Source organism: Providencia sp. PROV040 (genome assembly GCF_032706145.1).
Classification (GTDB): Bacteria; Pseudomonadota; Gammaproteobacteria; order Enterobacterales; family Enterobacteriaceae; genus Providencia; species Providencia hangzhouensis.
In genome coordinates, this window is record NZ_CP120530.1 from 1,960,831 (window position 1) to 2,018,501 (window position 57,671).

General features: G+C 41.5%; 49 protein-coding genes (2 of these 49 only partly in view). 30 read left to right on the plus strand and 19 right to left on the minus strand.

Annotated features, from left to right (window positions below; all coding sequences use genetic code 11):
• The 3 genes in view from P3L40_RS09000 to P3L40_RS09010 are tightly spaced (at most 11 nt apart) and all read right to left on the minus strand, a layout consistent with a single transcriptional unit that may run on beyond the window.
• Nucleotides 1–278, minus strand: the start of a protein-coding gene (locus P3L40_RS09000) for a tripartite tricarboxylate transporter permease (RefSeq protein WP_136135017.1). 1,231 nt of this gene lie to the left of the window's left edge; only the first 278 of its 1,509 coding nucleotides appear in the window; its start codon is at nucleotides 276–278; the stop codon falls past the left edge of the window.
• 11 nt (nucleotides 279–289) lie between these two features.
• Nucleotides 290–721, minus strand: coding sequence for a tripartite tricarboxylate transporter TctB family protein (locus P3L40_RS09005; RefSeq protein WP_094962691.1), 432 nt, complete (start codon nucleotides 719–721; stop codon nucleotides 290–292).
• A gap of 11 nt (nucleotides 722–732) precedes the next feature.
• Nucleotides 733–1,707 (minus strand): Bug family tripartite tricarboxylate transporter substrate binding protein, encoded by a 975-nt coding sequence (locus P3L40_RS09010; protein WP_004257243.1) that lies wholly within the window; start codon nucleotides 1,705–1,707, stop codon nucleotides 733–735.
• A 309-nt stretch (nucleotides 1,708–2,016) separates the two neighbouring features.
• On the opposite strand from P3L40_RS09010, the gene tctD reads away from it, so the two are divergent.
• A complete protein-coding gene (gene tctD, locus P3L40_RS09015) occupies nucleotides 2,017–2,685 on the plus strand; it encodes a transcriptional regulator TctD (protein WP_004257247.1) in 669 nt (222 codons plus the stop codon).
• Entirely contained in the window at nucleotides 2,682–4,109 is a 1,428-nt protein-coding gene (locus P3L40_RS09020; RefSeq protein WP_136135018.1) for a sensor histidine kinase, read from the plus strand. The genes tctD and P3L40_RS09020 overlap by 4 nt, the downstream gene beginning before the upstream one ends.
• Nucleotides 4,110–4,181: 72 nt before the next feature.
• Here the strand turns inward: P3L40_RS09020 and P3L40_RS09025 are convergent, their stop codons facing one another.
• The 4 genes from P3L40_RS09025 to P3L40_RS09040 all read right to left on the minus strand — a co-directional run bounded on the left by P3L40_RS09025 (nucleotide 4,182) and on the right by P3L40_RS09040 (nucleotide 13,585).
• On the minus strand, nucleotides 4,182–4,808 hold the full coding sequence (locus P3L40_RS09025; protein WP_136135019.1) for a hypothetical protein: 627 nt from the start codon (nucleotides 4,806–4,808) through the stop codon (nucleotides 4,182–4,184).
• 537 nt (nucleotides 4,809–5,345) lie between these two features.
• A complete protein-coding gene (locus P3L40_RS09030) occupies nucleotides 5,346–7,394 on the minus strand; it encodes a hypothetical protein (RefSeq protein WP_136135020.1) in 2,049 nt (682 codons plus the stop codon).
• 253 nt (nucleotides 7,395–7,647) lie between these two features.
• A complete protein-coding gene (locus P3L40_RS09035; protein ID WP_247605773.1) occupies nucleotides 7,648–12,309 on the minus strand; it encodes a tetratricopeptide repeat protein in 4,662 nt (1,553 codons plus the stop codon).
• 355 nt (nucleotides 12,310–12,664) lie between these two features.
• Nucleotides 12,665–13,585 carry a DMT family transporter gene (locus tag P3L40_RS09040; protein WP_036957974.1) on the minus strand — a complete coding sequence of 307 codons (921 nt, stop codon included), beginning with the start codon at nucleotides 13,583–13,585 and terminating at the stop codon, nucleotides 12,665–12,667.
• 101 nt (nucleotides 13,586–13,686) lie between these two features.
• Between P3L40_RS09040 and P3L40_RS09045 the strand changes: the two genes are divergently transcribed.
• The 12 genes from P3L40_RS09045 to P3L40_RS09100 all read left to right on the plus strand — a co-directional run bounded on the left by P3L40_RS09045 (nucleotide 13,687) and on the right by P3L40_RS09100 (nucleotide 25,469).
• Nucleotides 13,687–14,499 carry a helix-turn-helix transcriptional regulator gene (locus P3L40_RS09045; RefSeq protein ID WP_136135022.1) on the plus strand — a complete coding sequence of 271 codons (813 nt, stop codon included), beginning with the start codon at nucleotides 13,687–13,689 and terminating at the stop codon, nucleotides 14,497–14,499.
• 86 nt (nucleotides 14,500–14,585) lie between these two features.
• On the plus strand, nucleotides 14,586–15,722 hold the full coding sequence (gene pdxB / locus P3L40_RS09050; protein ID WP_210852341.1) for a 4-phosphoerythronate dehydrogenase PdxB: 1,137 nt from the start codon (nucleotides 14,586–14,588) through the stop codon (nucleotides 15,720–15,722).
• 75 nt (nucleotides 15,723–15,797) lie between these two features.
• Entirely contained in the window at nucleotides 15,798–16,808 is a 1,011-nt protein-coding gene (locus tag P3L40_RS09055) for an aspartate-semialdehyde dehydrogenase (protein ID WP_210852343.1), read from the plus strand.
• The gene (truA, locus tag P3L40_RS09060) at nucleotides 16,808–17,623 is read left to right on the plus strand and encodes a tRNA pseudouridine(38-40) synthase TruA (protein ID WP_004257279.1); all 816 of its coding nucleotides are present in this window, start codon (nucleotides 16,808–16,810) and stop codon (nucleotides 17,621–17,623) included. Before P3L40_RS09055 ends, truA begins: the two co-directional genes overlap by 1 nt.
• Nucleotides 17,624–17,688: 65 nt before the next feature.
• Nucleotides 17,689–18,375, plus strand: a complete 687-nt coding sequence (locus P3L40_RS09065) for a DedA family protein (protein ID WP_094962679.1) — start codon at nucleotides 17,689–17,691, stop codon at nucleotides 18,373–18,375.
• Between the two features lie 117 nt (nucleotides 18,376–18,492).
• Entirely contained in the window at nucleotides 18,493–19,464 is a 972-nt protein-coding gene (gene accD, locus P3L40_RS09070) for an acetyl-CoA carboxylase, carboxyltransferase subunit beta (RefSeq protein WP_004257287.1), read from the plus strand.
• The gene (gene folC, locus P3L40_RS09075; RefSeq protein WP_210852345.1) at nucleotides 19,454–20,743 is read left to right on the plus strand and encodes a bifunctional tetrahydrofolate synthase/dihydrofolate synthase; all 1,290 of its coding nucleotides are present in this window, start codon (nucleotides 19,454–19,456) and stop codon (nucleotides 20,741–20,743) included. Before accD ends, folC begins: the two co-directional genes overlap by 11 nt.
• Before the next feature lie 5 nt (nucleotides 20,744–20,748).
• On the plus strand, nucleotides 20,749–21,390 hold the full coding sequence (dedD, locus tag P3L40_RS09080; RefSeq protein WP_112307565.1) for a cell division protein DedD: 642 nt from the start codon (nucleotides 20,749–20,751) through the stop codon (nucleotides 21,388–21,390).
• A 179-nt stretch (nucleotides 21,391–21,569) separates the two neighbouring features.
• Nucleotides 21,570–22,073 (plus strand): colicin V production protein, encoded by a 504-nt coding sequence (gene cvpA, locus P3L40_RS09085; protein WP_004257304.1) that lies wholly within the window; start codon nucleotides 21,570–21,572, stop codon nucleotides 22,071–22,073.
• 14 nt (nucleotides 22,074–22,087) lie between these two features.
• Nucleotides 22,088–23,605: an amidophosphoribosyltransferase gene (gene purF / locus P3L40_RS09090; RefSeq protein WP_004257307.1), complete on the plus strand. Its 1,518-nt coding sequence runs from the start codon at nucleotides 22,088–22,090 to the stop codon at nucleotides 23,603–23,605.
• A gap of 292 nt (nucleotides 23,606–23,897) precedes the next feature.
• On the plus strand, nucleotides 23,898–24,722 hold the full coding sequence (locus P3L40_RS09095) for a YwqG family protein (RefSeq protein ID WP_004257311.1): 825 nt from the start codon (nucleotides 23,898–23,900) through the stop codon (nucleotides 24,720–24,722).
• Nucleotides 24,723–24,896: 174 nt separating this feature from the next.
• Nucleotides 24,897–25,469 carry a UbiX family flavin prenyltransferase gene (locus tag P3L40_RS09100; protein WP_136135026.1) on the plus strand — a complete coding sequence of 191 codons (573 nt, stop codon included), beginning with the start codon at nucleotides 24,897–24,899 and terminating at the stop codon, nucleotides 25,467–25,469.
• A gap of 3 nt (nucleotides 25,470–25,472) precedes the next feature.
• Here P3L40_RS09100 and P3L40_RS09105 read toward each other — a convergent pair whose 3' ends face one another.
• A complete protein-coding gene (locus P3L40_RS09105; protein ID WP_094962708.1) occupies nucleotides 25,473–26,384 on the minus strand; it encodes a TIGR01777 family oxidoreductase in 912 nt (303 codons plus the stop codon).
• 398 nt (nucleotides 26,385–26,782) lie between these two features.
• Here P3L40_RS09105 and yfcD point away from each other — a divergent pair, with 398 nt between their 5' ends.
• The 4 genes from yfcD to P3L40_RS09125 all read left to right on the plus strand — a co-directional run bounded on the left by yfcD (nucleotide 26,783) and on the right by P3L40_RS09125 (nucleotide 30,455).
• Nucleotides 26,783–27,325: an NUDIX hydrolase YfcD gene (yfcD, locus tag P3L40_RS09110; protein WP_004257328.1), complete on the plus strand. Its 543-nt coding sequence runs from the start codon at nucleotides 26,783–26,785 to the stop codon at nucleotides 27,323–27,325.
• 238 nt (nucleotides 27,326–27,563) lie between these two features.
• Complete coding sequence (locus tag P3L40_RS09115) at nucleotides 27,564–28,808, plus strand: M24 family metallopeptidase (RefSeq protein ID WP_144141280.1); 1,245 nt, start codon at nucleotides 27,564–27,566, stop codon at nucleotides 28,806–28,808.
• Between the two features lie 10 nt (nucleotides 28,809–28,818).
• A complete protein-coding gene (locus P3L40_RS09120; RefSeq protein ID WP_004257337.1) occupies nucleotides 28,819–29,016 on the plus strand; it encodes a DUF3311 domain-containing protein in 198 nt (65 codons plus the stop codon).
• Nucleotides 29,013–30,455: a sodium:solute symporter gene (locus P3L40_RS09125; RefSeq protein ID WP_136135029.1), complete on the plus strand. Its 1,443-nt coding sequence runs from the start codon at nucleotides 29,013–29,015 to the stop codon at nucleotides 30,453–30,455. Before P3L40_RS09120 ends, P3L40_RS09125 begins: the two co-directional genes overlap by 4 nt.
• 62 nt (nucleotides 30,456–30,517) lie before the next feature.
• On the opposite strand, the gene pta is transcribed toward P3L40_RS09125, so the two are convergent.
• Both pta and ackA read right to left on the minus strand, forming a co-directional pair.
• Complete coding sequence (gene pta / locus P3L40_RS09130) at nucleotides 30,518–32,647, minus strand: phosphate acetyltransferase (RefSeq protein ID WP_153673987.1); 2,130 nt, start codon at nucleotides 32,645–32,647, stop codon at nucleotides 30,518–30,520.
• Nucleotides 32,648–32,734: 87 nt separating this feature from the next.
• Entirely contained in the window at nucleotides 32,735–33,937 is a 1,203-nt protein-coding gene (ackA, locus tag P3L40_RS09135; RefSeq protein ID WP_004257349.1) for an acetate kinase, read from the minus strand.
• A gap of 593 nt (nucleotides 33,938–34,530) precedes the next feature.
• Here ackA and yfbV point away from each other — a divergent pair.
• Both yfbV and P3L40_RS09145 read left to right on the plus strand, forming a co-directional pair.
• Entirely contained in the window at nucleotides 34,531–34,986 is a 456-nt protein-coding gene (gene yfbV, locus P3L40_RS09140) for a terminus macrodomain insulation protein YfbV (RefSeq protein WP_004257353.1), read from the plus strand.
• 139 nt (nucleotides 34,987–35,125) lie between these two features.
• Nucleotides 35,126–35,620: a YfbU family protein gene (locus tag P3L40_RS09145; RefSeq protein WP_210852347.1), complete on the plus strand. Its 495-nt coding sequence runs from the start codon at nucleotides 35,126–35,128 to the stop codon at nucleotides 35,618–35,620.
• A 189-nt stretch (nucleotides 35,621–35,809) separates the two neighbouring features.
• Here the strand turns inward: P3L40_RS09145 and P3L40_RS09150 are convergent, their stop codons facing one another.
• The 7 genes from P3L40_RS09150 to P3L40_RS09180 all read right to left on the minus strand — a co-directional run bounded on the left by P3L40_RS09150 (nucleotide 35,810) and on the right by P3L40_RS09180 (nucleotide 42,594).
• Nucleotides 35,810–36,079, minus strand: a complete 270-nt coding sequence (locus tag P3L40_RS09150) for a PAAR domain-containing protein (protein WP_136135030.1) — start codon at nucleotides 36,077–36,079, stop codon at nucleotides 35,810–35,812.
• Between the two features lie 99 nt (nucleotides 36,080–36,178).
• Nucleotides 36,179–36,658, minus strand: coding sequence for a hypothetical protein (locus P3L40_RS09155; RefSeq protein ID WP_196732348.1), 480 nt, complete (start codon nucleotides 36,656–36,658; stop codon nucleotides 36,179–36,181).
• Between the two features lie 108 nt (nucleotides 36,659–36,766).
• Complete coding sequence (locus P3L40_RS09160) at nucleotides 36,767–37,168, minus strand: hypothetical protein (protein WP_004257363.1); 402 nt, start codon at nucleotides 37,166–37,168, stop codon at nucleotides 36,767–36,769.
• A gap of 1 nt (nucleotide 37,169) precedes the next feature.
• Nucleotides 37,170–39,062, minus strand: a complete 1,893-nt coding sequence (locus tag P3L40_RS09165) for a hypothetical protein (protein WP_210852349.1) — start codon at nucleotides 39,060–39,062, stop codon at nucleotides 37,170–37,172.
• Complete coding sequence (locus tag P3L40_RS09170; protein WP_210852351.1) at nucleotides 39,059–39,865, minus strand: DUF4123 domain-containing protein; 807 nt, start codon at nucleotides 39,863–39,865, stop codon at nucleotides 39,059–39,061. The genes P3L40_RS09165 and P3L40_RS09170 overlap by 4 nt, the downstream gene beginning before the upstream one ends.
• On the minus strand, nucleotides 39,862–41,991 hold the full coding sequence (locus P3L40_RS09175) for a type VI secretion system Vgr family protein (RefSeq protein WP_316928035.1): 2,130 nt from the start codon (nucleotides 41,989–41,991) through the stop codon (nucleotides 39,862–39,864). Before P3L40_RS09175 ends, P3L40_RS09170 begins: the two co-directional genes overlap by 4 nt.
• A 69-nt stretch (nucleotides 41,992–42,060) precedes the next feature.
• A complete protein-coding gene (locus P3L40_RS09180) occupies nucleotides 42,061–42,594 on the minus strand; it encodes an Hcp family type VI secretion system effector (RefSeq protein WP_410482068.1) in 534 nt (177 codons plus the stop codon).
• 162 nt (nucleotides 42,595–42,756) lie between these two features.
• Between P3L40_RS09180 and P3L40_RS09185 the strand changes: the two genes are divergently transcribed.
• The 3 genes from P3L40_RS09185 (at nucleotide 42,757) to P3L40_RS09195 (ending at nucleotide 45,936) form a co-directional block, all read left to right on the plus strand.
• On the plus strand, nucleotides 42,757–43,431 hold the full coding sequence (locus P3L40_RS09185) for a sugar phosphatase (RefSeq protein WP_036958082.1): 675 nt from the start codon (nucleotides 42,757–42,759) through the stop codon (nucleotides 43,429–43,431).
• Between the two features lie 88 nt (nucleotides 43,432–43,519).
• Nucleotides 43,520–45,352: an SLC13 family permease gene (locus P3L40_RS09190; RefSeq protein ID WP_004259790.1), complete on the plus strand. Its 1,833-nt coding sequence runs from the start codon at nucleotides 43,520–43,522 to the stop codon at nucleotides 45,350–45,352.
• 167 nt (nucleotides 45,353–45,519) lie between these two features.
• A complete protein-coding gene (locus P3L40_RS09195) occupies nucleotides 45,520–45,936 on the plus strand; it encodes a hypothetical protein (protein ID WP_228677068.1) in 417 nt (138 codons plus the stop codon).
• A 51-nt stretch (nucleotides 45,937–45,987) separates the two neighbouring features.
• Here P3L40_RS09195 and yfbR read toward each other — a convergent pair whose 3' ends face one another.
• Both yfbR and P3L40_RS09205 read right to left on the minus strand, forming a co-directional pair.
• The gene (gene yfbR / locus P3L40_RS09200; protein ID WP_196732110.1) at nucleotides 45,988–46,569 is read right to left on the minus strand and encodes a 5'-deoxynucleotidase; all 582 of its coding nucleotides are present in this window, start codon (nucleotides 46,567–46,569) and stop codon (nucleotides 45,988–45,990) included.
• A 407-nt stretch (nucleotides 46,570–46,976) separates the two neighbouring features.
• Nucleotides 46,977–48,191 (minus strand): pyridoxal phosphate-dependent aminotransferase, encoded by a 1,215-nt coding sequence (locus tag P3L40_RS09205; protein WP_004259802.1) that lies wholly within the window; start codon nucleotides 48,189–48,191, stop codon nucleotides 46,977–46,979.
• 790 nt (nucleotides 48,192–48,981) lie between these two features.
• Between P3L40_RS09205 and P3L40_RS09210 the strand changes: the two genes are divergently transcribed.
• The 7 genes from P3L40_RS09210 to nuoG form a co-directional block, all read left to right on the plus strand.
• A complete protein-coding gene (locus tag P3L40_RS09210; RefSeq protein WP_036958083.1) occupies nucleotides 48,982–49,905 on the plus strand; it encodes a LysR family transcriptional regulator in 924 nt (307 codons plus the stop codon).
• A gap of 1,114 nt (nucleotides 49,906–51,019) precedes the next feature.
• Entirely contained in the window at nucleotides 51,020–51,463 is a 444-nt protein-coding gene (locus P3L40_RS09215) for an NADH-quinone oxidoreductase subunit A (protein WP_004259806.1), read from the plus strand.
• A gap of 18 nt (nucleotides 51,464–51,481) precedes the next feature.
• The gene (locus tag P3L40_RS09220) at nucleotides 51,482–52,156 is read left to right on the plus strand and encodes a NuoB/complex I 20 kDa subunit family protein (protein ID WP_004912254.1); all 675 of its coding nucleotides are present in this window, start codon (nucleotides 51,482–51,484) and stop codon (nucleotides 52,154–52,156) included.
• A gap of 74 nt (nucleotides 52,157–52,230) precedes the next feature.
• Nucleotides 52,231–54,033 carry an NADH-quinone oxidoreductase subunit C/D gene (gene nuoC / locus P3L40_RS09225; RefSeq protein WP_410482069.1) on the plus strand — a complete coding sequence of 601 codons (1,803 nt, stop codon included), beginning with the start codon at nucleotides 52,231–52,233 and terminating at the stop codon, nucleotides 54,031–54,033.
• 2 nt (nucleotides 54,034–54,035) lie between these two features.
• On the plus strand, nucleotides 54,036–54,584 hold the full coding sequence (gene nuoE / locus P3L40_RS09230; RefSeq protein WP_036958085.1) for an NADH-quinone oxidoreductase subunit NuoE: 549 nt from the start codon (nucleotides 54,036–54,038) through the stop codon (nucleotides 54,582–54,584).
• Nucleotides 54,581–55,939 carry an NADH-quinone oxidoreductase subunit NuoF gene (gene nuoF, locus P3L40_RS09235; RefSeq protein WP_136134381.1) on the plus strand — a complete coding sequence of 453 codons (1,359 nt, stop codon included), beginning with the start codon at nucleotides 54,581–54,583 and terminating at the stop codon, nucleotides 55,937–55,939. The genes nuoE and nuoF overlap by 4 nt, the downstream gene beginning before the upstream one ends.
• A gap of 98 nt (nucleotides 55,940–56,037) precedes the next feature.
• Nucleotides 56,038–57,671, plus strand: the 5' portion of a protein-coding gene (nuoG, locus tag P3L40_RS09240; RefSeq protein ID WP_272693259.1) for an NADH-quinone oxidoreductase subunit NuoG. The gene runs 1,090 nt beyond the window's last position; the window shows 1,634 of its 2,724 coding nt (coding positions 1–1,634); the start codon lies at nucleotides 56,038–56,040; its stop codon lies off the right edge, out of view.

The following is a 57,671-nucleotide window of genomic DNA, read 5'->3' on the forward strand; positions in this document are numbered from 1 at the left end:
ATTGCTGCGGCATCGCCGGGGACATTAAGTAAGATTGATGATATGCGTCCGCCATATTCACAGCCTAAATAAACCGTGGCGAGTAAGATTAATGCGGACTCGGCGGGTAATTTCAGGGCAAAGGCCAATGGTAGCAAAATAGCGACACCATTAATTGGGCCAAGGCCGGGAAGCATACCCACGATTGTACCGATAAAACAGCCAATTAAGGCGATCAAGATATTTTGAGGAACTAGTGCGACCTCGAAACCTTGCGATAGATACATCCAAGTTTCCATGATTTCGCTCCTTAACTTAGCAGGCTGCCAATAGGCAAGGTTACATCTAGCCATTTATCAAAGGCATAGAACAAAAAGATACCTAAGACCGGGCCCGAAATAATCGCGGCGATAGGTGTCGCACCAAATAGCAGGGCGATACTGATGGTGAGTAAGCTGGTTGCAATCGGGAACCCTAACCATTCAAAAGCCCATGCATAAATAACAAGTGCAACAACTAATAAAACTAAACGACGTAATACATAGGGTTTTGGCCACTCAACGGCTTCTTGCTTGCCAAATAATAAGGCAAGGGCACAAAGCGCCATTAAGGAGAGTATGACAACCGGAAAAGGGCGGGGGCCCAGTGGTTCATAACTAAATTCACTTTGGATCCCCCAACCAATATAAATTCCGATAGCACACAGTATTAGCCAAACTATGGCAAATATGCGTTGGCTCATCGTTCACTCCGTTATTTGGCTAAACCGAAGGCACGGGCTTGTTCACGATATTGCTCGATTTCTTTTTTGACATAGCTATCGAGTTCTTGCCCGGTTAAGTTGTATTCAAATAAACCACGCAGTTCACGTTGTTTTTTGAATTCGTCGGTTTGTTGCAGTTTTTGGAAGGCTTCGACCCATTGGTTATAGTCAGCATCGGAGACTTTCGGCCCCATATAGAAACCACGAATGATTGGCCATACAATGTCATACCCTTGTTCTTTTGCTGTTGGAATATCTGATAAACCATCACCAAGGCGCTTGTCTGAGTAAACAGCAAGGATACGAATTTTACCTTCATTGATATATGGCGTCATTTCACTGATATCCCCTGAAAGGACTTGAATATGGTTGCCCAGTAATGCAGTTAAGGTTTCACCGCCGCCTTCAAAGGCCACATAACGCATTTTTCGTGGGTCGATATCAATGGCTTTGGCTAATAAGGCCGTTTTCATCCAATCTTGGCTGCCAATAGACCCTCCCGCACCAAATACGATGCTGTTAGGATCTTTTTTGAAGGTATCCATTAAATCTTTAAGTGTTTTATAAGGTGAGTCTGCACGTACGGCTATCATACCGTAGTCACTCCCCACACTGGCGAGCCAGCGCACGTCATTTTCGTTATAGCGGCCAAATTTACCTTGCGCGAGATTGAGTAAGGAACCTCCTGAGAAAGCAACAATGGTGCCGGGTTCCGCAGGGCGTTGTGCGACAATAGCGTTATAAGCAACGGCACCAATACCGCCTGGCATATAGGTCACTCGCATTGGTTTTTCAATTTCTTTAGTTTCAAGAAGAGACACTTGTACTAATTTACAGGTTAAATCAAAACCACCTCCGGGTTTGGCGGGGGCAATACATTCTGTACGTTCGGGTAGGGCGTTTGCTTGATTGATGCCAACTAAAAATATTGCTGTTGCTAAGGCCGTCTGGGTGAATTTTTTCATTATTTTTCCTTACTAAGACAATAATTAGAGGTATATATTATTACTGCTTGTTGTGCTGGTATGGCATCATCGCCCGATGAAGCTTTCATTTACCTTTCATTAACAAATATTATTATTTTTATGTGATATATATCAGATTGTTTTGTATTTTTACTTTTTTGTTATGTTAATTTAATGTTAAATTAATCACGTTAATAGTGTTTGTTAGCAATAGTTGTGATGGACACAGTAAAAATGTGCACATTTGCTTTCCATTCATTCAATGGAATGCCAACGTATACTGATAAATAATTATAATGAGTATGCGGAATGAGAATTTTATTGGTTGAAGATCATGACGAGTTGTCATTATGGTTACAGAAGGCCTTATCGTCATCTGGGTTTGCGGTTGATCTTGCTAGTGATGGTGCGATAGCAGACCAGCTATTACAAACTGAACGCTATGAATTAGTCGTGTTAGATGTATCACTTCCGAGAATGAGTGGGCTTGAGGTATTGGCGCAAATGCGCAAACGGCATCAAGAAACTCCCGTCTTGTTACTAACGGCGAATTCCGACGTAGCCGACCGTGTACAAGGGTTAAATGCAGGGGCTGATGACTACCTGACGAAACCTTTTGATATTGCGGAATTAGAAGCACGTCTTCGTGCTTTATTACGGCGTAGCCAAGGGCAAGTTAATGAGTCACAACAGTTTGGTTTACTTAGTTACCATGAGGACGGTTATTTTTTATTAGGCGAAGAGCCGCTAGGCTTAACACCAAGGGAATATGCGGTGTTAAACACCCTATTTCATCGACGAGGTCGGCCTGTTTCTAAAATGCAATTATTTGAACAGGTATTTTCGCTGTCAGATGAAGCCAATTTACAAAGTATTGAGTTATATGTTCACCGTGTAAGAAAAAAACTTGCCGGTTCGGATGTTAACATCAATACCTTACGCGGATTGGGATACCGATTAGAGCAGTGTAGTGTATGAAATTAGTCGCTCATCCACGCTCTCTCTTTCATCAGTTACTGCTTTTTTTCGGTATCCCCCTCATTTTGTTGGGGAGTTTTTCGGTTTATACCCACTATTACAGTGCAAAAAATGCTGCAAATTTAGCCTATGATCGAACGTTACTAGCTTCAGCTCGAACAGTTGCAGAACGCTTACAAGTGGTAGATGGGCATCTCTCGGTGAATGTGCCTTATGTGGTGCTCGATAGTTTCGAACTAAATAATAATGACCGAATTTTTTATCAAGTTATCTCTCCTGACGGTGAAACTATCTCTGGTTATGACGATTTACCGCCAATTCCCCCTTATTGGATGCGTTCACAGCACTATACTGCGCTAGTTTATTTTTATGATGCACAGTATAAAGGTTTACCTATTCGCATTGCTGCGTTTTATCAACCGATTAATGAAGGTGGTATCACTGGGATGGTTGAAATTCGTGTTGCGGAAACGGTCTATTCGCGGCAAGATTTCGCTAATCAATTATTAATTTCTGCCTTGATGAGTCAAGGTACCGTGGTACTTTTAACCATGGTGCTTGCCTATATTCTACTTAGTAAGCTGCTGGCACCGTTGAAAAGATTATCTCACTTAATGTTAGGCCGTTCTGCTAATGATTTAACACCCTTGCCAGATTTATTGCCGTGGTCGGATTTATCACCATTAATTGATGCATTAAACCGTTATATTTCACGCCTAAAGCGGATGGTTAGACGACAAGAACGCTTTAGTGCAGATGCTTCTCACCAATTAAAAACACCTTTAACCGTATTAAAAACTCAGGTTTCTGTCGCGATTAATAGTACGGATGAAACTCAACGGCAACAGAGTTTACAAGCTATCGATAAAACCCTCGATAATACGATCATTTTGACGGATAGGCTTTTGCAGCTATCGCGGTTAAAAGCCCATGAAAAAGAAGCGATTACGCAGTATCGAGCCATAAATCTAGTGGAAATTGTTCACCAAACGTGTTTTACTCGGCTATCTCAAGCTGAAAGCCAAAATATTGACTTAGGTTATGAAGGTGCGGAAACGGCATGGATTAAAGGCGAGCCTATCTTATTAGCTGAGATGTGTGCAAATTTAATTGATAATGCGATTAAATACACGCCTGCAAATGGGGTGGTCACCGTTCGTGTGGTCAGCAGTGATGACCATCTTCATTGGGTCTTAGAGGTTGAAGACTCTGGCCCTGGGATCCCAGATGCGAAAATTAACCGTTCTATGGAAGCCTTTACTCGTTTAAATAATGCGTTAGGTAAGGAAGGCGCTGGCCTTGGGCTGGCGCTTGTGAAAGATATTGCTAGCTATCATGGCTCTGAACCTCAATTATTAAAAAGTAAATTACTTAATGGATTATTGGTTAGAATCGCATTTAAAGCCAGCCAAGCGCCGTGGTAAGAAAAACGCCCTTACTAAGGCGTTTCTCTGGTGACAAAGTCTAAACGCAGTAAAAGCTAGATACGTTTAGTTTCACATTGATATTAATATCTGCGATAGCGTGTTATTTGAAGGTTCGTGTTTAAAATCACAGGTTATTGTGTTTTGTTCGAGGCTTGCTATTGAGGATGATAATAATGATTCTGAATCTAACTTATTGTCTTCATTAAGAAATATACTAGCTACAGCTAGCGCTGTGTCATTTTTTACTTCATTAATAAATGTCTCGATTGATTCTATTTTTAAATCTGTGTTGTATATTTCATCAAGCAAAGCCGATATGTCTTGGGAAATCAAATTTGAATCTTTATTTTCTGAGTGCTCTTGAATGTATGTCACTAGATCATTTTTTGCACTAGCAAGTTTTTCTTCTTGTAAATATGTAGTATCAACAGATTCTGATTTCAATTTTTGTATTTTGTTTAATTGTAAGCGTTGATTAGTGATATCTAACAATGCATCTTTAATCGTTTGACAATAGGTTTCCTCGCTGACATTAGATGTGACAGATTTTAATGGAACATAATTATATACGTTAGAAATAAAGTCATCTCTTACTGCGGTTAAATATTCTTTCTCACGTAATATTTCAGATATATTGATATTGTTTTCACTTTGTTGTAACTCTTGTTTCGTATTTAGGGTTAAATTTGAAATCATAGTAAACACTCCATGTTAATAGTTTTTAAATATTTCATTACTGTGGTCGTAGTTAATTAATATAACCTACTTAGAATGAGGTGACTAATTTTTATTTGGTATGGAAGTATTATTGATATCATTTGAAGTATTGTTTAGTATTCAAAGATGATTGTTAAAATTTAACTATATATTTAAAAGAGGAACGATTTTATTTGATGGTTTTTTTATTTTAATAATATTCAGGAAGAGCTATGGCTTGTATAAGGAAAATTATAATTTGGAGTGTCAATTTCCCCTAAAATTAACCGTTCTATAGAAGCATTTATACGTTATAAATAATATGTTAGGGAAGGGCAGGGCTTGGACTGGCGCTTGTGAAAGATATTGCTAGCTATCATGGTTCTGAATCTCAATTATTAAAAAGTAAATTAATTAATGGATTATTGGTTAGAATCGCATTTAAAGCCAGCCAGGCGCCATGGTAACAGAAACCACCTAATTCAGTAGGTGGTTTCATAATACTAAAATACAAATCTAGTAAAATAAAAATATGTGTTAATCCCGTAATGGGGCTAATATAGGTGTTAATTTTTTATGTAATGGTTGGTTGTATGCATCGCTAGTTGCCGTGTCTTGTGGAAATTCAGCGATGATCGAAGATAATAAGGATTCAAAGTCTTTATTATTTCCATTACCATCAGTGAAATTGACTCCATCAGCTCCCTCGTTAATGCGAGTTTCAATTGACATTATTTTTGATTTTTTATTCATGATTTCAATAATTAATGGTGTTATTTCTGAAGAAATTGATTTTTTGTCTTTATTTTCTGAATGAGTATAAATATATTGAGAAATCTCTTTTTCTGTCTGGACAATTTGTTTTTCTAAAGAATGAATATCATTGATATATTCTAGTATCTCTGAGTGTTCTTTTGAACTGTATATTTTAGTTAACTTCCCTAACTGTTCAGTTAAGTCTAATAATGTATACATTTTGTCTTTGACTGTTTGGTAATATGTATCTTTATCAATAGCAGGCGACCTTGATTTTAAAGGGATCTTTACATTAATGTTAGAAATCAAATTGTTTATTTCATCTTTCAATATTTTTTTCTCTACTGCTAGCATATATATGTTATCTTTTTTATCACCAAAGTTATTAGTGTAAGAGACTATTTTACTTGGTGGAGTAAATTGATGTAGGTGATTGTTTAATTCTAAATTAACAAATTTCTCGAGTGTTTTTGCTCTAAGGAATTCATCATGAAACTGAGTGGTTAATTCTTCAATAAAATTATGAGTTTCCTTCTCATTAGTCAATATCCTGCTCTCAATAATATAACTAGCTAAACTTTCTTTTAAATTTAATATGTCTTTTTCTAGCTGGGATCTATTGATTGAATATGTGGACTGGTTGTAATATAAACCTGCTTCTTTTTTTATTTCTATGTTGATACGTGACTCAATTTTATTGAATAATTCTTCTAACTTTTCATCAATATTTTTTTGATATTTTTCTTGCTTGTTGTAGTCAAGTTTGAGCAAATCAAAAACTGATGCTTTGTGGTTTTTAAATTTTTCTTTAATGTTGGTCTTTAAGTTTTTTAAATATTTAATTGACTGGTTTAATTCAGTTAATAATTTAAATTCTTTATTGTTTTGGTAGTCACTCTCCTGATAATTAATTTGAGTGTCTTTATGTTGTTTAAATATATCATGAATTTCATCTAAGTATTCAGAACTTTTGACTTGGTCAAAAACGTTATGCAAATCTTTAATTTTTGTATATTGAGTATTTAACTCTGTCGTGTGTTTCATTAAGTCATCGACGGTATTATTGCTGTTGAAATGCATTAAGCTATTGCTGTTGAGTTCTCTTAGTAGCTGTTCTATGTTATTTTGATTTTTCTTAGCAGTTATGTATAAATTAATTATATTTACATCTAGTCCTAATATTCTTTGCATATGACTAGATCTAATACGCATATTCTCGACCGTTTTATATAGATATTGTTGGGATAAATCATAACTATTCTTAAGGCCTTCATTAATTTGATTAAGATCGGCACCTATAGTTTTTAGAATAATAGGTTTTTTTTGATATGAAATTACACTAGGTGAAACAAAATGGCCTTTCTTACTATGTCGTAAACCAATCATAAAACTGAATAAATCAGCGTTATATTCATTAACTAAATTGGATTTATTGAAAAGAATAGATTCTGAATTTTCAGGGATCGTATAATAGCCTTGCTTATTTGTATGTTTACTATGTAATTCTTGTAATTTTTCGAAATTTTTTTCTTGATTTTTGTCTTGTTCGTGAAGCATAGATTCAATCTGATTTAAATCAGACCATTCATCAGATCCTTCTATCTTAAATTTATGTTTTAATTTATCAATTTTAGCAAGTAAATGACAAATGGCTGTACTATTTTTGTCTAGATTATTGATAACACTTTGATATGTCTTTTCTAAGTAAATGGTATTTGTCGGTGGTTTTTTACTAACTGATAAGATTGTTGAATAGTCTATTTCCTTAAATATATTTTTACTATCTATATTTGCCAGCGATATCTGATTTTTATTAAATGTAGAACTCATAGTAAACACTCCATGTTAATGATTATTGAAAACTGCATATATGCAGATGCCAATAAAATATAATCTAACAATAGAATTTGGACTAATTTTTATTTTATATAAAAATACGATTAATATAATTTAAATTATTAGCAAAGAAACTTTTAGCAATCTCATAAGTGGAGGGAATGATATTGTTTTATTTAGATATAAAAATGATAATTGTAGATAGGTTAAGGCGCTAAAGGAAGTTAGCGCCTTTATAGGTCAATTATTAGTTAATTAGACTAAAATCCCACTCTTTTAGTGCGTTGATTGAGTCTTTGTCTTGATATTTTGCGCCAAGTTCAAGGTAATCATGGGCTTTTTGGATATCGTCTTTACTTTTGGTACCGACCCAGCCGTTATAATACATATAAGCAAGTTTGTATTTTGCCATTGCATGGTGAGTACCTTGTTCGAGGTCTGTCATATCGTAATATTTTGCTGCGCGGACATAATCTTTTGGCACACCTTGGCCAAAATAGAGCATATCCCCAGCTAAATGAGCGGTGTTACTGTCATTTTGTTGTGCGCCTAAATCAAAATAATAAAGCGCTTTCGGGAAGTCTTTTTCTATGCCGCGCTCATTATCTTTACGATAAAGATTACCTAAAATATTATAAGCGCGAGGATAGCCATTTTTCCCTGCTAATTCATAATAATAGATCATCTTTTGGGTATCTTCAGGCACTCGTTCACCACGTGCATAAGCGATACCTAATGAGAAGGCCGACATTTTGTCGCCTGCCTCAGCTTCGACGCGCTGCTTTTCAATTTGCTCGGCGAAACGACCATATTTCTCATAGGCTTTTTCATCGGCAACTTGTTTTTCAATTGCTTGTTTATCTTGGGCTGAAAGTGTATCCATTAGCTCAATAGAACTTGGTTTTTTATCAAGTTGTAATGCATAGTAATAGGCTTGCTTGACATCGCCTTTTTCTACATAAGCCTGATAAATTGCATCAAGTGCGTGAGTTGGGTGGTAATTTAACGAAATTTGATACCATTCGATGGCTTTGTCGATATTTTTATCTATATCACAATCACCTTTTAAATAGATGGTTCCCATCTCTTTGGAAAGACTTTCTGGATAATGAATATAGTGTTTGTCGGTATTTTTCTGGAAATTGCTTTTTTCAATCCATTCCTTCAAATACTGGCTTGCTTTATCCATATCCACATTATTGCTGTTTCCACAATATTGGCCAGGATAGTAAATTTGATAGAGTTTCTCCGTTGCGGATAAATCACCTTTATCGTAAGCCCGTTGCAAATAAGTTAAGGCTTTAGCGTTATCACTATTTACGTAATAGTAATACAGATTAATTAAAGCTTTGGTACGAGTGTTTTCTTCACTTAGAAGCAGTGCTAAATATTTTTGTTCGTCTTTAGGGCGATTAAGCTCTCTTTTTTTATCTTTAATTCCATCTCGATACAAATCCACCAATGCATCGAAGGCATTATTAGAAACCTTATCATCAGCTGATTTCATACCCTCTTGTAGATATTGAATGGCTAAATCATATTCAGGAGAGCCAGAGAGAATTTTGTTATCATATAAATACGTTCTGGCTAGTTGAACTTTAGAGAACAAATCACCTTTTGCTGCACCTTCAACGTAATTCTGGCGTTTTTCTTGGTTATCCTTAGTAACCGAATCAAGCGGTTGGTGAGCGGCTAAGTTGCCCGCCGCAATACTTTTCTTATACCAATCTTGCGCCGCGAGATCTCTACCGCGCGAACTATACCAATCCCCGAGTTTAATATAAGCGGTTCTATCGCCTTTTTTGGCAGGAACAACGAGAGTTTCATAGGCTTCAATATAATCATCAACCCGTTTTGGATTCGAATGTTTACGTAAATAAATAATGGCCTCATCCCAATCAGGTTCCATTACCCAAGCATTTTTTTCTTCATTTAGCACGCCCATATATCGCATCTCACTATAGAGAGCGATTGCGTGGTCATTACCTTCATCACTAGCTTGTTTCAGGTATTTAGCCGCTTCAAGGCGATCTTCTTTGACACCTTGGCCATAGAAATAAGCTCGACCCACTTTGTATTTTGCTGAAGGACTTTCATTGAGCATTTTCATGCCAATGTCATAATCATCCATATATTTGATGAATTCATTGCCCCAGCTTCCTGCTTTAAGGTAATACTCACGTGCTTTTTGTCGATTAGGCTCAACAAGCTGGCTGCCATTTAAATACTGATGTGCCAGTTTACGGGTATAGTCTTTACTGCCAATCGCTGCTAATTGGTCGTAATAACCTAGGATTTTTGCTTTATTTGCATTGAGATATTGATCCTGTTGGTAATAATCAATGAGTTCTTCAAGTGCACTTTCTTGATTGAATTTTGCACTTTTCTCTAAATATTCAAGCCACTTTTTCTGGTCGACTTTTTTCCCATAATTACCATATTTGTAAGCATTGGCGAGCGTACGTAACGCATCAGGGTCATTCTGTTTCGCTTTTAGTTGAATATTGGCAAATGAAGCTTTGGCTTTTTCAATTTCTCTTTTACGTGATTTTAAAAAGCTAAAATCAGGGTCAGAAATCTGATTGTAATAGAAAAGGGCGGTATCATAATTGGCATCTTCGCCGTAGTTACCTTCTTGATATATTTCCCCTAATTCATATAAGCAGCGGTTATTTTTGAGTGCCGCACATTTTTTATATTGAGGAACTAAATCTTTTGCGGTAAGCCCAGTAATTTGCTGGAAGCGAGATTTGTAATACGCCTTATCATTGTGATAAGTAACGCCATCAAGGTTTTGCGCGATATATAAATAAGCAGATGCACTACCCAATTCTGCAGCTTTTAAAATATAATCGTACAATGGTTTTATTTCAGCATCACTTAAGGTATCAACATTAGTTAATTGAGTGAGCTTGTTTATCCCATATAAATAGGTGATATCAGCATCTTTATTAATCAGTGGTTCAATTAATTTTTGAGCTTCAGCATGGTTTTCATATAAAGCCATTTTGACTAATAACGCTTTTGTGTCAGCGCGATTTAAACCTGTTTTTAATAAAATATCTTTAGCGATTTGTAACTGACTTGGAAGTAATTCGGCTTGTGCTTGAGGTGAATGGAGCACATTGACTATCAGGTTAGCTATTTTATTGGTTTCTGTTGGCCGGTATTTTAATAATGCTGCAGCATAATAAACCTGGCTATTATAATTTTGTTTGATTGATTTTTCATATAAATCAAAGGCCTGAACACTATTTTTCTCTGCATCTTCTTTTAGTAAATAGTCAGCATACAAATAAGCTAAGGCGTAATTTTCGCGTTTAATGACATCGTTTTTGAGGATATCGACAATCGTTTTCTCATCGATAAGTGCTTTGATATCATAGCGATAATATACTTGAACTAATAAGCGATCGGCCGTTGATGGGTAATCGTTTTCATTAAGGTTGTCGATGAGTAATTTAGCGGCTTTCTGCACATCCTGCTTAGTACCAAAAGCATTAATATAATAACGCGCTAATTGCATCTGAGCATCATAAGTGGGGTCTATGCGATTTGCTTTTTCTAAAGTAGCGAAGGCTTTTTCTGGCGAAAATAATGGGCTACCTTTAGCACTATAAACATCACTTGCTGCCACTAAAGCTTCCGCGGAGTTTGGGTATTTTTCCATTAAAATAGGAGTGTATTTAGCGACAGTATCACTCAGTTTTTTGTTTGGAAAATCGTAACTAGAAATTGCTCTCTGGTTGATGGTAACAAGTGCGTTTAAGTCGCCAAGATCTGCGGCAGCGGTGAGATATTTTTCAGCTAAAGCGTCATTTCGCTTAACATCGCTAAATGTACGGCCAGAATACACGTTATAGGCTTGATACATCGCGGGAGGGTATTGGCCATCAGCGGCATCAGTTAAATCCTGAATGCGGTCGGTGTCAGCTTTGTAATTTAAATATAATGCCTTAGGGTGTTTAGCTTCCACAAGCGGTCGCAGGTAAACCATCGCACGGTTTTTATTTCTCCGCACGCCATCGCCGGTCATATATTTTTGGTACAAAGCATAGATGGCGTTCTCATCACCACGGCTCGCACGTTCTTCTAAATTAGTGATGACTTTTTGTTTTTCTTCTTCTGTTTGTGAACCATACAATGATAAAGCCCCTGGCTCTAATTCACTCGCGTCAGAAATGTATTCTAATGCAGAGGAAAAAGAGAGGCGTTCATATTTTTTGGCTAACAGCGGATTTGGTGGTACGCCGTTACCACCTTCTTCATATATCGACGCGAGTAACATCGCGGGTAAGGGAAAGTCGTTGCTGACAAGCGGTGTTAATATTTCAACGGCTTTCTTACTGTCATTTTCAAAGTCATGAGCGATATAGCCCAAAGCAAATTTTGCCAGTTTTGAACCTTGTTCAGAAGCCAACGTAAAATATTGGCGAGAAAGTTCGATATTTTGTGGAACTTGTTCGTATTTATCAGCTAAATAAATACCCCCAACCATTTCTTGTGCTTCTTTAACACCGAGGTCAGCCGCTTTAGTTAAAGAAGTTAAACCGTTTTCATCAGTAGAAGTGTCTTCTATTAGGTGTTTATAACGGAAAAAGCCAAGGTTATATAACGCATTTTTATTGTTAGCTTCCGCCGCTTTAATTAGCCAGTTTTGGGCTGCCACATCATCAGTTTTTGTGCCAATACCCTCTTTATACATCATGGCTAAGGCAAAAGCGGATTGTGAGTCTTTATCTGCGTTTTTTTGGAATTGTTCAAATGCAGCTTGAGATTCACCTTGTTGATATAAGTCGTAGCCTAATTGTGAGGGAGAGGATGAGTTGGTGGTATTGACGAAATAAATGCCAATGGCTACAGCAATTATTATCAATATGAACAACCCAACTTTGAACGGCTTAGTCATTGTCATTCCTTATTATGGTGGTTACTTGCCACGATCCATTTAGGTTTATCGCATTATCACGGCTTATTGAATGGAGTTAATACTCCTAAAGGGGTATTTGATTTTGCTTAAGTCTAATTGGAATTCCAGAAGATTCAATCGGATTATCCTCTATCTGAAAAACGGTAATTCGATAAATCATATCAATGGTGGGCGAATTAAAGGTGATTTGAGAGGGATTTAAAATGTCACAAAGTATTAATGGTAAGGAATATGAAGGGAAATAAACGAAGGGACGGCGAGGATTTCAAACATAGCCCCACAAAGTGGGGCATATGAGTGACGACATTGCATTTATTGCTTTTGTAATTCTATTCTACTGGCAAGAATCTTCTTGAACCACCTTTTTTTCACGGCGGAATAATTCTGTCAGTGGTGTACGTAATTGTTGCGCTAACATTACCCCGAGTAATACCACACCACCACCGATTAAATGGTAGCTTTTAAGTTCTTCACCCAAGGCGAAAATAGCGATAATGGCAGTGAAAACGGGAGCTAGGTTCATAAAAATAGAGGTTGTATTCGCACCAAGGCGCATAACACCTTGGATCCACAATGCAGGAGCAACAATGGAGGCGGCAATCCCCGCAAATACCACTAAACCGATATTTTGGCTGTTCAGAGAGACATCTTCAGCTAGCAAGAAATTAGGGAGTAGCATGATAACGCCAAAGAAAACCTGAACGTACAGCGAGTCCCAGCTAGATAATTGGATTGACCAACGCTTAGTCAGAACACCGTACAGGGCGTATGCAGCGGACGCAACCAACATCATGGCTTCCCCTTGACCTAAGCCTTGAGAAAATAACGCACTTGGGCTTCCTTGGCTCACTAACCATACTAATCCACATAATGAAAGAATTGAGCCTAATATAATCCCCACAGTAGGAATAACGCGTAGCACAAAGATACTAATAATTACTGTTAGTAATGGGATCATTGAATTCATAATTCCCATAAAGGTTGCACTTACACTGTGTGCGGCATAATAAGCTAAACTTTGGTATAGCATCATCCCTAGCGCGCCTAAAATGGCGAGTTGCCACCAATGTTTCATAACCGTTTTAAAGTTTCGGAGCACCGAACGTAATACGAAAGGAGTCATGACAAGAAATGCCAACGCCCAACGGTAAAATGAGATTGCCGCAGGGTCAATGGCAGTGGATGCCGCTTTGTTAACAATGGCATTAATTGACCATAATAAAACCGCAATCAGCGGAAAAAGAAGATTCTTCATTAAAATATTCTCCCATATTGAATGGGCGCTAGTATACATCTGTCCGATTTTTTATATATACTGATAACCAGACAACCGATAACGCTTTTCAGACAGGAACCATGGAAAACTTAAAATCAGACATTTGGCAAATCAGTGAATGTAATATCGCAGAGCCTGAATTGGTGGCTTTTCGGCACGAGCAAACCGCGGCCCTCACTGAGTATAAATCCCATTCACACCCTTTTGGGCAAATGCTGTATGTGGTCTGTGGCATTATGGAAATGGAGGTGGCTGGTCAACATTATCTAGCGCCGCCAGAGTTTTGCATTTGGATCCCAGCGAACATTTCCCATGCTAGCTTTAATAAAGAAAGTGTCAAATTTCGGATCATCGATTTTTCTCATGAATATAACCAAGTGCTTGCCCAGCGGCCTTGTGTGATTAAGCTTAGCCCTATATTTCAATCAATTATGACGGATATGTACCAACGCGGTATTGTTCAGCCTGAAACAGAGCAAGACTTACGTTTGGCTCATGTGCTGATTGACCAATTTCCATTGTCCCCTTGCCAAGATACTTATTTGCCTATTTCAAAAGACAAATTTCTTGCCCCAATCTTATTAGAGTTACAAAGCGACCCAGCCGATAACACGACGTTAGCACAATGGGCAAAACGCTATTATACATCGGAACGCACGTTATCAAGACGCTGCCAGCAAGAATTAGGTATGTCGTTTAGTGAATGGCGTCAACGCTTGCGATACTTACATGCCGTTGCCGGGTTAGAAAAGGGGAAAAGTGTCCATGAAGTCGCATTGGATGTTGGGTATAGCTCGGCATCCGCCTTTATTGCGATGTTCCAGCAGATATCAGGTGTCACACCAGACCGTTTTCGAGCGAAAGAATTTGACGTAGAAGGCAACCTCTCATAGGCATCTGGCTTAAACCGTGGCAAAATATTGTTCCACTTATCTATATAACGACACAATACAAAAAAGTTATTGATTGGGACAACAGCGTGAAAATTTTAGTCGATGAGAATATGCCATATGCTCAAACTTTATTTAGCGAGCTTGGTGAAGTGAAAGCAGTACCGGGACGTCCTATACCAGAACAAGAATTAATTGATGCAGATGCATTAATGGTGCGTTCTATCACTAAGGTTAATGAATCACTGCTTGGTAATACGCCAGTTAAATTCGTTGGAACCGCGACAGCCGGTTTTGACCATATTGATACCGAGTGGTTATCGGCGGCAAATATTGGTTTTTCATCAGCGCCGGGTTGTAATGCGATAGCGGTTGTTGAATATGTTATTTCTTCACTATTATTACTAGCGGAACGTGATAACTTTGATTTGCGTGATAAAACAGTAGGGATCATAGGTGTCGGTAATGTCGGAGGGCGTTTAGCTGCAAGGTTATCGGCTTGGGGAGTCAAAACATTACTCTGCGATCCGCCACGTGCAGCCAAGGGGGATGACGAGTCATTCGTTTCTTTTGATGATATCCTTGAGCACGCTGATGTCATTACCTTTCATACTCCGCTGAATATGTCAGGGGAATATAAAACTTTCCATTTAATGGATGAAACGCATTTAGAAAAATTGCGCGATGGTACCATTTTAATTAACGCAAGTCGGGGTGAGGTAGTTGATAATAAAGCCCTATTATTCGTGCTTAACCGCGGAAAAAAACTGAGCGTTATCTTAGATGTGTGGGAGCCAGAGCCTGATTTAGATACGGCACTTTTAGCATTAGTGGATATTGGCACGCCGCATATTGCAGGCTATACGCTAGAAGGTAAAGCCCGAGGAACGACGCAAGTTTATGAAGCTTACTGCCAGTTTCTCGGCAAATCGTCACAAGTTTCTCTTTCATCATTACTGCCTAAGCCAGATATCAATCAATTGACTTTCAATGGTAAATTAACGCAAAACCAGCTCAAAAGGTTAGTACATCTCGTGTATGATGTGCGCCGAGATGATGCAGTGTTAAGAGCCGTTGCAGGGGTAAAAGGTGAATTTGATAAGCTGCGCAAAAATTATCAAGAGCGTCGTGAATGGTCATCCCTTGAAATTATTTGTGATGATGAACAAACGGCATCAAAACTCAATGAGCTTGGTTTTACAGCAAGTTTAGTTTGCACAAAATAGATTAGTTAAAATGAACACCTGATTAAATAACACCGATTGGTGTTATTTAATTTTTTATTTTTTAGAGGAATAGCCATGACTGAAGGTTGGAATATTGCAGTATTAGGCGCAACCGGTGCTGTAGGTGAAGCTATTATTTCACTGTTACAAGAAAGAGAATTCCCAGTCGGCGAATTATATTTACTTGCCAGTGAGCGTAGTGCAGGGGAGAGCGTACGCTTTAATGGTAAAAGTATTCAAGTTGAAAATGTGACCGACTTTGATTGGTCACAGGCACAAATTGCCTTTTTTGCAGCCAATGAAGGTGTCAGCCTACAATATGCCGAATTAGCGGCACAAGAAGGGTGCATTGTCATCGATACGAGTGGCGTATTTGCTCAAGAACCGGATGTGCCACTGGTTGTCCCGAATGTGAATCCGCAAGTCTTAGCCGATTACCGCAACCGTAATATTATTTCATTGGCAGACAGCTCTGTGAGTCAATTATTAACGGCAATCAAACCGCTGGTGGATGCCGCAGGGGTGGGGCGTATAACCTTAACAAATATGTTGTCGGTTTCTAGTTATGGTAAAGCCGCCGTTGACGAGCTAGCAGGGCAAAGTGCGCGTTTATTAAATGGTATTCCTGCAGAAGAAGGCCGTTTTAGTAAGCAATTAGCGTTCAATATGTTGCCATTACTGGCGGATATAGAAGGCAGTGTCGTTCACGAGCGTCGTTTGGTTGAGCAAGTGCGTAAGGTGCTGCAAGATGGTGGCTTGCCAGTGGCGGTGAGTTTTATTCAATCTCCTGTTTTTTATGGGAATGCGCAAGTCGTTCATTTAGAAACTTTGCGCCCAATGAGTGCAGAAGAAGCGAACGAAGAACTTGAACGTTTTGAAGATATTCAGGTCTCAGAAGAGGGTGATTATCCTACACAGGTGACTGAAGCGTCAGGTAATGACCAATTAAGCATTGGTTGTGTACGTAATGATTATGGCATACCTGAAATTTTACAATTTTGGTCAGTGGCTGATAACGTGCGTTTCGGTGGGGCACTGATGGCGGTAGAAACAGCAGAAAAACTGGCTCAGGAGCTGTTTTACTAATGTCTGAGTCTACACAGTTGTATCGAATCGCATTAGGTATTGAATACAACGGCAGTCGTTATTTTGGTTGGCAGCGTCAGCAAGAAGTTAAAAGTGTTCAAGGCTGTTTAGAAGAAGCCTTGTCAAAAATTGCAGCGGAGCCAATTAGCGTGTTTTGCGCAGGGCGCACAGACGCTGGTGTCCATGCTACAGGGCAAGTGGTGCATTTCGAAACCTCTGCCATTCGTAAAGAAGCGGCTTGGACCATGGGGGCGAATACGCATTTGCCCCCTGATATTGCTGTCCGCTGGTGTAAACCGGTGGCCGAGGAGTTTCATGCACGCTTTAGTGCAACAGCGCGTCGATATCGCTACGTGATTTTTAATCACCGTTATCGGCCAGCAATTTTATCGAGTGGCGTAACGCACTTTCATTATCCACTCGATGAAAAAAGAATGCATGAAGCGGCACAGGCGCTATTGGGTGAGCGTGATTTTACCTCATTCAGAGCAGTCCAGTGTCAGTCAAAGTCGCCATGGCGTAATGTGATGCATGTGAATGTCAGTCGCCACGGTCATTATGTGGTGGTAGATATCAAAGCCAATGCGTTTGTTCACCATATGGTGAGAAATATTGTCGGAAGTCTGTTGGAGATTGGTTGTGGCAATCAAAACATTGATTGGATGGCGCATCTTCTTGAGTTAAAAGACCGTACCAAGGCAGCTGCAACCGCAAAAGCGGAAGGGTTGTATTTAGTGAGTGTCGATTACCCAGAGAAATTTGAGTTGCCTCAGAATGTGATGGGGCCGCTTTTTCTGGCAGATGAACTGATGTAAAGCGAATTTTTATTTATCTCATAATTTTTGTAAATAGCATGGATGCTATTATCAATGAGGATTTTATGGAATTTATCACTTTTATTATCGACTTTATTTTACACATCGATGTCCATCTTGCTGAACTGGTCAGAGATTATGGTACATGGGTCTATGGTATCCTATTTCTGATCCTATTTTGTGAAACAGGGTTAGTGGTCACACCATTTTTACCTGGAGATTCGTTATTATTCGTTGCGGGTGCGATTTCGTCATTAGACAGTAATGACCTGAATGTCCATTTAATGGTCGCTTTAATGATTACGGCAGCGATTATTGGTGATGCTGTAAACTACGCAATTGGGCGTATTTTTGGTGAGAAATTATTCAGAAATCCAGACTCGAAGATTTTTCGTCGTGTTTATTTAGATAAAACTCATGCTTTTTATGAAAAACATGGCGGTAAAGCGATTATACTGGCACGCTTTGTGCCGATAGTCAGAACTTTTGCACCATTCGTTGCAGGAATGGGGAAAATGTCTTATCGTCACTTTGCTTTTTATAATGTGACGGGCGCGTTTATTTGGGTATTATTATTCACTTATGCGGGTTATTTCTTTGGTGAATTACCGTTCGTACAAAAGAATTTGAAATTACTGATAGTCGCGATTATCTTTGTTTCAATTCTTCCGGGTGTTGTTGAAATTATTCGTCATCGTCGAATAGCTGCGAAAGAAAAGCGTGCGGCAGCGCAAAAAATCGATAACCACTAAGCGGTTTAGTAAGGTGGTTTAACAAGTTTTTATCTACAGTGAGATATCATTGTGGTTTAATGGCAAAAAATTACATACTGGTGATAACCAGAGTGAATCAGACAAAAAGGTCCATTAATGAGCTGGATTGAAAAAATTTTAAAGAAAGGTAACTTGACCCAATCACACAAAGCCAATATCCCTGAAGGGGTTTGGACCAAATGCGATAGCTGCGGGCAAGTATTATATGGTGCTGAATTAGAGCGTAATTTATCCGTGTGTCCAAAATGTGACCACCATATGCGAATTCACGCACGTCAGCGCTTAGAAACCTTCCTTGATGAAAACTCAACAACGGAATTGGGCAGTGAACTTGAGCCAAAAGATATTCTTAAGTTCAAAGATTCAAAAAAATATAAAGACCGTATTGCTGCTGCGCAAAAAGAAACAGGTGAAAAAGACGCGATCATCGTGATGAAAGGCACGTTGAAAGGTATGCCTGTGGTGGCTGCGGCGTTTGAGTTCGCTTTTATGGGCGGTTCAATGGCCTCTGTTGTTGGCGCGCGTTTCGTGCGTGCAGTGGAGCAAGCTCTGGAAGATAACTGCCCGTTGGTTTGTTTCTCTTCAAGTGGCGGTGCGCGTATGCAAGAAGCGCTGTTATCATTGATGCAGATGGCAAAAACCAGTGCAGCTTTGGCAAAATTGCAAGAACGTGGTTTACCTTACATCTCGGTATTGACCGACCCAACCATGGGTGGGGTGTCTGCAAGTTTAGCGATGTTAGGGGATATTAATGTGGCAGAGCCGAAAGCATTAATTGGTTTCGCAGGGCCACGTGTTATCGAACAAACTGTTCGCGAAAAGTTACCGCAAGGTTTCCAACGCAGTGAATTCTTACTTGAGAAAGGCGCGATTGATATGATAGTTCGCCGCCCTGAGATGCGTGATCGCTTAGCTGAAGTGTTAGCGATGTTAACCAATAAACCAAGCTTTAATGACACGCCTATCATCGTAGCGGAAACGGTTGAAATCGACATTAACGCCGTTGATGAACTTGATGCCCAAGAGCCAAAAAAGGATTCTGAAAAGCATAAAAAAGATGATGAGTAATCTAATCATTCCTAATGCCAAGTCTCCATTGGAGGCTTGGCTTTCTTATCTCACCGACTTACATAGTCAAAATATTGATATGGGGTTGGAGCGAGTCGGTCAAGTTGCTAGGAAAATGAACCTAACGCAACCTGCACCTAAAGTTATCACTGTCACTGGGACCAACGGAAAAGGGACAACTTGCCATACGCTAGAGTCTATTTTTATGGCATCTGGGTTAAAAGTTGGGGTTTACAGTTCACCGCACCTTATTCGTTATACCGAACGCGTTCGTATTCAAGGCCAAGAGCTCCCTGAGTTTGATTTCTGTGAAGCATTTGCCACAATTGAAGCACAACGTGCAGATATTTCGCTCACCTATTTTGAATACGGCACCTTGGCGGCGTTACAATTATTTAAGCAAGCTAAACTCGATATTGTGATTTTAGAAGTCGGTTTAGGCGGTCGGTTAGATGCGACCAATGTCGTTGATGCGGATATTGCGGCGATCACCAGTATTGCCTTAGACCATACAGATTGGTTAGGTGCAGACCGTGAACATATTGGTTATGAAAAAGCCGGTATTTTCCGCAAAGGTCACTATGGAGTGGTCGGTGAACCGGACATGCCAGCTTCAATTGCTCAAGTGGCTGAGCAGCTAGGTACACAGCTATTTCGCCGTGGTACGGATTGGCAATACAGTGAGCAAGCAAATAGCTGGTCATGGAAAAGTTCACAGCGTGAATGGCATGATTTACCGTTACCCAATGTACCTTTAGCGAACGCAGCAACAGCGCTGGGTGTGGTGAGTTGCTTATTGGAAATTGATGCTGATATTGCCCAAAAAGTGACTGAGTCCGCCATTCATCAAGGTTTGAAATCAGCTCAATTACCGGGGCGCTTCCAAATTATTGGTGAAAAACCGTTAATGATATTGGATGTGGCGCATAACCCCCATGCCGCAGGGTACTTAGTCAGTAAATTAGCGGCCTTACCGGAAACTAAAAAACGTCGCATTCGCGCGGTGGTTGGGATGCTAGGCGATAAAGATATCAAAGGGACACTTGAGTGCTTATCACAACAAGTCACCGACTGGTACCTTGCGCCATTAACTGAGTTTAGGGGAGCAGATGTGGCCCAACTTAGTCAATATTTACCCACAGCTAACCAGTTTGAAAGCGTAGAAAAAGCGTGGCAGCAAGCTTGCGTCGATGCTAATGAGCAAGATGTGATTGTGGTGTGCGGGTCATTTCATACCGTCGCTCACGTTATGATGTTATTGGAAAATCAAGAAGGATAGTGCCGGTGGCTAGTAAATTTCAGAATCGACTTGCTGGCGCCATTGTGCTTGTTGCAGTGGGGGTCATTGTGCTTCCTGCTCTGCTTGATGGCGATAAGAAATACAATGAAAATGAATTTGCGGCCATTCCTATTATCCCTAAACCAGGTGATGAAGAAGACATTGAGGCAATAGCGCCTATTGTAAGTACGACAACAACAGCTTCTTCAGAAGGGGCTTCTGAAGCCATGTTATCAGAAGCGATTACGCAGCAGCAAAACGAACAGGTTGAAACACGGCCATCGACGACGACTCCGGCACCAAGCGTAGTTGAACCCACAAAGCCAGAACCGAAGCCTGAGCCTAAAGTTGAGCCGAAGCCACAACCGAAACCTGAACCTAAGCCCGAGCCGAAACCTCAGCCACAAGGCAAAGCATTTGTGGTGCAAGTCATCGCATTGAACAATGCGAGTAAAGTTGAGGAGATAGTCGCACAACTCAGGTTGTCTGGTTACCAAGTTTATACTGTTCCTGCAAAACCAGTGAATAATAAACTCACGCGGATTTACGTAGGGCCTGAGGCCTCAAGGCAAAGGCTAGAAGCGGCTTTACCAGAACTGAATAGGATTACGGGAACAAAAGGGATAATTCAAAGCTATAAACCTTAAAATAGAATTTAAATAATCCCTAAAAGGTAAGGGGATTTAGTAACTTACTGCGGCGATTATGATTTTTTCTTTTCGCCGCTATTTTTTTTAATTTGATAGAAAAATGGTTACGCAAACGTTTTCGTTTTCTGTTAGAATGCACTTCGCTGATGTCGCGAGTGCGAATTTTGGAATGGAATATGGTCTGGATAGATTACACAATTATCGCCATTATTGGCTTCTCGGCATTAGTTAGCTTGATCCGTGGGTTTGTACGAGAGGCGCTCTCACTGGTTACATGGGGCTGTGCTTTTTTTGTTGCAAGTACGTTTTATCCTTATTTAGCTGACTATTTTACTCGCTTTGAGGATGTGCTGGTTAGAAATGGCATTGCTATCGCCGCACTGTTTATTGCCACTTTGATTGTTGGCGCAGTCGTAAACTATGTGATTAGCTCATTAGTACAAAAAACGGGGTTGTCAGGCACAGATCGTGTTCTGGGGATCTGCTTCGGTGCGTTGCGTGGTGTATTGATTGTTTCGGCATTGCTGTTTTTTCTCGATACCTTTACACCATTACCTCAAAGTGAGGACTGGCAGCGTTCGGAACTTATTCCGCAGTTCAGTCATATAATCAGGTGGTTTTTTGACTACCTGCAAAATGCGTCAAGTTTCCTACCGGAGAACATTTCTCCGTCTGGCTGATGAGGAAAGACTAAATGTGCGGTATTGTCGGTATCGCCGGTGTTACACCGGTAAACCAATCAATTTATGATGCTCTCACGGTGCTTCAACATCGTGGGCAAGATGCAGCAGGTATTGCCACTATTGATGGCAAAAACAACATTCGTTTACGCAAAGCAAATGGCCTTGTTAAAGATGTGTTTGAAACACGTCATATGCTGAGATTACAGGGCTGCATGGGGTTAGGGCACGTCCGTTACCCAACGGCAGGTAGCTCAAGTGCTTCCGAGGCGCAACCTTTCTACGTAAACTCACCTTTTGGTATTACACTTGCGCATAATGGTAATCTGACAAACGCTCATGAACTCACTCGGAGTTTATTTGAAACAGCGCGCCGCCATGTTAACACCACTTCTGATTCTGAAATATTACTGAACGTATTAGCCCATGAGCTGGATAGGTTTGATCATTTCCCTCTCGAGCCAGACAATGTTTTCAGTGCTGTGTCCGCGATGCACAAAAAATTACGCGGTGCGTATGCTTGTGTGGCATTAATTATTGGCCATGGCATGTTAGCCTTCCGTGATCCTCACGGTATTCGTCCGTTAGTATTAGGGCGCCGCATTACTGAAAGTGGTGAACATGAATATATGGTCGCTTCTGAAAGTGTTGCGCTTGATACTTTAGGTTTCGAGTTTTTACGCGATGTGGCGCCTGGCGAAGCGGTATATGTGACAGAAAAAGGCCAATTATTTACACGCCAATGTTCTGATAACCCACAATTAACCCCATGTATTTTTGAGTATGTCTATTTTGCTCGCCAAGACTCTTTTATTGATAAAGTGTCGGTGTATAACGCAAGGTTACGTATGGGGCAAAAACTGGGCGCTAAAATTGCTCGCGAATGGGAAGACTTAAACATCGATGTGGTAATTCCTATTCCAGAAACATCGTGTGATATCGCCTTAGAAATCGCGCATATTCTTGATAAACCGTACCGCCAAGGTTTCGTGAAAAACCGCTATGTAGGCCGTACATTTATCATGCCGGGTCAGCAAGAACGTCGTAAATCGGTGCGCCGTAAGCTTAATGCGAACCGTGCGGAGTTTCGTGATAAAAACGTCTTACTTATCGACGACTCCATTGTACGCGGAACAACATCGGAGCAAATTGTTGAGCTTGCGCGTGAAGCCGGAGCAAAAAATGTTTACTTTGCCTCAGCGGCACCCGAAGTGCGTTTCCCTAACGTATATGGCATTGATATGCCAAATGCAAATGAATTGATTGCACACGGGCGCGAAGTGGATGAAATTCGCAAACTTATCGGCGCAGATGGGCTAATTTTCCAAGATTTAACGGATTTAGTCGACGCGGTGCGTGAAGAAAACCCTGAAATTACAGAATTTGAGTGTTCCGTGTTTGATGGCATTTATGTGACCAAAGATATCGACCAAAGTTATTTAGACTACCTAGAAAACTTACGAAAAGACGATGAGTTAAAGTTGAAGGATCAGAGTGAGGTTGAAGACCTAGAGATTTATAACGAAGGCTAAATTTTCGTCAATTTTCGTCATAGTTTGGGCTACAGCGTTGTTGGCTTCACAAATTCGCCCTAGTCACGTAGTTTTCTACGCTCCTAGGGTCTCTTTGCTAGCCGCCTAGCTGTAACCCTAACTATATAGAAAATCCACAGTGATTCTGATTTTTCCCATCTTTAATCTGTAGCCTAAAATATCAAGAAAACTATGACGTCAAATGAAGGCCTAAGTTACAGTTATATCTGATTTAAAATACGTAAAAATCGAGTAAGCTAGAGGGACATTAACTGCCTATTTGGAGCGATATATGGCTGATTTCAACTCCCTCCCTGATGTGATTAAACCTTTCGCAGATAAAATCAAAGCCACTAAAAAACCGCTTGTTGAAATGACGTTAACCCCTATTGAAGACTATGTTTTATGGGATAGTCGTGTTGGGGGAATGCCGTATTTGCCACTAAATGAAAAATACCCGACGAATAGCGAAGGGATGCCACTCAAGTTGCTTGCTCAAATTAATTTTGCACAAATGCCTAAATTAGAAAATTACCCTGAAAAGGGGATTTTACAGTTTTTTATTGGTGGTGATGATTTATATGGGGCTGATTTTGAGCAGCGACAAAAACAAGAAGATTTCCGTATTATTTATTGGGAAGAGGTTATTGAAGATACTCAGCAATTAACCCAAGATTTTTCTGCGGTGATTGCTGCCCATTCTGATGACTACTATACCCCCATAGACCATCAATACAGTATTGAATATACGCCTGCGGAGCAGTACATCAGCATCGATGATTTCCAATTTGGCCAGAAAATATTAGGGGTCGACAACCTCTATGATTATGAAGAGCAATTTGAAGGGGAAGATTTTTACGATGAATGGGTTGAGCCCTACAGTGATACGTTTGAATCAGGGGCACACTGCATCGGCGGCTATCCGTTTTTCACTCAAACCGACCCAAGAGAATACGAAGAAGATATTCAACAATATGAATTGCTTCTACAAATAAATACCGATTATGAAATAGGGATCATGTGGGGAGATATGGGAGTCGGTAATTTCTTTATTCACCCAGATGATCTGAAAAAACGTGATTTTAGTCGTGTGGTGTATAATTGGGATTGCGGCTGATCCAGAAATCCTTTTTGCCTTTTAACCTGTAGCGTTGTTGGCTGTAGGCTAAAATAATGAGTGAGTTATTAGTCGCCTATTTAATTAATTTTAATGCTTTCTTTGCATCTGCAACCGTGGCGTATTTCGTATATAATGCTCAATTATCGTTTGCTTGGGTGGTTAGGTAGGGAAATGAAGAAACTTATCATTGGGTTAACAGGGGCGAGTGGGGCTATTTATGGTGTCCGCTTGCTTGAAGTGTTGAAACCGCTCAAAGGTGTAGAAACCCATTTGGTGATGAGTGCGGCCGCCCGTCAAACATTAGCACTTGAAACAACTTACACGGTGAAAGACGTTCAACAGTTAGCCGACCATAACTATGACAGCCGCGATATTGCCGCTGCAATTTCCTCCGGTTCGTTCCGTACTGCTGGGATGGTGATCATGCCTTGCACCATGAAAACGTTATCAGGTATTGTTCACAGTTATACTGATACGTTGGTCACTAGGGCGGCGGATGTAGTGCTTAAAGAAGGTAAAAAATTGGTGTTAGGTGTACGCGAAACGCCATTGCACGTCGGCCATTTACGTTTGATGGTGCAAGCGGCGGAGATGGGAGCCGTGATTATGCCTCCCATGCCTGCGTTTTATCACCAGCCTGAGACTATTCAAGATATTATTGACCAAACAGTTAATCGTATCCTTGATCAGTTTGATATCGAACTGGAACAAGACCTATTTCATCGTTGGCAGGGGGGGAAATAACCCTTACTCATCAGTATGTGGAATAAGTAAGTCAGTTAGCGCTTCTTTTAACTCGATATGTTCAAATTGAAAGCCTGCCTCTTCTAACCGTTTGGGGATCGCCTGTTGGCCACCCAATACCAGCGCTGCGGATTCCCCCATGATGGCTTTAATCACAAAAGCGGGCGTTCGTACAAATGAAGGGCGATTAATAACTTCACCTAACGTGGCGGAAAATAGGTCATTATGGACTGGATAAGGTGAGGTCATATTAAAGGGGCCAGAAAGCGTTGGGTTATCTAATAGAAAACAAATTGCACGAACCATATCGTTGATATGTATCCACGGCATGTATTGTTTCCCGTCACCAATTGGCCCACCTGCACCCATTTTAAAAATGGGGAGAATTTTGGCAAGTAAACCGCCATTCGCTGATAACACAAGGCCAGTGCGTAATAAACAAACGCGAGTTTTTTCTGACTGAGCATTAGCGGCTAAAGCTTCCCAATGCTGTGTGAGTTGGTGAGTAAATTCATCATGGGGCTGTTCGTCTTCGGTAACGACCGATTGGCCCTGATTGCCATAATAGCCGACAGCAGAGCCCGATAAAAATACCCGGGGAGGGGTTTCACTGGCTGTGATTAACTCACTAAGCTGCTGAGTTAACTTCCAACGGCTATCACACAGTAACTTTTTTTGTTCCTCTGTCCAGCGCTTATCAGCAATAGGTTCGCCTGCTAGGTTAATGACAGCATCGAAGTCATTTAAGTGGGTTTTACCATTGAGAGACGTCCAGCACTCAACAGCCTTGCAAAATTGGCTATAAACTTTTTGTGGAGAGCGGCTTAATACAGTAACCTGATGCTCAAGAGAAATCAGTTTTTGGATTAGTGGTGTTCCGATTAGCCCGGTGCCGCCTGTTATGAGTATCTTCATCGCCATCCCCGTCATATTTCAAACCGCAGCGTTGTTGCTTACGTTCTGTCACCTTAGTCACATACTTGTGTATGCTCCTAAGGCTGCCATCTCTTGGCGCCTAGCTGCAATTTGAACTATTTAGGGGATATCCCTGAGATCAGTAACAAACTACAGCGTTATGATTTAACTATAGCATTTGTGAACACAATTTGTATGATTTGCTTAGCCTGCCTTTAAAAAATTCGGTTTCATTATCACTGTAATAAGAAGTGCTTTTTATGATGGCAACCAATCACAAATTCAGCTAGGATCATTTTCATAGGTGCGGATCAATGCAGATTGGTATTGTCAGGCATACAATAAGAATCAGTCTAATGATATAAGCAGTTTTAGCTTAAAAATAAAAGGTTTACAGGATGGAACAACAAACCGAAGTTGTTGAATGGGTCGATATTGTTGATGAAGACAATACTGTGATTGCTCAGGCAACACGTAGCCAAATGCGAGCAGAAAACCTACGTCATCGTGCAACTTACATTGTTGTTCATGATGGAATGGGCAAAATATTGGTTCAACGACGCACAGACATTAAAGATTTTCACCCCGGTTTCCTCGATGCAACAGCTGGAGGAGTGGTTACGCAAGGTGAAAACATTCTTGATTCTGCAAAGCGTGAAGCTGAAGAAGAGCTAGGTATTGCTGGCGTTCCTTTTGCTGAACATGGCCATTTTTACTTTGAAGATGCGCATTGTCGTGTATGGGGTGGTTTGTTTAGCTGTGTGAGCCATGGTCCATTTGCTTTACAAGAATCTGAAGTTGTTGAGGTCAGTTGGTTGACCCCTAAAGAGATCAGCGCACGCTGTGACGAATTTACGCCGGATTCACTTAAAGCGCTTTCTTTATGGTTGACTCGGAATAATGAGTTAGAAAAAACCATCACTTGTGCTGAAAACTCATAGTTGATCAGATTAAAATTGTTAAAGGGCTATTTTATTTAGTCCTTTACTTTATTTCTCCCAAAATCAAATCTCTAGCAAAGTTAATTTCAAGCTAATATATAACGATTAGTTATAACAAACTTGCAAGCTAAACGATGTATTCATTTCTACACTAGATATAATGTGACAGATCTTAACATTTATCGTTTGCGATATGATGCACTGCTTGGTGTATACATGACGCTTCGAGAGAATAAAAATGACAATTGATAAACAAGATGCTTTTTTGAAACAACAACACCTTGATAACGTAACCAATAAAGCCCGTGAGATTATGGAGCGTGAAGGAATTGAAGCGTTAATCGCAACCGTGGGTGATAACTTTTATCACTTAACCGGTTTTGCGAGCTTCTTTATGTACACTTTCAGGCAAACAGGTTCGGCGATTGCGGTTATTTTTCGTGATCCTTCTATTCAATCATTGGTTATTATGAATGAATTTGAAGCGGCAAATTTGTCACTTCAAATGCCTAACGCAAGGATTAAAACATTTCCAATTTGGGTGGATGTTGATGACCCTTACAATCCTGAAAATGGCAAAGTGATGAAGGCAAGGCCAATTAATAGCCCAATAGAAACCATTTTCAATTTACTCAAAGAGGCGTTGTCAGAAGCGGGAGTTTATTGTAAACCGGTTGCAATTGAATTAAACCAAATTACACATACAGGTAAAGTATGGTTGGATAAGGTTATTCCTGAATTAAATTTGGTTGATTCTTCGCCGCTATTTAATGAATTACGCATGATTAAAAGCCCGTGGGAAATTGCTCATCTTAGAAAATCAGCACAAATTACAGAGGCTGGTATTGCTGCTGCGAGTAAATTGATCAAAGTCGGCTGTACTTCAGCGGAATTAACCGCCGCTTTTAAAGCGAAAGTGATGGAATTTCCTGAAACGAATTATAGCCGCTTCAATTTAATTTCAGTGGGCAGTGATTTTTCACCGAAAATGATCCCTGATGACCAACCTGCAAAAGAAGGGGATTTAATTAAATTTGACTGTGGCGTTGATGTGGCAGGTTATGGTGCTGATATTGCACGTACATTTGTGGTTGGTAAACCGAATGAAAAAGTCGCTGCTATTTATCAAACTATCTTAAAAGGCCATCAATATATGTTAAGTCGAGTTGCGCCCGGCGTTGCATTAAGTGATGTTTTCAATGAAACAATGGCACTCATTCGTTCTTCGGGTTTGCCCCATTATAACCGTGGGCACTTAGGCCATGGGGACGGGGTGTTCGTTGGGTTGGAAGAAGCCCCTTTTGTGAGCGCTGCGACCACAGAAATATTTCGAGCTGGGATGGTAATGAGCTTAGAAACACCTTATTACGGGATTGGTGTTGGCGGTATTATGATTGAAGATATGCTTCTGATTACTGAAGACGGTGTGGAAATGTTAAGTCATTTGCCTCGTGAATTGATTTCTTTCGGGCAAGTGGAATAAGGGGCGGAATATGAAGTGGTATCATTATTTAGTTATTTTCCCAATCCTAGCGTTAACCGTGGGTATCTATTATGCCAACCAAGTAGAGCCTTTTGTTATGGGCTTGCCATTTTTAATGTTCTGGATTGTCTCATGGGTGATTGTTACAGCCTTAGTTATGTTACTAATCAATATATTAGATAATAAAAATACTAAGGAAACATCATGAGCTCCGCGCTAATTATTATTACTGTTTTCTTCCTGTTTAGTATTTATCTTGCTATTCGTGCGAAGAAAGGAAAAACGATGGACCATGAAGGGTGGTCTGTCGGTGGTCGTAGTTATGGTGCACTGTTAGTTTTCTTGCTGAGTGCGGGGGAAATATATACCACGTTTACCTTCCTTGGCGGGAGTGGCTGGGCTTATGGTAAAGGCCCTGCGATTCTATATACCTTGGCAGTCAATGCTTTTATGGGGATCTTTTTATACTGGGTACACCCAAGGGTATGGCGATTCGCAAAAGATAATGATGTCAGAACGATTTCTGAGTTATTTACCAAAAAGTATCAAAGCCCGGGGTTAGGGTTATTAATTAGCTTAATATCTATTGCTGCAATGGTGCCTTTATTTGTTTTACAGCTTAAAGGATTAGGCATTATTGTTTCTCAAGCGTCTTATGGCGCAATTCCAGCAGATATTGCCATTTGGATTGGAATTATTGCAGTGACGTTATTTGTGATGATTTCAGGAATTCATGGCTCAGCTTGGACATCAGCACTAAAAGACTTAATGATTTTAATTGTGGTGGTTTTTATCGGTATTTATATTCCACTTCATTATTACGGTAGTTTTGGGGACATGTTTAAAGCGATAGATACGGCGATGCCAAGCTTTTTAACATTCTCCGAAACGGGGCTAAATATCCCTTGGTATATTTCCACAATATTCTTATCTGTGGTTGCCTATTTCTGTTGGCCGCATTATATGGCCGCAGTGTTTACCGCAAAAGATGAAAAATCACTGAAACGTAATAGTATTCTGATCCCAGCGTACAGTTTGATTATGCTATTCGCATTTTTCGTTGGTTATGCATCCATATTGCAAATTCCACATCTTGAAGGGGCGGCAGTGGATTTATCGCTGTTTGAGATATCTAAGAGCACCTTCTCACCGATTGTGGTTGGTTTTATTGGTGCGGCAGGGATGTTAACCGCATTAGTACCTGGTTCGATGTTGTTGCTAACTACTTCTAATATGTTAGCGGGAGTTGTGCAAAAAGCGATGGGAGTAAGTGAAGAAAAACGCCAGTCTGGTGTGTATGCTCGCTTTATGGTACCTGTCGTTGCGTTGGTCAGCTTGTATTTTATTTTCCACAGTAATGATACCTTAGTGGCTATTATGTTACTCGGGGTCAATATTGTCGCGCAGTTTTTCCCTGCTTTACTGATGAGCTTTAAACAGCAAAACCCAATGACATCAGCGGGTGCTATTTGTGGAATTTCTGCGGGGGTTTTATTCCTTGCGGTAACCTATATAGAGAAAATTTCTTTAGCACAATTGTTCCCTTGGTTAGGAGAAAGTTTGAGCTTTATGAATATCGGTATTGCTGCATTTATTCTGAATATTATTGTTGCGGTAGTGGTTTCATTATTTACGCGTAAAAGATAGTTAAAAATAATCAGGCAATAAAAAAGCGCTCAGTTGAGCGCTTTTTAGCAGAAAGAGATGAATTAAGCGTTTTCGTTTTGTACTGCTTGGATAGCAGTTAACGCAACGGTATACACGATGTCATCAACTAATGCACCGCGTGACAAGTCATTGACTGGTTTACGCATACCTTGCAGCATTGGACCAATAGAGACTAAGTCTGCAGAACGTTGTACGGCTTTATACGTGGTATTACCGGTATTTAAGTCAGGGAAGATAAATACGGTCGCTTTACCTGCAACTGGTGAATTAGGTGCTTTGGACTTAGCAACATCCGCCATAACAGCCGCGTCATATTGTAATGGACCATCGATAATTAAATCAGGGCGTTTTTCTTGTGCTAAACGCGTTGCTTCACGCACTTTCTCAACATCACTACCCGCACCTGAATCGCCTGTAGAGTAAGAAATCATCGCAACACGTGGGTCGATACCGAACGCTTTAGCAGAATCCGCAGATTGGATAGCGATTTCAGATAATTGCTCTGCAGTTGGGTCTGGGTTGATAGCGCAGTCACCGTACACAAATACTTGTTCTGGTAATAACATAAAGAACACAGAAGAAACTAATGAGCTACCCGGTGCTGTTTTAATTAATTGCAACGGTGGACGGATAGTATTTGCCGTCGTATGAACAGCACCAGAAACTAGGCCATCCACTTCGCCTTTCTCTAGCATTAATGTGCCTAATACAACGTTATCTTCTAATTGCTCACGAGCAACAACCTCAGTCATTCCTTTGCTCTTACGTAATTCAACGAGGCGAGCAACGTATTCTTCGCGTACTTTAACTGGGTCAACAATTTCAATACCAGTGCCGAGTTCAATACCTTGTGCGGCAGCAACACGACGAATATCTTCTGGGTTACCTAATAGAACACAAGTTGCAATGCCGCGCTCTGCACAGATAGATGCAGCTTTAACTGTACGCGGTTCGTCGCCTTCAGGAAGAACGATTCGTTTGCCAGCTTTACGTGCTAATTCAGTTAACTGATAACGGAATGCTGGTGGTGATAGGCGGTTAGGGCGTTCTGAGTCAGCAACCAGTGATTCAATCCAATCGCTACTAATATGACGAGCCACATAGTTTTGAATTTTTTCAATACGTTCATGGTCATCAGCTGGGACTTCTAAGCTAAAGCTTTGTAGATTCAGCGATGTTTGCCATGTATTGCTTTTCACCATGAAAACAGGCAGGCCGGTTTCGAAAGCTTGCTCACACAGCTGGCGAATAGGCGCATCGATGTTGTAACCACCCGTTAGTAGAACTGCACCGATTTCAACCCCGTTCATTGCCGCTAGTGAGGCAGAAACTAATACATCAGGGCGATCCGCTGAGGTCACTAATAATGATCCTGGGCGGAAGTGTTCAAGCATGTGCGGAATGCTACGAGCGCAGAAAGTCACTGATTTAACACGACGAGTTTTGATTTCGCCTTCGTTAACAATCTCTGCACCTAAGTGTTTTGCCATGTCAATTGCACGGGTGGCAATTAAATCAAAGTTCCATGGAATGGATGCCAGTACAGGCAGATTCAGCGCAGAAAGTTGCTTAGTATCGAGGTTAGCCACAGTCGCTTTGGTTGAATCATCAAAGATTTCAGATAGGTCAGGGCGAGTACGACCTTGTTCATCAACAGGTGCATTCACCTTATTGATAATAACGCCGATGATATTTTTATTACGTTGGCCGCCAAATTCGTTACGTACTAACTCTAAACGCTCTTGCATTTGTGTGATTGAACTGTTGCCTGGTGCAGTGACGAAAACAATCTCTGCGCCTAATGTTTTGGCAATTTCATAGTTTAATGATTGAGCAAATGAATGTTTACGCGTTGGCACTAAACCTTCAATTAAAATCACTTCCGCATTTTTTGTGTGGTCATGATAGCGAGCGACGATTTCTTCCATTAACACATCTTTTTTGGAAGAGGTCAGTAGCGATTCTACGTATTCCATTGTTAGTGGTTCAACAATGGTGGTAATACTTGAATGAGAGCGCAGGACTTCAGTGGTTTGGTCTTTATTGCCAGAGACGCGTGGCTGTGCGATAGGTTTGAAAACGCTTAATTGAACACCTTTTTGTTCCATTGAGCGAACGACACCTAGGCTAACGCTAGTTAAGCCAACGCTGGTGCCAGTAGGTATTAACATAATTGTACGGGACACGGGAACCTCTTTATTTCGGTTACTCTAATGACAAAACGATACCGCCAGCAGGTTGCTGGCGGTAGAAGTTGCTTATGCGGTTAAACGCGCAGTATCTTGGGCGATAACCAACTCTTCATTGGTTGCGATAACCAGTGCTGGGCGGCTGTTATCGGTAGTGATTAAACCTTCTTTACCGAAGCGCGCCGCTAAGTTACGTTCGTGGTCATATTCGAAACCAAGGATAGCCAGTTTCTTCAAGGTAATTTCACGAACTTGCGCTGAGTTTTCACCAATACCACCCGTGAAGATGATAGCATCAAGGCGGCCTTCCATCAGAGCACTATATGCACCAACGTATTTCGCCAAACGATGGCAGAAAACATCCATTGCGCGAGTTGCGTCTTCTTTAGTGCCGTAGTTATCTTCAACATAGCGGCAGTCACTTGTTACACCAGTTAAACCTAATAAACCAGACTCTTTGGTCAGCATCTTGTTGATTTGCTCAACACTCATACCTAAAGAATCATGTAAATGGAAAATAATTGCAGGGTCGATATCACCACTACGTGTTCCCATTACCAGACCTTCTAATGGCGTTAAACCCATTGAAGTATCAACGCATTTACCGTTAACAATAGCAGTAACAGAACCACCATTGCCTAGGTGGCAAGTGATAACATTTAGCTCATCAACAGGTTTGTTGAGTTTTTTCGCAGCTTCACGGGAAACATAGTAATGGCTTGTACCGTGCGCACCATAACGGCGAATACTATGCTCTGAATATAATTCGTATGGCAATGCATACAGATAAGCTTCCTGCGGCATGGTCTGATGGAATGCGGTATCAAAGACAGCGACATTTTTGTTGACCAGATGCGGGAAGGATTTTCTTGCTTCTTCAATACCGATGAGATGAGCAGGGTTATGCAATGGCGCGAATGGAATAGCCGCTTCGATGCCTTCAATCACTTCATCTGTGATTAATACAGAAGAGGTAAATTTCTCACCACCATGAACAATACGGTGACCGATGGAGGTGATTTGCTCTGATAGCTCAGGTTTTTCAGCAAGAATAGTGTTAACAATGAAATCCAATGCTTCGCTATGCGCTGCACCAGCACCTAAAGGCGCTTCTTTCTTAGCACCATCCATTTTCCACTTAATACGGGCTTCCGGGAGGTTAAAGCACTCAGCTAATCCAGATAAAAATTCATCGCCATTAGTTGGGTCGATGATGGCGAATTTCAGTGAGGAGCTACCGCAGTTTAGAACCAGTACCAGCTTACTTGACATGGAAATACCTATCGTTAATTGTTGTTGTGAAGCCTTTTAAAAACATGAAAAGACTCAGATATAAAAATATACCGCTAGAGCCTAGCGTATTTATGACCTGAAACATCATGATTGATATCATGTTAAAGGCGAAAAAAGTTAAAGATCGTGAGATCTTCAGGGGTTGATAACGCAGGCGCTATTCTTTTCTACAGAAGGTTATAAAAGTAAACCTCTGCACCTAGTGTTGAAATAACGACCAACAACCCCAATATATAACTGTTGTCTATCTTCAGTATCGAAGATGGATAAAGCTAAAAAATAACAAGTGCAACAGCAATTCTAAATGTGGCAGATTCTACTAAAATTATTTTATATTTTATACGTTTTTTTTAAAAATAGGGACTTTGATTGATTAAAATCATAAGTGACGTATAAAGTAGTGTTATAGCACAGGGTTACGTTGCTATTAGAATAGCTGATATTTAGTAAATTGACTTAACTTAAGGTAAATGTAATGAAATAATTTCGTTACCTTAAATGTGCTATCATTTTACCATGCGTAATTTATAAATTATTGCCTCAGTTTTTAAGAAGTCGATAGGAAACGTTTCATGAGTACATTGCAAAGTACACCGCCCGGTTTTTTTAAGCGCTTTAGATTAGGTAACCGCTATCTGAAGGCTTTTCCTATGGAGAAAAAACTGTCGCCGATATTCCCCGAAATTCGTATTAACAAGGCGGTACGCTTTGGTATTCGCTTTATGCCGCCCATTGCAATTTTTACATTAGCATGGCAAATCGCGTTAGGTGGGCAATTGGGGCCTGCCATTGCCACGGCACTTTTTGCCTGTAGTTTGCCAATGCAAGGCTTATGGTGGTTAGGAAAACGTGCGGCGACGCCTTTGCCATCCAGCTTGCTAAGCTGGTTTTATGAGATCCGTGATAAATTTACCGAAGCGGGAATTGCGATGGCACCAGTTGAACACCAACCCGATTATATGGCGTTGGCTGACTTGCTAAAACGTGCATTTAACCAGCTAGATCGTTCCTTTATGGAAGATATCTAAGGGATAATTTCTATTAAAAGGTAGATTTAACAATAAGTAATGCAAAAATAGTGTTTAGATCAATAAAAGCGATGTTTTCACTGTCTATGATTGATGTTGAATGCGAAGATAAGCCATACTTTTTAGTGGGAGAACCCTGATGGAAATGACTAACGCACAACGCTTGATCTTATCTAATCAATATAAAATGATGACCATGCTTGACCCCGATAATGCAGAACGTTATCGCCGACAACAAACCATTATTGAACGTGGTTTCGGTTTACAAATGCGTGAGTTAGACAGAGACTTTGGTCATTTAAGTGAAGATACCTGCCGTACTGTTATTGATATAATGGAAATGTACCATGCGCTGCAAGTCTCTTATAGCAACATGGCTAATAAGGAAGACATTGATGGCCGCCGTGTGCAATTTTTGGGCTTTGATGCGGCAACAGAAGCACGTTATCTGAGCTATGTCCGTTTTATGGTCAACACGGAAGGGCGTTATACCCACTTTGACAGCGGGACGCATGGGTTTAACTCGCAAACGCCAATGTGGGAAAAATATAATCGTATGTTAGCGATTTGGCATGCATGTCCAAGGCAGTATCATTTATCAGCAGTGGAGATTGCCCAAATTTTAAATGCCTAATGCTCGTCATTCTTCGCGCTGTTGCGTTCGGCGACTCGGGTCACGTACATTTGTATGTTCCCCGAGATATCTTCTCTAGTCGCCTAGCTACAGCGTGAATATTTAGAGCATATTTGCTTGTCATTAGTAAAGCAGTAACACGTGACACTGATATGCGAGCTATATGAGCAAGTTAAAACACATTAACATTTAGCCTACAGCAACAAGCACACAGCCCCCAGAACATCCACAAGCGACTTTATGGCCTTCTAATGCAACAGGAATACCATTAATCTTCATTAAGCTATCACCTTCAATGATAGTGCCGGTTTTTTTACATGAAGGACAATAAACCGAGTTGCCTACACAAGCGACCCCTTGGGTTTGTTTGGCGAGAGAAGAAGCCGTTAGAACCGTGCCGCCTGTATTGGTAGTATCATTTTTTAAAATGAGTTTTCTGCCGTTCACAAGACTACGCATTGCGTTTTTTCTCCTGATCAAGCTTTGCTAAAAGCTGTTCAAGCTGATACTTAAAATCACCTGTTTTACGTAAAAAATTAGGGTGCTTTTCTGAAAAAGTTAGCAAATACTAAAAATGTCAAAAAAGTGACCTATAAACCAAATGACAAGTAAAACAGCAACAATGCTAGCTACGCCAGCAGCATACAATAGAAGAGAAATAGCGAGAACACTCCCATTTAGCGCTAACGCTATCCTGCCCGATTTTTTGTTTTCATGGCGAATAAATGAAATAGCAGTCAAAATAATGCCAAACACACTGAGCGTTATACTAATTTGTTTGGATAATTCAATTTTATCTAATAAAAGCTGTCGCTGTTCATTGGCAGGATCAACAGTAGGAGCTTGATACGCTTTTCCTTTAATTGCATCGATTGTCGCTTTTTTTATACTACTTACCTTTTCATGAACAATTTGCTCTAACTTAGGTTTGGATTGGACGTATTCACGCTCAAGGCTTTGATTAACAAGTATTACAAGAATGCTAAAAGCTCCAATGATGATGGCAATTAAACTGAATCGATTATAAACCATAGACATAGTCACTAATATTCCCTATTAAATTATCCCCAATATATCGATTGGTAATTGAACATCAAACAATTGCTATTATTTTTTTATTCGTCTCGATATACTTTAATGGCTCTACTATTTTTTATAAATTTCGTTAAGTGAAAGCTCAGTATAATTATCCTTCTCAGATGCCAAATAACTTTCGTTCTTATACATTAAATTCCATACATAGATATAAAAATCCCGAGCGGTTATACCGTCAGGTAAGTCTAATTGAGGTGCTCCAGTATAGTAGCAATCCTTTAGCTCTTTTTCTGAATAGTATGCTATCGCATACTTAAAACTATCCTTGAAACGAATTTGATACTTTAAAGGCAACATATCAATATACGGCTTAAGTATTTTATCAACAATTAAATCAATACTTGAATGATTATTCAAATTCAGTTTCAATAACGCTTCATCTTCATTCGGGCCACCATCAAGTGGAGCCCAAAATCCAGATATATACCATCTACTAATCTTTATCTTTTTCATTTCATTTTATTCCAAATATGCTATACATTTTTCCTGTTTTTTTATCAAAACCAGCTCTTACTGTTGATGTTTGAAAGTATTCGCCTTCTTTTGTATAGCCTTCCGCAACGATTCTTCCCATGTCAACATCGACACGCCCATTTGTATGAATGTTAGGATCATATAATTCACCCGCTTTTTCTATTGCTTCTAACTGATCTTGTGGATTGATAAAACGTGTTGAATTAGTTGGACTACCTTGTACTCCATCGGGAGTATATCCAGTTTTTGATCTGTATTTTTGTTGTTCTAATGTTGTACCGGAACCATGCCTACGTAAGCCATGTATATTGTCGCTACCATATTCTGCTTCAAAGTCTTGTATTTTCTTCTTATACTCCTTTTCTAGACTTACATAAGCAGATTTTACATCCTTTCTTTCAGCCGTCAGAATATAATCCCGAAAATCCACCGGTTCAACATCGTGTCCCGTATGGCGCCAAACTATTCCATCATCCGCAATCGGCAGTGTTTCAGGCCGAGTATCAGACTCATGAATAGCAAAACCTTCAGGTTTTTCGACCTTTTGTGGCAACGGTGAGGGGCCCGCATGAATGATGGGTTCATTTGGAATATCATCAATCCGCGCAGAGATATTAATTATCTCCCCTGATGCCGCCACGCCCATGTAAAGGGTTGTCCCATCTGCATCAAAACGGTAAATTTCGGCTTGGTTATTAGCGCTCGGCAATCCATTTGAGGATTGATATATCGGTAAGCTCAACACTTCTCGCGCTTCGGCTTCGGAAGCCAATTCACCTTTAATCACTGGCACTTGGTCAAAGCCACTGTCTCGCTCAGTATGGTACGCAATCAGTTGAGATGCACTTGCCACCGCTGCCGCTGTGGTTCCCGTTGAGGCAAAACCCACCCGTAAACGCGTTGGGGCTGTTCCGCCTATTTCTGCAATCTCAAGTAGGTCTGGATGCGTTAAACTATCCCCATCATAGATATTTGGTATCATACCAACCAATACGCGAGCACTGTCAAACCAAGTCGACGAACCCAATCCTTTCGATACCCCTTTGGCTATTGCATAGTCATTTTCAGACTGGAAAGCAAATCGCCTTGAGTCTTGATTGATATCCGGTGGATTAATTGCTTGTTGACCCATAGCGCCACCTGCCGCTGCTCCACCGAATCCGCCTATAGGACTCGGAGGCATAGGAGCTACGAAGGCATTGGCAGTACCAATCCCTAACAAGCTCAAAAATGAGGAAGAACGTTGGCTCGGTTGTTTCGCTGCGGCATCAATACCACAGGTATACGCGTTGTAATCACATAGCCCAAAGTTAGCCAAGTCTTCGACGGTATCACCCGCATCGGTATTGCCCAGACCTCTCAACGTGGATTTGGCAAACACGGGCTCTGCAATGCGCTTAATCGCAATCACACGGCGATGGTCATAGGGGAACAATAGGGGATAGCCCTTATCCCGTTGTTGATAGTGGGTAGAACGGCTTATTTGCCCTGTCGTCATGCGGTGGACGGTCGTTGGGGCATTGGGATTAAACGCCCCTGCGCGGTTGTTTTCACTCAGGAGATACCCCTGCTCACGGCAATAATCACTCAGTGACTTATCGTTACCTTGAATAGCCGCCGGAGGTGACAGCGTTGTCAGGGCATCGGCTAAGGGTTGCGCTTCAAGGCTAAGTGTATACGGGCGAGCCGTTAAGCCTTCCGCTTTAATCAGGCCTTGTGGGCCGCTACTGCCTTGCATCGTACGGCCTGTGCCTCGCTCGGCGAGCGAATAGGGCACGTTAGCTAAGGGTTGTCCCTTGTCATCGACCAATTGCAGCTCTAACCAAAATCGGTAGTTTTCACAGATAATGCACGATTCGACTTTCTGACTCATGACGGCTCCGTTGTCGTGGTTAACCAGCCTTGTTGCTGGGCATAGTCCGTAAATTGTGTGGCGGTGCGTGTATGGATATCCCCAGCTTGAGCTGGATGCAAGTGTAACCAATCCACTAAACGTCGGTGAAGTTGGCCTTCCGGTGTGTCGAGTGATAGAGCGACCTCTGCGTGGTTTTCCCACAGTTCACACGCCAGGTTTTCCGCTAACAGCTGGATAAATTGGGCGGAGTTTTCCCACGCAGCCTGTAAGTGTTCCCCCATGATAAACGGACGGGCTTGCAGTTCAGGAATGGGTAAAGGGTTATGCCGGGTAGGCGATTCAAAAAAAGCAGGGGCACTGGGTGTCTCCAGCATCACCTCATGAACAGGGGTCATCAGCACAGACCAATCCACCGCACGCATTTTGGGAATAAGCACATTCGCAATACGTGTGTCCATTAAACGCAGCACCACGAGCTCTTCATTCAGCTCCACCAATTGGCGGTTTTGCCAATGCTGTAACTGGTATTGCCAATCCAGCGAACTGCGATACGCCCAGCCCCATGTGTTATCACTTAAGCCTTTACGGTCAAGCAGTTGCCCCAATGGGGCATACGCACTCGGTTTTAATTGCACAAGCCACGGGCTCTGACCGATTAAATGGGCCAGTGAGGTGCTATTGTAAATAGGAAATGCCTGTTCAACCCAATCGTTGGCAAACAATAAGTCTGTCGGGTTGGGTGTGGCTAACGTATTGAGCAGTAAATAGATAGGGTCGGTATTCGATGCCGTTAACCATGTTGTCCAAGGGGTGAGTCTCATTGGTTTCCCCCATTAGGCTTAATCACCCAACTGCCCGTCGCTTGGGCTTGCATCGCGCAATAGGGTTTAATCGGATAAAGCGGTATCGCAAACGGGTCAACGCCATCCGGCAATTGAATGTCTACCGCTTGCCCTGAGCCTCCGGCACTGTCGCCAATCGCCACATTGCCTGACGTAAACACATTGCCCGGTGTCACTCGCACAAAACTGCCGCCCACTTTTAAGGTAATTTCCGTCGCCGCATCAATCACCACTTTCCCTTGGCTGGTGATGTGGGTCTCTTGACCACTTTCACTCACCAGTGCACCGTTAATTTGTTGGTGATAACTGCCAAGCACCTGTTCAGAGATATCACCTTCTATTTGAGCCTTGTGCGTCCCTTTAATGTGAAGGTGGTCATCCCCTTGAATGTCAGTAAAACGGTGTTGGTCAATACGCTGTTTGACATCCTGTTGAACATGGGTGTGGCTATCATGTTGAATATGCACATTCATGTCACGCTGGGCATGAATATATACTTCTTCTTGCCCTGCTTGGTCTTCGAAACGTAATTCGTTAAAACCTTCCCCTTTATGAGTGCACGTTTTAAAGGTGGTGCGTGTTTTTTGGGTCGGTAAATCTAACGGAGGGGCATTGCGACCGTTGTACATGCACCCCGTAATGACGGGACGGTCAATGTCGCCATTCAGGTAACTGATTAAAACCTGCTGCCCAATATGGGGGATACTCATAAACCCATAGCCATTTCCGCTCCTGCCATGCGTCACAGGTACCCAGCAAGACGCACTGTGGTCAGGGATACCACGCCTATCCCAATGGAAATAGACGGTCACTTCCCCTTTGCTGTTCGTGTAGATTTCTTCCCCTTTCGGCCCGACGACTGTCGCAACTTCATCCCCATCGGCAAGCGGCTTATATCGGTAAGGCGGACGCCACTCTTGGGTGCTGGGCACAAAGGAAAGTTGATTGCTCAGTTGGGTGCCTTCACCACCACTGTTATCCGCTAATGGCTGCACACCGTGATGGGAGACACTCACCACCTGCCATGTGGTGTTCATACGCGCGCTGGGGTGGTTAGACAAAGTAAAAATACGTCCCGGTGCTAACTCAATGCAGTTCGTTGTCGCTGAACCTACTTGCCGCTGGTTTTGTGATTGCTCGTAACGAATTTGGTTAAAAGGTTGCCCTTGTGCATCCTCTTGAAAGCGACCATAGCTTTCAAACACTTCATGTTGCTGATGAACTTCCCCAGTGACTTGGTGGCTCAGTGGGTAAGAGGGGCGAAGTTGATTATAATCTTTATCCACACGAATATCGCTGCACAACTGCTCAGCATAGCGCCATGTGGTGGCGGTACTGTCAGTGATATCCGTTTCAGATTGCGGATTATAGGTGAGCGATATCCCCGCTTTCATGCCTAAATGACGGTCACTGTAAAACAGTTGTGGGCCTTCTTCGAACCAGTAATTAATCCCTTCTTCGGCAGCGAGGCGGCACCAGAACTCATACATCGTTTCACGCTTTTGGGTGATATACTCGCGTTTTAGATGCTCTTCAGGGTGGTAAAACTGCTTATCAAATTTGATGTGAGACTCGCTTAATAGCGTCTCAAGAATGTTCGGCACCGTCATATTTTGGAAAATGCGGCTGTCCTGCTTAAGCGTCATCACCCACATTTCGGGGCGTATCACAAAGTGATACCAGGTTTTAACCCCATCGGTATTGCCTTGCTCTGCCCCGGCTAAAATGCCTTGTACCGTGCGAAGAATTTTTCCATCTCGCTTTACAGTCAACGAAGAGGCCACACCCAGTACCGTTTGAAAATCAATCTCGGGTAACGGGCTGACCGCCTGAATCGACAGTGAAAAGAGCTGGGAAAGCCCTTCTTGCAAATCAAACTGGGTCACTTGAAAGGTGTTTTCAGGTAGCCCACCAATTGTGCCAGTGAATACCAATCCCGTCCCCATTTCGCCATTCATAATACGCTCTAGCAGTTGACCATGGGCTTCTTGCAAGGCTTGGTCCTGTGCATAGGTTCTGCCGCCAGTGTATCCGCCACCATGAATAAGCGGGTTATTTTCGGGGCTGCCAAGTCGTTTGTTTTTATTGGGGTCTGTCCAAGACATGGGAATTTCCTCTACGGAAGAAAAAGCTAAAAACGCAAACGAGCCTCGAAAGGCTCGCTAAATTTGAACTTACGCTTCGAGCGGCGCACGCCAGTCATCAGCACCGGATGTGCCTGCAACGGTGTGTTCCCAATCGATTTTACGGTAAGACAGAGAGACTTCGATTAACTGCGTGAAATCCGCTTTCGCGGGGTCTTGGCAGTGTGGCATTTGGCAATCGATATTCACGATAGTCGCATCCGTTAATGTGGTGGTGAAGAAATGCTCTTGCTTCCCTTCAACCGATGTGCGGTACCATTTCAGTTCCACTTTCGGCAGCATTTCGCCAGACGCTAAGGCGTTATACAGCAGTGGAACGGCTTTATTTAACGCCACGGTGAAACGGAACGGCTTGTGCGCACGTTGGCCTGAAGGTTGACCGGATTGTGGGTCAGTCGGTACAGTCACAACATGAGAAAATTCTTGCACCAGCATTTGGTCTTCATGACCTTGCACATAGATATTACCGACAGAATCGGCAGTAAATGCACCGGCAGTGATGTTGCCTTGGGTTTTTCCCTCAATGGAAATACAACAGAAATCACCATGTCGTTCAAAAAACACAAAGATCAACAGCCCTAGCGCATTCAAATTTATGTCTTAGGCTCAATTCTTAACTATTTTTAATATTGAGGTTGCGTATGGGCGCCTATTTAGCGTTAACTAGTGGGCTAGAATCGATTCAACTTTTTATGTTATGTGAATTGCAAAATTAAAGGGGTAGATGTGAAATTAAAGGCAAAAGGGTTTCTATTTGATTTAGACGGTACGTTAGCGGATTCACTCGCAGTCGTTGAACGTTGCTGGTGCAAATTTGGTGAGCGTATTGGTAAAAGTGCGGACGAAGTTATTAGCTATATTCATGGTAAACCCGCAATGACCAGTTTGCGCCATTTTTTACCCGAGGCGAGTGATGAAGAAATTATGGAATACTTCCATTGGCTAGAAAAAATGGAAAGCGAAGATGTGGAGGGCGTTGTTGCTCTACCCGGCGCTATTGCTTTGCTGACGCGTTTAAATGAAATTGGTGCACCGTGGGCAATTGTCACCTCTGGTACTGTACCAATTGCTCATGGGCGTCAACAAGCGGCAGGGTTACCAGAGCCTAAACATTGGGTAACATTTGAAAAAGTGTCCAAAGGTAAGCCTGACCCAGAGCCGTTTTTACTTGGTGCCCAAGCACTTTCTTTTCCTGCAAAATCCTGTATTGCCTTTGAAGATGCACAAGCAGGCATCCATTCAGCATTAACAGCTGGTTGCCAAGTGGTGGCAGTCCATGCACCAGAAGGGATGCCTCGTCGTGATGAAATTCAAGTAATTGTGAGTTCATTGGAACAAATTTCCGTTATGGGACCTGACAATAATGGTGATTATGAACTTTTCGTGTCTAATTTGACTTAATGGTGATTTAATCAAAGAAATTCTCCGTAAAACATGCTTAACTAAATAAAATTCTTAGCAATGTTTTTTTTCGTCGAAAGGGGATATTTTGAACGGAGAATTGCTGTGGGTCTTAACCCTTCTATTGATTGCGATAGTTCTATTTACCACAAATAAAATTCGCATGGATGTGGTCGCGTTACTTGTCATTGTCGCGTTTGTGCTGAGCGATACCTTAACGCTAGAACAAGCTACCGCAGGTTTTGCTGACCCCAACGTCCTGCTAATTGCAGCATTGTTTGTCATTGGTGATGGACTTGTTCGCACAGGGATAGCCTATCAAATGGGAGACTGGCTTGTTCGCGTTGCAGGAAGCAGCGAAAGCAAAATGCTGGTTTTCTTAATGCTCACTGTCGCTGGGTTAGGGGCTTTTATGAGTTCCACAGGAGTGGTGGCTATCTTTATCCCCGTCGTATTAAGCGTTGCATCACGCATGAAAACGTCCCCTAGCCGGTTGATGATGCCATTAGGCTTCGCAGGGCTTATCAGTGGAATGATGACACTGGTGGCCACGCCACCGAATATGGTAGTGAATAGTGAGTTAGTACGAGAGGGGATCAAAGGCTTTCAATTTTTTTCTATTACCCCTATAGGCATTCTCATTTTATTAGCCGGTATTGCCTACATGTGGCTAACAAGGCGTTGGCTAGGCAGTAATGAACCCGACAAACTCCCTGAGCGTTATCGACGTACTTTCCGTGATTTAATTCGTGATTACAAATTGACGGGTAGAGCTCGCCGCCTTGCTATCCGCAAAGGCTCGCCACTCATAGGCCATACGCTTGATGAACTGCATCTTCGCTCCCGTTATGAAGCTAACGTGGTTGGGATAGAGCGTTGGCGTAAATTCCGTCGCGTGATGGTGAGTGCAACGGGGGGAACCGAGCTACGCGAGCGGGATGTTTTATTAGTCGATATATCCGTGAGTGATGACGATTTGCGCCAATTTTGTAGCGAGCAACTTCTTGAACCGATGATTTTACGGGGAGATTATTTTTCAGACCAATCACGTGATGTGGGAATGGCTGAAGTGTCGATGAACCCTGATTCCGAACTATTGGGGAAATCGTTGAGGGACATTAAATTTCGTACTCGTTATGGTTTGAACGTTGTTGGTATTCGTCGAGATGGCAAGGCACTGGATGGAAAGCTAGTTGATGAACCGCTTAGGTTAGGTGATATTTTATTAGTTATTGGTGACTGGAAATTGATCCGAATTTTATCGACTAAGCCGCGTAACTTTATTGTATTGAACCTAGCTGCTGAAGTTGAAGCTGTTGCACCCGCTGCGTCTCAGGCTCCTCATGCCTTGTTTTGTTTGGCGCTAATGGTCGCGATGATGGTGACCAATGAAATTCCTAATTTTATTGCAGCACTTATTGCCTGTTTGTTAATGGGGAAATTTCGCTGTATCGATATGGAAAGCGCTTATAAGTCAATTCACTGGCCTAGTATTATCTTAATTGTTGGGATGATGCCTTTTGCGCTAGCATTACAAGAAACAGGGGGGATTGCGCTTGCTGTCGATGCGTTAATGAAAGTGGCTGGTGGGTTAGGGCCGCACGTGATGCTATTGTGCCTGTTTATTTTGTGCGCCACTATTGGCTTATTTATTTCCAATACTGCAACTGCGGTGTTAATGGCGCCGATTGCCATTGCGGCGGCGCGTCAAATGGAGGTTTCACCACTTCCTTTTGCCATGATTGTTGGGATAGCCGCATCCGCTGCCTTTATGACTCCAGTTTCATCACCAGTGAATACCTTAGTTTTAGGGCCTGGTGGGTATAAATTTGCTGATTTCCTAAAAATTGGTGTGCCGTTTACTATTATCGTAATGCTAATTAGTATTTTGGTTGTACCGGTATTATTTCCCTTTAATTAATTTTTGTTATTTATAATCTCAAAATTACCATCAATAACGAATGAAAAGCAAATCGTTATTGATGGTTTTTTATTAAAAAAACGTAAGCGTTAATATTTATTCGTTTTTTCATTTGATAAATGAAATGCTAGCTTATTTCTGACAAATCAATGTGAGGAATATATAATATGAATAAAGAAACTGCTACACCGGAAAGGTATTATTTGGGCTTGGCAACATTTGAAAACTTTTGGGGGGAAGACTTAAGTTCTGTTGTCATTGAGCATTATATTAATAACCTTAGTAATAGCAGAACGAAAAAATATCCCAGTTCACAAACTTTGTCTAATATTGCAAATAAAGCAGTTATGAAAGATATTTTTGCATTTAAATATGAGCTCGGTATTAATGATTCATATGATTACTGGGTAGTTGAAATAACAACTAAAAGTGGCAAAAAATATCGTACAAAATCGAGTTTTTATTGTTCTATTACCTTTGAAGATAAAGGAAAAGTGGTTTTGGGGGTTAATGGGGACTTTAAGCGGCTGTATGTGCATTTTCCGTCATCGTCTGACTGTTCTACGGCATTTAACGAAGTATAATTAATAACTGCTTATGCAGAGTAGGAATATTTATTATTCCTACTAAAAAAATTAATTACTGATTTCATCAAGGGAAAGTTTAAAACCTGGGACAAATTTTTCCATAAAATAGTCCATTTCAGGGCTTTTCCTTTCTTCTAATATTTTCTCTAGGCGTTTTTTTGCAAGTTTAAATTCACTATTACCCGCGGAAAGCTCTTCTAAACATTTTAAATAAGCGCACAATGAGTCAGCTTGTTTAACCAATGAATGTTCTTCATCAGTCTGTGAATCTTCAATAATTAGCTCACGGAAGTCATCTTGCAGTTCTTCTGGTAGCATTTCGAGTAATTTTTGCTGGGCGAACTTCTCTATTTTTTTATATTCATGAGCAATTTGCTGATTATGATATTTAATCGGAGTTGGTAAATCTCCAGTGATAACTTCGCTCGCATCATGGTACATGGCTAACATGGCTATTCGTTCTGCATTAACCTGACCGCCGAATCGACGATTTTTGATGATAGCAAGAGCATGGGCAACCATAGCCACTTGTAAGCTATGTTCCGAAACGTTTTCAGTTCGTACATTGCGCATTAAAGGCCAGCGGTGAATGAGTTTCATTCTAGCAAGGTGGGCGAAAAAGTAGCTCATAAGTCCTCTTCTGTGGTGTCTGCAAACAACTAAAATTATAACGGAAATAATGTGGTAGTGATATATTTTTATTGTTTTTTAATAAGTTACTAGTTCGTAATTATTTATTAATATTTATCTTCATATTAAGATGATCATAATAATATAATCAGAATCTGACTTTAATTTAACTGTTATTTTAATTGTGTTGAATTATAGAATCAAAAAAATATAATGAATGTTCAATTCGGAAATAAAGAGGCAATATGAAATATTTTCCATTTATATTATTGGGCTTTTTCCTGGTGGCAATTTATTTTATTTCTATTATTTGATTATCAGAATAATACAGTCTATTAATGATAACTCGATTTAGAATAAAAAAGCCTCCGGAGTAGGAGGCTTTCACTTTATGTTTGATAAAATTTTTATTGGCGATAACCTTCAAGGAAACGGCCAAATTTATTAATCGCCATTTCAAGGTCATCTGCATAAGGTAATGTGACAATTCTAAAGTGATCGGGTTCAGGCCAGTTAAATGCGGTACCTTGAACTAATAACACTTTCTCTTGTAACAATAGGTCTAAAATCATTTTCTGGTCGTCATAGATATTAAATCGTTTAATATCGATTTTTGGGAACATATACAGAGCACCTTGTGGTTTGACACATGAAACGCCCGGTATTTGGTTGATCAACTCCCATGCACGATTACGTTGCTCATATAAACGACCACCTGGTTGAATAAATTCACTGATACTTTGGTAGCCCCCGAGTGCAGTTTGAATAGCATGCTGCATTGGAACGTTAGCGCACAGGCGCATTGAGGCCAGCATTTCTAAACCTTCAATATAGCTTTTTGCATGTTTTTTCGGGCCGTTTAATACCATCCAACCTTGGCGAAAACCAGCGACGCGATAAGTTTTAGATAAACCATTAAATGTGATGGTTAATAAATCTGGGGCGAGGGCGGCAATAGAGTGATGTACAGCATCATCATAAAGAATTTTATCGTAGATCTCATCAGCATAAATAATAAGATTGTGCTGGCGAGCCAATTCGACAATTTCCATTAACAGATCTTTACTGTAGACCGCACCGGTTGGGTTATTTGGGTTTATGACCACAATACCACGCGTTCTCGGGGTGATTTTTTTGCGAATGTCTTCAATATCAGGCATCCAACCTTGTTGCTCATCACACATATAATGAACGGCTTTCCCACCTGAAAGGGAAACCGCAGCGGTCCATAATGGGTAATCAGGCGCAGGCACTAACATTTCATCACCATTATTAAGCAGCGCTTGCATGGCTTGTACGATTAATTCAGAAACGCCATTACCAATGTAGACATCTTCCACGGTCATTTCATGAATACCGCGAGCTTGGTAATGCTGCACAATCGCTTTACGGGCAGAATATAAGCCTTTTGAATCACAATAACCCTGAGAACTAGGCAGATTACGCAAGACATCAACTAGGATTTCATCTGGGGCTTCAAAACCAAATGGGGCCGGGTTACCAATATTGAGTTTGAGGACTTTGTTGCCTTCTTCTTCTAGGCGTTTAGCTTCTTTTAAGACGGGCCCACGAATGTCATAGCAAACATTATCGAGCTTACTGGATTTAGTTAGATTATTCATAGTTTTCTCATTACCCTAAGGGTTACATTGGTCGAGCCGGCGTTATTCCTTTACTCTACTCCTCCCTCAGAAGCTTTTGAAGATGCAAGGTTATTTTTGGTGTAAAAGGTTGGTTTACGCTTAAATGTAATGTTTGGTATCTTATTATATGGTTTAAGTTAGCTGTATGTTCCTAAAATATAGCATTGTGTGGATTATAATTTTAACATTTATTGATGTTTTGGAGTATAAAAAGTAAAAAAGCAGAAAAACAGAGGAAAAAGGAAAATTTGTATCAAAATGTAATATTAAGCATTGAATCATTAAAATAGACATGATTTTTTTGCTGTAATAGCCTTTTTTTATAATAATTAGTGTGATTTTGTTAGTAATATTGATTGTTTCGAGTCATTTTTATTAACAAAAAGTGTTGCTTAAAATTGTAACTATTTGATATTCATAACTATAGGTAAATAGTGAAACGAATTTTATAATGTGCTTACATTAAAATAATTGTGATTACATTAAATATGTTACTATTTAAGCGTGTTCTAGAAAGCGCTTTGTTAGTTTGTTTTTTAGGAAAACATCCCCTTTTTATTAAAATTATTTGATTTTTGGAAGTATGCTATTTGCACACGTGCTCTATCAATTATAAATGATGAGCAGGGTGGAAAAGTAAAATAATTAGAAGTTATTGCAGATCTATGGATTAGAAATGCACTCGCTTAGTAGTCGCTATAAACTCGCTGATTCTCATGGAGGAGAGCAGAAACACCAGGTAACATAAAATTATATAAGAGAATGAACGATGATAAATTCCAATCGTCCCATCATGAACCTAGATCTTGATTTGCTACGTACTTTCGTTGCTGTCGCAGATCTTAATACATTTGCAGCTGCAGCTGCAGCCGTTTGTCGAACACAATCTGCTGTGAGCCAGCAAATGCAACGTTTAGAACAATTAGTCGGTCGTGAGCTTTTTGCTCGTCATGGACGAAATAAACTGCTTACCGCACATGGATTGCAATTACTTGGCTACGCAAGGCAAATATTGCGCGCCAATGACGATGCAACGGCATCATTAACTTATAATGACGCTGATGGTGAATTGCGCATCGGTGCATCTGATGACACCGTCGATATCCTATTACCTTTCTTGCTTAATCGTATCGCGTCTGTCTATCCAAGAATTGCAATTGAAGTACGCATTAAACGAGCTCAGTTTATTGAGTCAATGCTTGATAACCATGAGATAGATCTTGCATTAACAACGGCAAGAATTAGCCACCATCCTAAAACGGCTTTAAGAACCGTGCCTGTTTTGTGGCATAGCGCACCCGATTTTCAATTGCGTCCGAATGAGCCGATCCCATTAGTTGTTATGGATGAAACTAACCCATATCGTAAACTTTGTACTAGTGCCCTTGATGATGCAGGTTTGTCATGGCATGTTGCTTATGAAGCAGCTTCTCTGCCTGCTGTTCGTGCAGCAGTTAATGCGGAAGTAGGGGTAACTGCAAGGCCAATGGAAATGCAAAATGCAGATTTACGTATTTTGAATGAAGCTGATGGGTTACCACGTTTACCTGATATTCAGTATTGGTTATATAAGAACGCAGACGAACAAAAAGATTTTGTTCTGACGGTATTCGGTGCGATCGAAAACAAAAAAATCCCTTATGTGGCAGCCTCAGCAAGTGAGTTGATGGATAGCAACGAGGAAAGTAATTAAGTTAATCGATTCATCTAGTTGCTTTAATCGCAATATCTAATCGATTTATTGTACTGGCGGTAATTCCAATTATTTTGGGATTGCCGTTTTTTTATATCATTTTTGTTGGTTTATTACTGAATCACTTGTTTGTGATCAATGTGTTATTGGCTGTGTACAAATAAAATCAATGTGTTAATCGCAATCTAAAGAAGGCTCGTGTGGCGACTGAGATAGCTATTTTTGGTTAAATGGTTAACGCACGGGTAGGTTAAGTTGTTAGATAACAGTTTAACGGATTCGTTGGTAATAACTGAAACGATTATTTCATGCAGTGGAACTCAATTTTCAATATTGGGAAACGGTATCGAGAAATTTGTTTTTATGCATGTTTAAATAATGTCCAGTGATATCCTTAGTAGGATATCGAGTTCAAATTTATCGATTTTTTATTAATTTCCGCTCATAAAAAAAGCAAATAACCACTTAATAAGTATGGTTAAATAAGAAAGACCATGAAATAATTGTGATGTAGCTGGCATAACCTGAATTTCATTGTTTGGTTAACAATTTGTTATGTTATTAACAATGTTTTTTTATTGAATAGATAAAATAGCGCTGTAATGTCAGTTAGTTACTTGAAGTAATGCGTTAAAAAGAGTTACAAAGACTTAAAGTTAAATTGAATGCTATGTAAACAAATTGAGTACTTTTTCAATAAAAGTGTGCGTTAGATCAAATAAAAAGAGCAATTTTTCATCTGTTAAGACAGGTTTTTCCTGAGATAATGGTGTAGTAAAAACGAATAATCAGTTAAACTAGTTTGCGTGTTTACTTGAGTATCATTACACTGACACGTTTTAGCAGATTATGAGTGCTTTTTGTTGTTCTGTTGTTTTCAAAGTGTGAAGTTTTTGTAACAAATACGGGTTATTTTACTTAGTTTAAGTGAAATAAATTGTAATGAGAGAGGACAAACCAAACGCAGTCAACAGGCTGATTTAAGTTTGGTGATATTTTAGTTTGTGATCAATTTTGGTCTTTCTTCTCGATTAACTGGGCAATTGTGGTGCAATACTGCCGTGATGTAAAAAAGAGCAGCTAACACACCATAAGTAATGAGTAAGCAACGAGTATGTCTACATCAATCCTAGCGTTAGCCCATAACTGGGCGTTTGCGATATTCCTTATCGGCACTATCGGTCTTTGTGCTTTCATGTTGGTCGCAGGTCACTTTTTAGGTAGCCGCGCCAAAGCCAGAACAAAACATGTTCCTTATGAGTCAGGTATCGACTCGGTCGGTAGTGCACGTCTCCGCATGTCTGCTAAGTTTTACTTAGTTGCCATGTTTTTCGTTATCTTCGATGTTGAAGCCATGTTCTTATTTGCATGGTCAGTCGCCATCCGCGAAGCCGGTTGGGTAGGTTTCATCGAAGCCGCGATCTTTATTTTGGTATTGTTGGCGGGACTGTTTTACCTCGTCCGCGTTGGGGCATTGGATTGGACTCCAGTCCGTTCCCGCGGAAAAGTAAAGCATCCTAGTGAAGTTATTAAAATCAGCAATCGTCATCCGCAGTAAAAAGCGAGGCATTATACAATGGATTATACGCTCACCCGCATAGATCCGAACGGTGAGAACGACCGTTACCCACTGCAAACTCAGGAAATCGTTACCGATCCACTGGAGCAGCAAGTTGAAAACAGTGTTTACATGGGAAAACTTTCTCATGCACTTCACGATGTGGTTAATTGGGGGCGCAAAAACTCTCTATGGCCATATAACTTTGGTCTTTCATGTTGCTATGTAGAAATGGTGACTTCGTTCACGGCTGTTCATGACGTTGCCCGCTTTGGTGCAGAAGTACTGCGTGCTTCACCTCGTCAAGCCGATTTCATGGTAGTAGCAGGTACTTGTTTCACAAAAATGGCACCTGTTATTCAACGTCTGTATGACCAAATGCTTGAACCAAAATGGGTTATTTCCATGGGTTCATGTGCCAACTCTGGTGGCATGTATGACATTTACTCTGTTGTACAAGGCGTCGATAAATTTATTCCTGTGGATGTGTATATCCCAGGTTGCCCACCGCGTCCAGAAGCCTATATGCAGGCTCTGCTTCTGTTGCAAGAATCTATCGGTAAAGAGCGTCGACCGCTGTCTTGGGTTGTTGGAGACCAAGGGGTTTACCGTGCCAATATGCAATCAGAAAGAGAAAGAAAGCACGGTGAACGTATTGCAGTGACAAACCTGCGTACACCAGACGAAATTTAAGGCTTAAAGCCATACAGCGTAACAGAGCAATGTTGTTGCGAAATAATAAACCTGATCAAGCGTTATGGTGAAGAATGATGACAGATCAGATAGCGCAAGCGAGTAGTAACCAGCCAGGATGGCAGACACAGGATCACTTAAACGACCCTGTGCTTCTGGAACTGCGCAATCAATTTGGGCCGGATGCCTTTTCTGTTCAAGCAACTCGCACTGGTATGCCAGTGCTTTGGGTGCGTCGTGAACAGTTACTGGAAGTGGTCGATTTCCTAAAGAAATTACCAAAACCGTATGTCATGTTATTTGACTTACATGGGGTAGATGAACGTCAACGAATTCACCGTCAAGGTCTGCCAGAAGCAGATTTTAGTGTTTTCTACCACCTCATCTCTATCGTTCGTAACCGCGATATCATGTTAAAAGTCGCTCTTAATGAGAAAGACTTAAATGTGCCTTCTATTGTTTCCCTGTTCCCGAATGCGAATTGGCATGAGCGTGAAGTGTGGGATATGTTCGGTATAACGTTCCAAGGTCACCCAAATTTACGCCGCCTTTTAATGTCACCAAGCTGGGAAGGTCACCCACTGCGTAAGGATTATCCTGCGCGTGCGACTGAGTTTGACCCTTTTGTTCTGACTAAGCAGAAACAAGATCTGGAAATGGAAGCCTTGACTTTCAAACCAGAAGAGTGGGGCATGGCACGTGGAAATGAAAACGAAGATTTCATGTTCCTAAACTTGGGGCCAAACCACCCATCCTCACACGGTGCGTTTCGTATCGTATTACAACTGGATGGTGAAGAAATTATTGACTGCGTACCTGACATTGGCTACCACCACCGTGGTGCTGAAAAAATGGGTGAACGCCAGTCATGGCACAGCTACATTCCTTACACTGACCGTATCGAGTATCTCGGTGGTTGTGTGAATGAAATGCCATATGTGTTAGCCGTTGAAAAACTGGCTGGCATTGAAGTGCCGGATCGCGTGAAAACCATTCGTGTCATGCTGTCTGAGTTATTCCGCATTAACAGCCACTTACTGTACATCAGTACCTATATCCAAGACGTTGGTGCGATGACCCCTGTCTTCTTTGCGTTTACCGACCGTCAAAAAGTCTACAACGTGATTGAAGCGATTACCGGTTTCCGTATGCACCCTGCATGGTTCCGTATCGGTGGTGTTGCGCACGACTTACCGCGTGGTTGGGAAAAACTGCTGCGTGAGTTATTAGACTGGTTGCCAAAACGTTTAGAGTCTTATGTGACTTCTGCACTGAAAAACTCCATCTTAAAAGGTCGCTCTATTGGGACAGCAATGTACTCTAAAGAAGAGGCGCTGGCATGGGGTGTAACAGGGGCTGGATTACGTGCAACAGGCGTTGATTTTGACGTGCGTAAATGGCGTCCATATTCAGGCTATGAAAACTTTGAGTTTGATATCCCTATCGCTCACAACGGTGACTGTTATGACCGTGTGATGATCAAAGTAGAAGAGATGCGCCAGAGTATTCGTATTCTTGAGCAATGCTATAAGAATATGCCAGAAGGTCCTTTCAAAGCTGACCATCCATTGACAACTCCGCCACCAAAAGAGCGCACGTTGCAGCATATCGAAACCCTGATCAACCACTTCTTACAAGTGTCTTGGGGGCCGGTGATGCCAGCAAATGAGTCATTCCAGATGGTTGAAGCGACGAAAGGTATCAACAGCTACTACTTAACCAGTGATGGCAGCACAATGAGCTACCGTACGCGTATTCGTACGCCAAGCTACGCTCACTTGCAGCAAATTCCTGCCGTGATCAGAGGTAGTTTAGTTTCAGACTTAATCGTCTATCTGGGTAGTATCGATTTTGTAATGTCGGATGTGGATCGCTAACCATGCATAATGAACATAACGAAAATGAGAAGCACAACGAGCTCAATGTCGTGAATGTGTTTGAACCGCAAGTCAATCATGGCTTTGTCTTAACAGAGAAAGAGCGTGAAGAGATTGAAGGTGAGAAACACCATTACGAAGACGCACGTGCTGCCTCAATTGAAGCACTGAAAATTGTGCAAAAAAACCGCGGTTGGGTTGAAGATGGTGCGATCCATGCTATCGCTGACGTCTTAGGTATCCCAGCTAGTGATGTTGAAGGGGTGGCGACATTCTATAGCCAAATCTTCCGCCAACCAGTGGGTCGCCACATTATTCGCTATTGCGACAGTGTTGTTTGCCATATTACAGGTTATCAGGGCTTAGAAGCTGAAATCATTAAACAGCTTAATATTCGCCCGGGTCAAACAACAGCTGATGGCCGTTTTACATTGCTGCCGACCTGTTGCTTAGGTAACTGTGACAAGGGTCCAACGATGATGATCGATGATGACACTCACAGCTACGTGCAGCCTGAAAATATTCAAAAATTACTGGAGCAGTATCCATGACAAATTCTGTTAATCCAGTGATCCGTACTGCTGAAACTCATCCTCTAACATGGCGTTTGCGTGATGACAATCAGCCTGTTTGGTTAGATGAGTATCGCAGTAAAAACGGATACAAAGGTCTTGAGCGCGCGCTCAAAGGCATGGCACCGGATGAAGTTGTGAATCTCGTGAAAGACGCTGGCCTGAAAGGGCGAGGCGGTGCGGGCTTCTCAACAGGTCTGAAATGGAGCCTGATGCCAAAAGACGAAAACATGAAACTGCGTTACTTTTTATGTAATGCGGATGAAATGGAACCGGGCACCTATAAAGACCGTTTATTGATGGAGCAACTCCCTCACTTGTTAGTTGAAGGGATGATCACGGGCGCTTATGCACTTAAGGCCTACCGTGGTTATATCTTCTTACGGGGTGAGTATGTTGAAGCCGCGCAAAACCTGCGCCGTGCCATCGAAGAAGCGAAAGTGGCGGGTTTATTAGGAAAAAATATCCTCGGTTCGGGTTTCGATTTTGAACTGTTTGTCCACACCGGCGCTGGGCGTTATATCTGCGGTGAAGAAACCGCACTGATTAACTCTTTAGAAGGCCGCCGTGCTAACCCACGTTCTAAACCACCGTTCCCTGCAACATCAGGTGCTTGGGGTAAGCCAACTTGCGTTAATAACGTCGAAACCATTTGTAACGTGCCTGCCATTTTAGAGCACGGAGACCAATGGTATATCGATTTAAGCGCCGGTAAGAGTAAAGACGCGGGTACTAAATTAATGGGCTTCTCTGGCCGTGTGAAAAACCCGGGTCTGTGGGAATTGCCATTTGGTACGACGGCACGTGAAGTGTTGGAAGATTACGCAGGTGGTATGCGTGATGGACTGAAATTAAAAGCATGGCAGCCGGGTGGAGCAGGGACAGACTTCCTAACCAACGACCACCTCGACTTACCAATGGATTTCGAAAATATTGCTAAAGCAGGAAGCCGCCTTGGTACTGCATTGGCGATGGCGGTTGATCATGAAATCAACATGGTTTCTTTAGTGCGTAACTTAGAAACCTTCTTTGCTCGTGAATCCTGTGGTTGGTGTACGCCGTGCCGTGATGGTTTGCCATGGAGTGTGAAAATTTTACAAGCGCTGGAAAAAGGAGAAGGGCAGCCGGGGGATATTGAAACCCTAGAGCAGCTGTGCCGTTTCTTAGGACCGGGTAAAACTTTCTGCGCTCACGCACCGGGTGCGGTCGAACCGCTACAAAGTGCCATCAAATATTTCCGTGATGAATTCGAAGCGGGTATCTCGCAAAAAGATCTGCGTAACATCGTGCAGATTGCAGGTATCCAACCCAACTTGCTTAAGCAGCGTTGGTAATTATTTAGCGATTGAGCAACCGCTAAAGAGATTTTTCACGAAGAACGTATTTTTGATTAACGCCTGCTTTATGCGGGCCTTTGGGAAGCATGCTGACTATGGCTACAATATATGTAGACGGCAAAGAATATGACGTAAACGGGTCTGAAAACCTGTTACAAGCCTGTCTTTCTCTCGGGCTAGATATTCCTTATTTTTGCTGGCATCCGGCGCTGGGAAGCGTTGGCGCTTGCCGCCAGTGTGCGGTTAAGCAGTATCAAAACGCAGATGACACACGCGGTCGCCTAGTAATGTCTTGTATGACACCCGCAACGGAAGGGACTTACATCTCTATTGATGATGAAGAAGCCAAACAATTCCGTGAAAGTGTCGTGGAATGGCTGATGACCAACCACCCTCATGACTGCCCAGTCTGTGAGGAAGGCGGTAACTGCCACCTACAAGATATGACGGTAATGACCGGTCATAACATGCGTAAATATCGTTTTACGAAACGGACTCACATTAACCAAGACCTTGGTCCATTTATTAGTCATGAAATGAACCGTTGTATTGCGTGTTATCGCTGTGTTCGTTACTACAAAGATTATGCAGATGGCACGGATTTAGGGGTTTATGGGGCACATAACTATGTGTATTTCGGTCGTACTGAAGACGGTACACTGGAAAGTGAGTTCTCCGGTAACTTAGTTGAAGTTTGTCCAACCGGGGTATTCACCGATAAAACCCACTCTGAGCGCTATAACCGTAAATGGGATATGCAGTTTGCACCCGGTATCTGCCAACAGTGCAGTATCGGTTGTAACACTAGCCCTGGTGAGCGTTATGGTGAAATCCGTCGCATCGAAAACCGTTATAACGGCTCGGTAAACCACTATTTCCTCTGTGACCGTGGTCGCTTTGGTTATGGTTACGTCAACCGTAAAGACCGCCCTCGCCAAGCCGTACTCAATAAAAATGGCGTTAAGCAGGTCATCTCGGCTATCGAAGCGATGCAAAGTGGTGCGCAAATTATCAATCAAGCGAAAAAAGTGATTGGTATCGGCTCGCCGCGTGCTAGCGTTGAAAGCAACTATGCATTACGCGCATTAGTTGGAGCAGAAAACTTCTATTCCGGTATTTCTGCGGGAGAGCAGCGTCGTTTAGCATTAATGCAAAATATTCTGCAAAACGGCGGTATCTATACGCCAACACTGCGTGAAGTGGAAGGCTATGATGCGGTACTGGTACTGGGTGAAGATTTAACTCAGACAGGTGCACGCATGGCGTTATCTGTTCGTCAAGCCGTGAAAGGTAAAGCGCGTGAAATGGCCGCAGCGCAGAAAGTCGCTGACTGGCAAATCGCCGCTATCCAAAACATTGGCCAACACGCGAAATATCCGCTGTTTATTACCAATGTTGATGACACTCGTTTAGACGATGTGGCTGCCTTCAATTACCGTGCTCCAGTGGCTGACCAAGCGCGCTTCGGTTTTGCTATCGCCAATATGATTAATGGCGAAGCCCCTGCGGTGAATGATTTACCCGCAGACTTAAAAGCCAAAGTTGAAACCATTGCTCAAGCATTAGCCAGTGCGAAAAAACCATTAATTATCAGTGGTAGCCATAGTGCAAGCGAGGCAATGATCCAAGCGGCCGCTAACGTGGCATTCGCACTGAAAGCGAAAGGCGCGAACGTTGGGTTATCTTACTTAGCGTCTCATGCAAATAGTGTCGGTCTGGCAATGATGAA

Excerpts from the sequence above, each read along its gene's own strand:
- P3L40_RS09055 (WP_210852343.1), top strand. The coding sequence starts at position 15,798 with ATGACTGAAGGTTGGAATATTGCAGTATTAGGCGCAACCGGTGCTGTA.
- P3L40_RS09120 (WP_004257337.1), top strand. The coding sequence starts at position 28,819 with ATGAAGTGGTATCATTATTTAGTTATTTTCCCAATCCTAGCGTTAACC.
- yfbR (WP_196732110.1), bottom strand. The coding sequence starts at position 46,569 with ATGAGCTACTTTTTCGCCCACCTTGCTAGAATGAAACTCATTCACCGC.
- P3L40_RS09040 (WP_036957974.1), bottom strand. The coding sequence starts at position 13,585 with ATGAAGAATCTTCTTTTTCCGCTGATTGCGGTTTTATTATGGTCAATT.
- P3L40_RS09195 (WP_228677068.1), top strand. The coding sequence starts at position 45,520 with ATGAATAAAGAAACTGCTACACCGGAAAGGTATTATTTGGGCTTGGCA.
- P3L40_RS09045 (WP_136135022.1), top strand. The coding sequence starts at position 13,687 with ATGGAAAACTTAAAATCAGACATTTGGCAAATCAGTGAATGTAATATC.
- P3L40_RS09160 (WP_004257363.1), bottom strand. The coding sequence starts at position 37,168 with ATGAAAAAGATAAAGATTAGTAGATGGTATATATCTGGATTTTGGGCT.
- nuoC (WP_410482069.1), top strand. The coding sequence starts at position 52,231 with ATGATGACAGATCAGATAGCGCAAGCGAGTAGTAACCAGCCAGGATGG.
- nuoF (WP_136134381.1), top strand. The coding sequence starts at position 54,581 with ATGACAAATTCTGTTAATCCAGTGATCCGTACTGCTGAAACTCATCCT.
- pta (WP_153673987.1), bottom strand. The coding sequence starts at position 32,647 with ATGTTAATACCTACTGGCACCAGCGTTGGCTTAACTAGCGTTAGCCTA.
- P3L40_RS09115 (WP_144141280.1), top strand. The coding sequence starts at position 27,564 with ATGACAATTGATAAACAAGATGCTTTTTTGAAACAACAACACCTTGAT.
- P3L40_RS09100 (WP_136135026.1), top strand. The coding sequence starts at position 24,897 with ATGAAGAAACTTATCATTGGGTTAACAGGGGCGAGTGGGGCTATTTAT.
- yfcD (WP_004257328.1), top strand. The coding sequence starts at position 26,783 with ATGGAACAACAAACCGAAGTTGTTGAATGGGTCGATATTGTTGATGAA.
- P3L40_RS09010 (WP_004257243.1), bottom strand. The coding sequence starts at position 1,707 with ATGAAAAAATTCACCCAGACGGCCTTAGCAACAGCAATATTTTTAGTT.
- P3L40_RS09030 (WP_136135020.1), bottom strand. The coding sequence starts at position 7,394 with ATGAGTTCTACATTTAATAAAAATCAGATATCGCTGGCAAATATAGAT.
- P3L40_RS09145 (WP_210852347.1), top strand. The coding sequence starts at position 35,126 with ATGGAAATGACTAACGCACAACGCTTGATCTTATCTAATCAATATAAA.
- P3L40_RS09220 (WP_004912254.1), top strand. The coding sequence starts at position 51,482 with ATGGATTATACGCTCACCCGCATAGATCCGAACGGTGAGAACGACCGT.
- P3L40_RS09205 (WP_004259802.1), bottom strand. The coding sequence starts at position 48,191 with ATGAATAATCTAACTAAATCCAGTAAGCTCGATAATGTTTGCTATGAC.
- P3L40_RS09105 (WP_094962708.1), bottom strand. The coding sequence starts at position 26,384 with ATGAAGATACTCATAACAGGCGGCACCGGGCTAATCGGAACACCACTA.
- P3L40_RS09125 (WP_136135029.1), top strand. The coding sequence starts at position 29,013 with ATGAGCTCCGCGCTAATTATTATTACTGTTTTCTTCCTGTTTAGTATT.
- P3L40_RS09175 (WP_316928035.1), bottom strand. The coding sequence starts at position 41,991 with ATGTCTTGGACAGACCCCAATAAAAACAAACGACTTGGCAGCCCCGAA.
- P3L40_RS09065 (WP_094962679.1), top strand. The coding sequence starts at position 17,689 with ATGGAATTTATCACTTTTATTATCGACTTTATTTTACACATCGATGTC.
- P3L40_RS09005 (WP_094962691.1), bottom strand. The coding sequence starts at position 721 with ATGAGCCAACGCATATTTGCCATAGTTTGGCTAATACTGTGTGCTATC.
- P3L40_RS09155 (WP_196732348.1), bottom strand. The coding sequence starts at position 36,658 with ATGTCTATGGTTTATAATCGATTCAGTTTAATTGCCATCATCATTGGA.
- truA (WP_004257279.1), top strand. The coding sequence starts at position 16,808 with ATGTCTGAGTCTACACAGTTGTATCGAATCGCATTAGGTATTGAATAC.
- folC (WP_210852345.1), top strand. The coding sequence starts at position 19,454 with ATGATGAGTAATCTAATCATTCCTAATGCCAAGTCTCCATTGGAGGCT.
- tctD (WP_004257247.1), top strand. The coding sequence starts at position 2,017 with ATGAGAATTTTATTGGTTGAAGATCATGACGAGTTGTCATTATGGTTA.
- P3L40_RS09035 (WP_247605773.1), bottom strand. The coding sequence starts at position 12,309 with ATGACTAAGCCGTTCAAAGTTGGGTTGTTCATATTGATAATAATTGCT.
- P3L40_RS09215 (WP_004259806.1), top strand. The coding sequence starts at position 51,020 with ATGTCTACATCAATCCTAGCGTTAGCCCATAACTGGGCGTTTGCGATA.
- P3L40_RS09150 (WP_136135030.1), bottom strand. The coding sequence starts at position 36,079 with ATGCGTAGTCTTGTGAACGGCAGAAAACTCATTTTAAAAAATGATACT.
- ackA (WP_004257349.1), bottom strand. The coding sequence starts at position 33,937 with ATGTCAAGTAAGCTGGTACTGGTTCTAAACTGCGGTAGCTCCTCACTG.
- P3L40_RS09170 (WP_210852351.1), bottom strand. The coding sequence starts at position 39,865 with ATGAGACTCACCCCTTGGACAACATGGTTAACGGCATCGAATACCGAC.
- P3L40_RS09020 (WP_136135018.1), top strand. The coding sequence starts at position 2,682 with ATGAAATTAGTCGCTCATCCACGCTCTCTCTTTCATCAGTTACTGCTT.
- cvpA (WP_004257304.1), top strand. The coding sequence starts at position 21,570 with ATGGTCTGGATAGATTACACAATTATCGCCATTATTGGCTTCTCGGCA.
- P3L40_RS09210 (WP_036958083.1), top strand. The coding sequence starts at position 48,982 with ATGATAAATTCCAATCGTCCCATCATGAACCTAGATCTTGATTTGCTA.
- yfbV (WP_004257353.1), top strand. The coding sequence starts at position 34,531 with ATGAGTACATTGCAAAGTACACCGCCCGGTTTTTTTAAGCGCTTTAGA.
- accD (WP_004257287.1), top strand. The coding sequence starts at position 18,493 with ATGAGCTGGATTGAAAAAATTTTAAAGAAAGGTAACTTGACCCAATCA.
- nuoE (WP_036958085.1), top strand. The coding sequence starts at position 54,036 with ATGCATAATGAACATAACGAAAATGAGAAGCACAACGAGCTCAATGTC.
- P3L40_RS09095 (WP_004257311.1), top strand. The coding sequence starts at position 23,898 with ATGGCTGATTTCAACTCCCTCCCTGATGTGATTAAACCTTTCGCAGAT.
- P3L40_RS09165 (WP_210852349.1), bottom strand. The coding sequence starts at position 39,062 with ATGAGTCAGAAAGTCGAATCGTGCATTATCTGTGAAAACTACCGATTT.
- P3L40_RS09025 (WP_136135019.1), bottom strand. The coding sequence starts at position 4,808 with ATGATTTCAAATTTAACCCTAAATACGAAACAAGAGTTACAACAAAGT.
- purF (WP_004257307.1), top strand. The coding sequence starts at position 22,088 with ATGTGCGGTATTGTCGGTATCGCCGGTGTTACACCGGTAAACCAATCA.